The sequence below is a fragment of the Nocardia yamanashiensis NBRC 100130 genome, assembly GCF_001613325.1.
Classification (GTDB): domain Bacteria; phylum Actinomycetota; class Actinomycetes; order Mycobacteriales; family Mycobacteriaceae; genus Nocardia; species Nocardia yamanashiensis.
This window is the reverse complement of sequence record NZ_BDCD01000039.1, coordinates 1-57671: the sequence shown is the minus strand read 5'-3', so window position 1 is coordinate 57671 and position 57671 is coordinate 1. Positions and strand designations below refer to the sequence as shown.

The following is a 57671-nucleotide window of genomic DNA, read 5'->3' as shown; positions in this document are numbered from 1 at the left end:
GACCAGTTCGCCGGAGCGGGCCAGCTCGGCGCCCAGCACCCGCTGGAAATCGATGTGCGCGGCGATGTCCTCCGGGCTCCAGTCCTGGATGGGGGTGTCGCAGAACTCGGTGGGGGCGTAGGTCTTGATCAGCATGAATTTCATGGCGGGTTCCTAGGTTCGGTGCACCCGGCGGGCGCGCTCACAGACGGGTCGGAGCCTCGTCGACGGATTCGACGTAGTTTCGCAGCCGCGCGCGTGACCCTCGTCACAGCCCGGCTACAGCGGTGTTCCCGGGTCGCCCAATCGTTCCGCATCCACCGGCTGTCCGCTCAGGATGAGCTCCTTGATCCGGTCGCCCACATCCCACACGTTCACGTTCATCCCCGCCAGCACGCGGTTCCCGCCGTCCAGATAGAACGCCACGAACTCGCGTCCGGCCACATCGCCGCGCGTCACCACCCGGGCCTGCTGCTTGGGCGCGACATAGCCGGTGTACTCCATCCCGAGGTCGTATTGATCGGTGAAGTAGTACGGCAGCCGGTCGTACACCGCCGGTTTGCCCAGCATGGTCAGCGCCGCCACGGCCGGCTGATTGAGGGCGTTGGCCCAGTGCTCCACCCGGATGCGCTGCCCCAGCACCGGATGCTGCTGATCGGCCACATCGCCGATGGCGACGATATCCGGATCGCTGGTGGCCAGGCTCTCGTCGACCAGGATGCCGCCCCCGGTCGCCAGCCCGGCGTCCACCGCGAGTTCGATATTCGGCCGCGCCCCCACCGCCACCAGCACCGCGTCCGCCTCCAGCCGGGTGTCGTCGGCCAGCCGCACCCCGGTGGCGCGGCCGTCGGCGACGGTGATCTCCGCGACCTTGGACCCGCCGCGGAAATCGACGCCGTGCGCGATGTGCAGGTCCGCGAACACCCGGCCCATCTCCGGTCCGAGCACGTTCAGCAGCGGCAGCTCCTCGGTTTCCAGCACCGTGACCTCGACCCCGGCATGACGGGCGGCCGCGGTCACCTCCAGCCCGATCCAGCCGCCGCCGATCACGATCAGCCGCCGCGCCGTGGCGAACATTGCCAGCAGCGCATCGGAATCCTCGATAGTGCGCAGCGTGTACACCCCTTGCGCATCGGTGCCCGGCACCGGCAGTTTGCGCGGCCGCGAACCGGTGGCCAGCGCCAGCTTGTCGTAGGGCAGCGTCGTACCGTCCGGCAGCGCAATGGTTTTGGTGCTGCGATCCAATCCCGTCACCGTGGTCCCGGGCAGCACCTCGATATGGTGATCGCGGTACCACTGCGCCGGATCGACGGTGAAATCGCTCAGCGACTTCTTGCCCAGCAGATGCTCTTTCGACAGCGGCGGCCGCTCGTAGGGCAGATGGTCCTCCGCGCCGACGAGGGTGACGGTGCCGTCGAAATCATTGGCGCGCAAGGCTTCCGCGAGCTTGGCGGCCGCCAGCCCACCTCCCGCGATGACGAACCTGGATGCCGTGGTCATAGCCGAGCCTCCCTGCGCCGCGCGCGGCGGCGGTCGACGTCGAGGTGATGAATCCGACCCTAGCGCGCTCCGCGTCCGGCCAGGCGGAAATATCGGGTAGAAGGTGCGTTGTTGCGCTAACCGGACGGCTGTGTCCGGCCGCCGCCGACTTTCGAAAGGAATCTCCGTGAGCGACACCCAGAAGGACCGGGTCGATTTCTGGTTCGATCCGCTGTGCCCGTGGTGCTGGATCACTTCCCGCTGGATCCTCGAGGTCGAGCAGGTGCGCGATATCGACGTGAACTTCCACGTCATGAGCCTGGCCGTGCTCAACGAGGGCCGCGACGACCTGCCCGAGCAGTACCGCGAACTGATGAAGACGGCGTGGGGCCCGGTGCGCGTCGCCATCGCCGCCGCGCAGCAGCACGGGGACAAGGTGCTCGCGCCGCTGTACACCGCGCTCGGCACCCGGCTGCACAATCGCCGCGCCGAGTACGAGGCGTCGGCGGGCGAGAACCTGCTGTCCGTGGTGATCGCCGAGGCGCTGGCCGAGGCGGGACTGCCGGCCGAGCTGGCCGCGGCGGCCGACAGCACCGAATACGACGAGGCGCTGCGGGTTTCGCATCACGCCGGGATGGACAAGGTCGGCAAGGATGTCGGCACCCCGACCATCCACGTCAATGGCGTGGCGTTCTTCGGGCCGGTGCTCTCGCGCATCCCGCGCGGGGACGATGCGGGCAAGGTGTGGGACGGCGTCGTCGCCCTCGCCTCCTACCCGCACTTCTTCGAGCTCAAGCGCACCCGCCACGAAGACCCGGAATTCGACTGATCGAGGCGATCGTCAGGCGGTAGGACCGCCGGGAGGATAGCTGTCGCCGTACCCGGACTGCGGGTGCGGCGGATAGCCGCCGGACTGTGGATACGGCGGGTAACCGAGCTGCGGTTGCCCGCCGGTCTGCGCGTACGGTGCCGGTCCGCCCGCCACCGGATGCGCCGGCGGATCCGGCCGCCAGAACATGCGGCCGTGCGCGCTGCGGTCGCGCAGCGCCCACATGCGCCAGGTCAGCACCGGATGGCTGGACATGGCATTGGTGATCCAGATGAAGAAGCCCTTCTCCTGGGCGGCGCGATCGGCCATCTCGTCGAAACCGACCAGTGCGTTGAGGTATTTGCCCGCGGCCAAGGTCTGCATGGCCCCCGCCGCTCCGGTGTGCCGGTTGCAATAGCCGTGATTGTCGGCCGTGTACTCCTGGGCGCGGATCAGCGAACTGCCGATGATCGGCAGGAACGGCGCCAGGAACATGCCGAGCTGCCGCCAGTACGACACGTGCCCGGCCGCGATGTGCCCGACCTCGTGGCCGATGATGAACGCCAGCGCGTCGGGATCGCGTGCGGCCCCGCCGATTTCGAACAGATCGCTGTACACCGCCACGTACCGCCGGAACCCGTGCCCGGAGGCGAAGGCATTGATCGCGCCGTTGCCGAGCACCACGTAGGCGTCCGGAACCTGCGTCATGCCGAAGCGCGCCGCGGCCTCCTGGACCATGCGGTAGCCCTCGGGGAACTGGGTCGGCGACATCTTCACCGCGTTCACCCGCTGGGTGGCGTAGTTGAGGCCACGACCCAGGTACACCACCAGCGGGGCGAGAATGATCAGCAGGGCGTACGAGTCGCGAGATCCGAACGCCACCAACAGGATCGAGATGAGCCAGGAGACCACGGTCAGCATGATCACCACGATCAGCAGCGGGATCTCCCAGCTGTGCCGGGCGGGCAGACCGAACGGCGACAGGCCGCGGGTGTGCTGGAACGGCGGCACCACGGGCGGGGTGTAGCCGGGTTGCGGAGCCCAGCCCGGCGGGCCCACGCGCGGATCCCAACCGCTCATGCCGGTGACGGGGTTCCAAGCCGGTCGCTGCGGCTGATCCTCGGACGTCATGGTCAAGACTCTATTCAGTTGTCCCGGACAGTAGTCGCCGACGGGTGCTCACCCTGCGGCCGCGATGGGTTGCGGCGGGCGCGGGCGCCAGAAGACATTGCCGTGGCGGGTGCGGTCGCGCAGCGCCCACATGCGCCAGGTGTGCACCGGATGGCTGGACTGGGCATTGGTGAGCCAGACGAACAGGCCCTTCTCTTCGGCTGCGCGGTCGGCCATTTCGTCATAACCGACCAGTGCGTTCAGGTATTTGCCGGCGGCCAATGTGGTCATGGCGCCGCCCGCGCCGGTGTAGCAGAAGCAGTAGCCGTGATTGTCGGCCGTGTACTCCTGGGCGCGGCTCAGGCCCGGTCCGATCAAGGGGATGAACGACATCAGGATGGTGCCGAACTGCCGCCAGTACGAGGCGTGCCCGGCGGCGATATGGCCGACCTCGTGGCCGATGACGAAGGCCAGCGCCTCGGGTTGCCGTGCGCGGCCGCCGATTTCGAACATATCGCTGTAGACCACCACGTAGCGGCGGAAGCCGTGGCCGGAGGCGAAGGCATTGATCTGGCCGTTGCCGAGCACCACGTAGGCGTCCGGGGCGTGCTTCATCCCGAACCGGGCCGCCGCCTCCTGCACCATGCGATAGCCCTCCGGGAACTGCGTGGGCGACATGCGCACCCCGAACAGGCGCAGGCTGGCGAAGGTGGAGCCGCGGCGGTACCAGATGATCAGCGGCGCGAAGGCGAGCAAGGCCAGATACAGGTTGTCGGTGCCCCTGACCAGCTCGAAAACCGCGTACGGGTAAGCGAATACGGTGATCAGCACGACGATCACCAGCAGCGGAATCTCCCACGCGTGCCGTGCGGGCAGCCCGAACGCCGACAGCCCCTTGGTGCGCGGCGTCGGCGGCAGCGGGGGCGGAATCGGCGTGGGCCGGGTCTCCTCGATGGCTATCCCACCCCAGCCCGGCGGGCCGCTGGCCGGGTTCCAGCCGGTGAAACTTGCGGTGTGGTCGAACGGCATGGCGCACCTTCGATTCGGATGCCGGGATGGAGTGGGGGTGCGGGCTGTGACGGGACATACGCGCGCACTCTGTTATTCGTGAGAGGAATCAGTCGGCGTTAATGCCCGCGCGCACGTGGTGGTCCGCAGGTTCCCGTACGGAGGTTCGGGGGCGGAGCGCCTCAGAGTTTCCGAGAGTGCGGCCGGGTTGCCTTCGGGGGTTCGGGGGCTGGCCCCTGAGAGTTTCCGAGAGTTGGGCTCCTGCAAGAATCGCTGCCATGCGCGTATACCTGGGTGCCGACCATGCCGGCTTCGAACTGAAGAACCTCGTCAAGGCCCACCTCGAGGGCCAGGGCCACGATGTCACCGACTGCGGCGCTCTCGAGTACGACGCCCTCGACGACTACCCGGCCTTCTGCATCGAGGCTGCCCGCCGCACCGTCGCCGATCCGGGTTCGCTGGGTCTGGTCTTCGGCGGCTCCGGCAACGGCGAGCAGATCGCCGCCAACAAGGTCCCCGGCGCCCGCTGCGCCCTGGCCTGGAGCGTGGAAACCGCCAAGCTGGCCCGCGAGCACAACAACGCGCAGCTCATCGGCATCGGCGGCCGTATGCACTCGACCGAGGAAGCCCTCGCCATCGTCGACGCCTTCATTTCGACCGCCTGGTCCGAGGAGCCGCGTCACCAGCGCCGCATCGACATCCTCGCCGACTACGAGAAGTCCGGCGAAGCCCCCGCCGTTCCGGCGTACTGACCTGTGCCCGAAGGGCATACGCTGCACCGCCTGGCGAAGTTGCACCACAAGCACTTCGCCGGCGGGCAGGTCCGCGTCTCCAGCCCGCAGGGCCGCTTCGCCGAAGGCGCCGCCCTGATCGACGGCCAGGTCCTCACCCGCGCCGAAGCCTGGGGCAAACACCTGCTCCACCACTACGATTCGGGCTTGGTCGTCCACGTCCACCTGGGCCTCTACGGCAAGTTCTACGAATCCGAAGTCCCCATGGCCGCCCCCGTCGGCGAAGTCCGCATGCGCATGATCGGCGCCGGCCGCAACGACGAGCCTTACGGCACCGACCTGCGCGGCCCCAACGCCTGCGAGATCCTCCTCGAACCCGAAGTGGACGCCCTCACCGCCCGCCTCGGCCCCGACCCCCTGCGCCCCGACGCCGACCCCGACCGAGCCTGGGACCGCATCCGCCGCTCCCGCCGCACCATCGGCGCCCTCCTCATGGACCAGAAGATCCTGGCCGGGGTAGGCAACGTCTACCGCGCCGAACTCCTTTTCCGCCACGGCATCTCACCCGACCGCCCCGGCACCGACCTGTCCCGCGAAGAATGGGACGCCATGTGGACCGACCTGGTCGCCCTCATGAAAATCGGCGTCCGCCGCGGCAAGATGCACGTCGTCCGCCCCGAACACGACCACGGCGCACCGTCTTACGCCGTCGATCGCCCACGCACCTACGTCTACCGCCGCGTCGGCGACCCCTGCCGCCTCTGCGGCACCACGGTCCTGCACTCCGTCCTCGAAGGCCGAAACCTCTTCTGGTGCCCCACCTGTCAGCCGCGCTGAGCGGATTCGAGCTGCCGCCCGAACCGGTCAGAGTTCCTCGCTGACCAGTTCCGGCGATCCGGCGGGGGTGCGCGGGCGGCGGGCCAGCACGCGCCACAGGCCGAAGGCGAGCAGGGCGGTCGCGGCGATGATGTAGATGTCGCCCGGGATGTATTGCCACCAGGACCAATCGCGTTCGCGGTTGTTGCCGTTGGGGACTATGCCGGGGCCGATGAGGAAGAGCAGGGCGAAGACGGTGATCAGGGTGGCGGTGGTGGTGGAGCGGTTGCGGGTGGCCCAGGCGGTGGCGGCTACCAGGCCGGGGGCGGCCCAGACCCAGTGGTGGGTCCAGGAGACGGGGGAGATGAGGAGCAGGACGGCGGCGTTCACGAAGAGGGCGGCTACGGAGAGGGTTGAGACCGAGCCGTTTTCGATGGCGGCGGGGGTGTTGCGTTCGGTGGCGAAGAGGTGGTGCATGAGGGCGGCGCCGGCGCCTACGGCAATCAGGGCGAGGAGGAGCCAGGCGGCGGTGGCGACCGAGTCGGGGAGGCCGAGGCGGAAGATCAGGCCCTTGATGGACTGGTTGCCGACGTAGTCGGGGGAGCCGATGCGGCGGGTGTCGGTGACGGCGTGGAACCAGTAGTCGCGGGATTCGGTGGGGAACAGGACGAATCCGCCCGCCACCACGGCGGCGGCGGTGCCCGCGGAGGTGGCCGCCGCCTTCCAATCGCGGCGGATCAGGAAATACAGGATGAACGCGGCGGGGGTGAGTTTGGTGACGGCGGCGATGCCGACCAGCAGGCCGCGCGGCCAGCGGGGCTTCTCGGTCAGGCAGTCCAGGGCGACGGCGGCCATCAGGACCATATTGATCTGGCCGAACCACAGGCTGATCCGCACCGGTTCGATGGCCAGCAGCACCACCCCGGCACCCATGGTCACCATGAGTTTCGTGCGCGGATCCAGGTCGGGGCGCACCCGGGACAGCACCAGCCAGATGGTCACCCCGAGGCAGGCCAGCGAACTCGCGGTCAACAGCTGCTGGGCCAGCCACATGGGCATCATGGCCAGCGGCGTCATGAGGATCGCGGCCGACGGGGGATAGGTGAACGGCAGGTCCGTATGACCCGCCACCGGCAGCGTCGGGCCGTACAGCGCGGTGTCGTTGTAGAGCCACGACCGGGTGTCCACGCGATAAACCTGCAGGTCCAGGAACCCGTGGAACCTGGCGATGAGTAGCGTGATCGCGACCGAGAGCGCAGCGGCGAGCGCGAACGGCAGGCGCGGCAGGCTTCGTGGTTCGTCAGTTTTCAGTTTGTGCAGCAAGCTGCGCTGCCCCGCCCGCGTCGTGATCATCAAGCAGACCCTAACCTTTCGGAACCCGTGCGGGTTGCCCGGATTCCGTTGCGCGAGTGGCTAATCAACGGCTAACACCCAGGGCTTCGGGTACCGCACGCCCACCCCAGCGCGCCAGCCGGCCGTGCGGCGGTGTGAACCACAGCGCGTTGAAGGTGAACCAGACCGCCGCCAGCGCGCCCAGCACCGCGACCCCGGCCGGGATCGGATGGTCCGCCATGGTCACCGCCAGGAACCGGTACGACAGCAGCAGCCCGCCGAAGACCAGCACGCCCAGCGCCACGACGCGCACCCGGTAGCGATCCCAGCCGCGTTCGGGTTCGCGCAGCGCCGACTCGACGGTCATGGCCAGCACCGCGCCCGCCACCAGATCGGCGCCGTAGTGGTAGCCGAAGCCCAGCGTCGCGAGCAGCGTGCAGATCAGCCAGAAGGTCCCGGCCCAGCGCAGCCAGCGCGGACCCGTGCGGGAGTGGATGAACAGCGCTGTCGCCCAAGCGGTGTGCATGGAGGGCATGCAGTTGCGGGCGGTCTCGGCGTCGAACCGCATCGAACTCGGGACGGACAGGGCCGGGAGCGCGTCCGGCCAGTCGCCGATCTGCAGCCCGTGCCCGAGCGGTCCGTACGCGAAGACCGGGCCGACCACCGGGAACAGCACGTAGAACAGCGGCCCGATCACGCCCAGCAGCAGGAAGGTGCGCAGCAGATTGTGGCGCGGCCAAGGGCTCGTGGCGACATGCCGCAGCTGCCACGCCGCCACCACGACCGCCGCCGCCGGCAGCTGGATGTAGACCACGTGCAGCACGTTCGAGGGGATCGGGCCCAGCGCCTCGAGGATCCGCCCCACCACCCACGCGGGTTCGCCCAGCGCGCGGTCGGCCAGCTGCACGTACTGGTCGAGCACCTGCGGCCCGTCGACGATGCTGACCATCAGCCAGGTGTCGGCGAGTTTCGAGGCCATGATGAGCAGTACGCCGAAAGCGATGGCGCGCAGGGCGGTCCGGCGTTGCTCGCCTCGCCATCGCGCCACGGTGACGAGCAGTCCGGTGAGCGCCAGCGTCGGCCCGGTGCCGATCGACACGTGCCATCCGCAGACCGTCTGGATCCCGAGCATCAGCAGATCCAGTACCGCCGCGGCGGACAGGCTGATCACCCGCGCCGGTTTGGGCACCCCGACGCACGCCAGCGCCAGCCCGGCCCACGAGACGAAGGCCGACTGCGGATTGCCGAGGAAGTCGTCGAGCAGACTGTGCAGCGGCCCGAGCATGTCGTGCGAGGAAGCCCACACCTGCGCGGCCACCAGCAGCGCCGTCGCCACGATCAGCCCGGCGGCCGGTATGAGCCGGTTACCGGCCCTGCTGGACAACGACGAGCCGGATACGTTCACCTCGTGGTCGACCAGCACCGTAAATCGATAACACATGGGAAACGGAGGCACAACTTCCGGTTACCGAAAGGTGTGGGTCGACCGACCAGATCGTGGCCGGTCAGCGGTTGCCGGCGGGCCGCCCGATCGAGCGCTGGACGTATGCCAGCGCCTCCGGGGGGAACAATTCGCGGGGCAGTACCCGCCCGCCGAAGTCGCCGGTGAACAACACCGTGTGCTTATGGGCGACGAGCCGCCGGATCTCGCTGTACCGGAAGGGCACGGTCTCGATCGCGGTGGACAGCTCCAGGCCGTCATCGAGATAGCGGACCTGGAGCACCGCACCGGGATTGGCGTAGCGCAGTGCCCTGGGGGAGCCCTTGCGCATTTCCAGCAGCGTGTGGACCGCGAAGATGATCAACACCGTGACGAACAACAGCACCGCCACGGTCACGGTGAAAGACGGATCGGCCCAGATGAGGGAACCGCCCGGCTCGGACAAACTTCCGATCAGGGATTTCACGAAGAACACGGCCAGCAGGACGACCGTGACGCCCGCGGCGATCACCACCGGCTGCGGTCCGAACCATCGCTTGCGATGCTCGGCCCGGGTGATCCACAGCGCCGTCTTGGGCCCCGCCACGCACCGCACGACCATGGCCCCGGCCTCGTCGCGCCACATCGCCGATTGTCCCGCATCCACGATGCCTCCCCCGGTCTCGCCGCTGCGGCGTACTCTACGCTGCGGCAACGACTTTCGAAGCCGGGGAAAATGGGGTCAGAAACCGCCGCTGTCGAAGCCGTCGAACCCGCCGAAATCGCCGAGGTCACTGCCGCCGAGATCCGGACCGGGATCGGCGTAGCCGGCGTCGGCCGCACCCGGATCGGCCGCACCGGCGTCGTATCCGCCGTTGTCGTATCCGCCGTTGTCACCGCCGTCGTAGCCGCCGCCCGCGTCCAGGCCGTCCTGATAACCGTTCCCGTATCCGCTCTCGAACGCGGCGGCGTCGTACCCCACACCCGCCATACCACCGAACAGCGCATCGAACAGCAGGACGGAGCCGACACCCCACGCGCCCGCCACCAGAGCTGTCTTCCACCACGGTTCGGAGTACCAACCGGCCGGCACCGGGCGTCCCGCGACGCGCCCGCCGGGGTAGTAGTTCGGCGTCGCCGGCGACGGAATGGGGGAGGCTTCGATGCGGCGGCCGTCGTAATCGACCACTCGTTCCTCGGTCACCTTGCCCGCACTGCGCTGCCCGTCGAGTTCGGGGACCGCCGGCCCGGGATCCATGCCCATGGCCGCGCGGGCGGCGCGCACGTAGTAAAGCCCTTCCAGCGCGGTCTCTTTCGCGAGCCGGGCCTGCGCCACGGTCTGCGCCTGATCGATCTGCGAACCGGCGGCGGTGAAGCGCTCGGCGGCATCGGCGAGCGCCTGCTTGGACGGATTGTCGGAGCCGGTGAGGTTGTAGACCTGTCCGCCGAGTCGTTCGATGGCGCGGCGCGCATCGGCTTTGGCATCGGCGAGCTGGGAATTGGTGCGGGCGCGCTGGGCCGCGCCGACCGCGACGACACCGAGCAGCACGACCACCAGGACGATGAGCACTACGACAACCGTTCCCATGCGTCCCACCCTACGCAGCCCGATTTGCCGCAGGCTTGCCAATCGCTGTGAGTTGCCCGCTATCCGGCGACCGCGGCGAACCGGGACCTCGGTCCGCCTGAGTCGACCTCCTCGGCGTCGAGTTCCGACACCGCGAACTGGCGTTTGCCCGCTGTTTTCGCCGAATACATGGCCCGGTCCGCGCTGCGCAGCAGGTCCGCAAAGTCGAGATCGCGTCCCGGCGGGCAGAAGGCGGTGCCCACGCTGGCCGAGGCCGGCACCGGTCCGGCGGCGGTCGGCACCGGTTCGCACAGCGCCGCCAGCACCCGCATGGCCAGCTCGCCCAGGCTGTTGCGCCGGGCGGGCAGCGCCACCACGAATTCGTCACCGCCGTAGCGCGCGATGACCGTTTCGGGCGGGCAGGTGGCGCGCAGCCGCTGGGCGATGGTGACCAGCACCTCGTCCCCGACCGCGTGCCCGAAGCCGTCGTTGATCTGCTTGAAGTCGTCCAGATCGATGAGCAGCAGGCCCACGCCGCGCATCGGATCGGTCGACATCACCCGGACCCGCTCCTGCAACAGCGAGCGATTGGCCAGATCGGTGAGGGCGTCGTGGGTGGCCTCGTGCTTGAGCCGGGTCTGCAGCGCGGCGATCTCCTGCACACGCACCGACACCGCCTCCGAGAGGCTGCGTTCCTGCTGGGCCAGCGCCCGCTGCTGCAGCGCCTCGGCATAACTGTCGATGGCCTGGCTGGCGATCAACGGCCACCGGGTGGCGATCAGCGATCCGGGATCGCCGGGCGTGAGCCCCAGCAGCGCGCGGCTGGCGGGCGCGAGCATGCGGGTGCGGTCGAACGGCGATTCGGCCAGCCGCCGCCCGATGCTGCGGGCCGCGGGCACCGGAAACGGTTCGGACCCGGCCAATTCCAGCAGTTCGTCGATGACGCGGGTGAAGATGCGTTCCACGTCATCGGGGGGAATGGCGGGCCCGGCGCCCACCGCGGCGCCGCTGCCGCCCGGGTGCACCGAACGCACCCATTCCCTGATGGTCGCCGCGACCAGCGCGGCCGTGCGAATGTCGAGTCGGATGGGCATACGCGCTCACCCGACGAACGGGATGTCGGAACCGGCGCCGGCGCCGGTCGCACACTGCGGGTCGATCTCACTGCTACGCGGTCCGTCACACCATGTCTGGCGCACGCTCACCGCCCCCTTTCCGATACCCCCGTCGGACAAAAAGGATCCTAGCAAGCCACCCGACATCGAAAACCCCTGTTTCAGAACAGGTTCCCGGCGTCTCGCGAATGGCGATCGGATGTCTCATCGCTCGCGACGCCCCCGCGTTACACACCCCCTCCGCGAGTCTTTCGCGACTCGCCGGACACCCACCCCCCCGACATGCCCGACGTGCGCGAACGCGCCCTGATTCGCTTTCGGGGAGTGAGGTTCGGTACAGTGCTCAACGCATACCGCATCGGCTTCCGATGCGCGGCGAATGCGGGCGTAGTTCAATGGTAGAACCTCAGCCTTCCAAGCTGATGGTGCGGGTTCGATTCCCGTCGCCCGCTCTTTCCCGTCTAGCGGGGAGCGTCGGCACTGCCGCACGTAGACCGGGGTGTAGCGCAGCTTGGTAGCGCATCCGCTTTGGGAGCGGAGGGTCGCAGGTTCAAATCCTGTCACCCCGACCATCTTTCGACTCTTCCCGATCGAGCTTGTCCAGGGCTTCGTCGAGTTCCCGGCCGATTTCGTCGAGACCGGTGATGAGCAGGTCCAGGTGCTGGTTCACCTCGGCGAACTCATCGGTGAAATCCATGAACCCGAGGGCTTCGGCGCGGAGGAGTTCACGCTGCCGGGCGAGTTCTGCCAATTGCGGATCGGATTCGGGTTCGGTCATCGGCCGAGGGTACGCCGGGCGGGGGTTCGGGCCAAGCGTGGTTTGCCTAGCAGTTGCGGGATGTAGTTGCGGGCGGTTTTCTCGCGGGCACGACACGCGGGCGGCAATCTGCTTGCTGCTCAGATCTTTTGCGATACCGGACATCGCCCAGCACGACCTGATCGTGGTGCCGGACACTGGCATCGCTACCAGAGAACGTGCTCGCCAGGGCGGCCTGAGCCGAGGGCGGCCCTGGCGAGGGCGTCGGGGTCGGTCTCTACTTCGGCTGTTCGGCCGCCGACGGCTGCGCTTGTGCTTGCGCCGGTTCGGTTTTCGGCTTGTCGGCCCACTTGGTGGTGCCGTCGGCCGCGTTCATAGTGGTGAGCAGGTCGATGCCGGCGGCGATGAGGGTGGGGCCGCCGACGGCGATGCTGCCGATGATGCCGCCCACGCTGGCGCCGGTGGCGAGGCCGCCGATGCAACCCGCCACCAGGGTGGCGATGCAGCCGATGGTGGCGCCGAGCGCGGTGCCGACGAAGGTGCCGATGGAGGTGCCCAGGCTGAACTGGAGGGTGAAGTCGTTCAGGGCGCGCTGGTTCTCCACTTGGGAGGCAACGGGTTTCACCACCAGCGGCTGCGAGATGGCCAGCGCGGCCGGCTTCTCCGGCGTGAGCGCCAGCACGGTGTCGTTCTGTTCCAGCCGCGAGGCGACCGGGATGCCGACCGTGCCGACGTGGAAGACCAGGGGCAGGCTCAGCAGGGTATGGCCGGCGCCGTCCTTGACGTCGGCGACCTGCACCACGTCGGCCGGGTCCACGGCCGCGCCGTCCGCGCCGACGGTCACGCCGTCGCGTTCGCCGAGCCGTTGGTCGCTGCCCGCGGCGATATCGCTCGCGAGCGCCTTGGTGAGAGTGAAGGTGCCGCCCTTGAGCGTGGTGACGACCGTCTTGTCGACGAGCTTCGTCGAATAGGCGATGCGCTCGGGTGTCGCGTCCCCCGGAGCAGCGGGCTGGGCATTCGCCAGGCCGGTAGCCGCGGTCAGTGCGCCGATCACCAGCGTGGCTGCCGCGGTGGCGCTGCGGAACTCCATGCGGTATCCAATCCGTCATCAGGTGTGGGCAGATCCAACCGCTGGAGCTTAATGGAACGCGCGGGGGCCGATTCCCTTTCGGTCCCCCAGGATCCGCCGGAAATTATCGGGCGTTTATCGATAAATGATCCCGCCCTGTGGTTTGCCGAAGCGTCGCCAACTCTAGCGTCCGGAGTGTGCGCGCGTAACCCGAACGCGGCAGACTGCCGGGAATGAGTCTCAGGTACAGCGCGGGCGTACTGCTGTTTCGCCGATCCCCCGACTTGGAAGTACTGCTCGGCCACATGGGCGGGCCGCTCTGGGCGAAGAAGGACGCCTCGGCCTGGTCCATCCCGAAAGGCGAATACGATCCGGCGGACGACGGCCTGCAAGCCGCCGCCCGCCGCGAATTCACCGAGGAACTGGGCCTGCCCGTCCCCGACGGCGACTGGATTCCGCTCGGCAATGTGCAATACGGGAGCGGAAGCAGCCGTAAGGAAGTCACGATCTGGGCCGTCGAAGGCGACCTCGATCCCGCGGACGTGGTTCCCGGCACCTTCGACATGGAATGGCCGCCCCGCTCCGGGCGAATTGCCCAATTCCCTGAAATAGACCGAGCCGAATGGTTCACGCCCGACGTCGCCCACGAAAAGCTGGGCAAAGGCCAGCGCCCCTTCCTGGACCGTCTCGTCCAGTACCTGAACGACTGAGCGTGCACCCCCGTCATTCCGGCGCGCTTTTGGCCGGAATCCACACGTCAGCGCTGTGTGGATCCCGGCTAAGAACATGCCGGGATGACGGTGGGGGTGAGCCGGGATGGCGGTGGGAGGGTGAGCTCGGGATGGCGGGATGGGGGTGGGGTCAGAGGCGGGGGTCTACCGGTTCCGTCTCCAGCGCGAGGACTGCGAAGACGGCTTCGTGGACTCGCCACAAGGGTTCCGCGTCGACGAAACGGTCCAGGGATTCCAGGCCCAGGGCGTATTCGCGCAGCGCGAGGGAACGCTTGCCGCCGAGGCCGCGCTGACGCAGGCGGGTGAGGTTCTCCGGGCGCAGGTATTCCGGGCCGTAGATGATCCGGAGGTATTCCGGGCCACGGCATTTCACGCCCGGCTGGACCGGGCGGCCGCTGCGGGTGCCGGTGCCGGTGACCAGGGAACCGACCGGTTTGACGACCATGCCTTCGCCGCCCGCCGCGGTGAGTGATTCCCACCAAGCGGTTGCTACAGCTTCGCTGTCGGCATCCGCGAGGTCGACCAGCACGCGCCGGGTGGGCGTGAAGAGGTCGGGGTCGGCGGCTACCAACCGGTCGATCTGTTCGAGGTGCCAGTTGTGTTCGCGCACGGCGTAATTCGCGCCCTGCCCGGCCAGCAGCTGGAAGGGGGCGAGCCGTACGCCGTCCAAACCCTGGGTCGGCCAGCAGTAATGGCCGTACGCGGTGGTGAAGGCGTCCGCGTCGGCGCGCCGGGCGGCGGTGCGGGCAGCGAGATCGCTGACGTCCAGGCCTCTTTCGGCGGCTGCGGCCAGCGCGTTCGCGGCCGCACCGAGGGAGGCGCGCGCCGCCGCGCCGACCGCCGCGTACTGGGTGCGCAGCAACCCGAGCGCCTTGGCCGACCACGGCATCAGCTCGGTATCGAGAACCAGCCAGTCGGTGCCGAGTTCATCGAACAGACCGGCCTTTTCGACAGCCGTGCGGACGCGCGCCAGCAGCGCTTCGGTCTGCGCCGGGGCATCGAAGAACGGGCGGCCGGTACGGGTGTACACCGCGCCCGTGCTGCCGTCGTCGATGCCGAAGCGATCCCGCGCCACGTCGGCCGAGCGCGAAACCACCACCACCGCACGCGAACCCATGTGCTTCTCCTCGCACACCACGGTGTCCACGCCCTCGGAGCGGTAGTACTCGAACGCCTGCTCGGGATATTCGAGGTATCCGTCGCGCTGCGAGGTCGCGCACGGCGACATGGTCGGCGGGAGGTACACCAGCCAGCGCGGGTCCACCGCGAAGCGGCTCATCACTTCCAGGGCCGCGCTCGCCGCGTCCTCCTGCACGCTCACCCGGCCCAGGTGGCGGGTCTCCACCACCCGGCGGCCGGTCACGTCGTCCAGATCCAGCACGCCCGGATCCCGGTGCACCACACCGGTTCCCGGCACCAGCGTGGCCGGCTGCAACGGCCGGGTCGGTTCGTACCAGACCTGTTCGGCGGGCACCGAGACCGGTTCCCGCTCCGGATAGCGCAGCGCCGACAGCTGCCCGCCGAACACCACGCCGGTGTCCAGGCACAGCGTGTTGTTCACCCACACCAGGTTGGTCATCGGCGTGTGGCCGTAGAGCACCAGCGCCTTGCCGCGATAGTCGTTGGCCCACGGGTAGCGCACCGGCAGGCCGTATTCGTCGGTCTCGCCGGTGGATTCGCCGTACATGGCGAATTCGCGCACCCGGCCGGACGCGCGGCCGTGGTACTGCTCCTTCAGGCCCGCGTGCGCGACGACCAGCTGACCGCCGTCGAGCACGTAGTGGCTGACCAGCGAGCGCATGAACTCGTGGGCGGTCTTGCGGAAGTCGGCGTCCTCGTGCTCGAACTGTGCGAGGGATTCGGCCAGGCCGTGCGCCACCTTGACCTTGCGGCCGTCCAGCGCGCGCACCAGCTTGAATTCGTGATTGCCGGTGACGCACAGGGCGTTTCCGTTGTTCACCATCCCCATGACCAGGCGCAGCACGCCCGGGGTGTCCGGCCCGCGATCCACCAGATCGCCGACGAACACGGCGGTCCGGCCCTCCGGGTGCCGTGCGTTCACCGCACGCCCGTCGCCGTCGCGTTCCACCGCGTACCCGAGTTCGCCCAGCAGCGTCTCGAGTTCGGACCGGCAGCCGTGCACATCGCCGATCACATCGAACGGGCCGGTCAGGTCGCTCTTGTCGTTCCACAGCCGCTCGTCGGTGATGGTCGCGGCCTCGATCTCCTCGAGCCCGCGCAGCACGTGCACCTTCCGGAAGCCCTCGCGCTCCAGGAATTTCAGGCTGCGCCGCAGATCCCGCTGCTGGCGCGTCACCACGTGCGCGCCCAGGTGAGCGCGCTCGGCCCGCGCGGCATTGCGCTCGATGCACACCTGATCCGGCACATCGAGGACGATCGCCACCGGCAGCACATCGTGCGCCCGCGCCAGGTCGATCAGCGCCTGCCGCGCCTTCGGCTGCACATTGGTGGCGTCCACCACCGTGCGCAGCCCCCGCCGCAACCGCACCCCGGCCACGTGATGCAGCAGGTCGAACGCGTCCTGCGTGGCGCTCTGATCGTTCTCGTCATCGCTGACGATCCCGCGATACCCGTCCGAGGACAGCACCGCCGTGGACCGGAAGTGCTTGTGCGCGAACGTCGACTTCCCCGACCCGCTGCTGCCGATCAATACGACCAGCGACAGCACCGGAATGGACAGCTCAGCCATTACGCGGCCCCCTTCTCATCGCTGTCGTTCCCCTGCTCACTACCTTTGCCGAACACCGCCAACTGCGTAGGCGCGCCCAGTTTTTCGTCGATCGCCCCGACCGGTTCGAACCGCACGCGGTACCCGTACGTCGCGGCCACCCGATGCGCCCACTCCGCGAATTCCGCACGGCTCCACTCGAACCGGTGATCCGCATGCCGGAACGTCCCCGGCGCCAGACCTTCGTACAGCGCGTTGTACTCCCCGTTCGGCGTCGTGACGATCACCGCTCCCGGTGCGGCCGAACCGAATACAGCGTGCTCGAGCGCACTCAACCGCGACTGATCCACATGCTCGATCACCTCCATCAGCACCGCCGCATCGAACCCCCGCAACGAGGCATCGGTATACGTCAGCGCCCCCTGCCGCAACGTCACCCGACGCGACTGCCACTCCGGCAACCGCCGCAGCCGCCGCTGCGCGATATGCAACGCCCGCATCGACACGTCGACCCCCACGATCTCCGCGAATGTCCGGTCCGCCACCAGTTCTCGCAACAGCGCACCCTCACCACACCCGAGATCGAGCACCCGCGCCGCCCCGGTAGCTCGCAACGCCGCGATCACCGCCGCCTTCCGCAACACCGCCAACGACGGCTGCCGCTGCCCATCACCCGCGGTCGGCGCACTCACGCCGCTCTCGGGAGCCGAATCCGCTACTCCGGAGGCGGATTCCGCGTCGGACGGATCGGTCGGCGAGAGGAGCCGGTCACCTGTAGGCCGCTCGGACCTGGCCGCCGTCTCGACGGGCGTATTCCAGGTGGACACTGGCTCGTGCGAGTTGTCGACGGCCGGAAGCGATTCCGGGTAGGAATGCCGCGCGGGCCCCGCCGCATGAGCAGATCCGTTCCGCGCGGTCGCGGCGGGGGCTGTTTCCGCCGAGGTCTCGTCGTCGAGGTAGTCGATCTCGACCGCGCCCAGTTCTTCCGGGTCGGTGTCGTCGAGTTCCGCCAGGCGGGCAAGTGCCGTGCGGACCAGGGAGTGGCGGCGCGTCAGGTAGCGGCGGGTGATCCATTCGCGTTCCGGGTGCACCGGCAGCCAGGTCTCGCCGACGCGGAGCAGTTTGTCGATCTCGGTTTCGTCCAGGAAGTAGTGCTTGCTGCCGTCGAGGACGGGGAGCAGGACGTACAGGTGGGAGAGGGCGTCCGACAGTCGCAGGGTGCCGGTGAGTTCCATTGCCACGTAATGGGAGTCGCCCCATTCCGGGAAGGCCGGGTCCAAGGGCAGGGGAGTGGCGGTGACCTGCCAGCCGAGCGGCGCGAAGACGCGTTCGGCGGACTCGGGGCCGCCCTTGCACGGGACGGCCGGGAGTTCGATATGGAGGGGAAGGGCGGTCTCAGCGAGTTCGGGGCGCTGCTTGCAGCGGCCGTGCAGGGCGCTGCCGAACACCGTGGAGATGGCCACCGCCAGCAGCGAGGACGCCGCGTAGGGGCGGTCGTTCACGTACTGGCCGAGGCTGAATTCCTGGTGGCCCTTGGACTTTCCGCGTACCAGGCGGACCGGGTCGATTTCCAGCAGGAGAGCGGCGGTGCAGCGGCCGGCGCCGGCTTCCGGGTAGAAGACCTGGGCGACGCCGTAGGACTGCTCGAACTGCTGCATGCGCGCGGGATTCTTGTGCAGCAGAAAGCCCAGGTCGCTCGCCTCCCAGGCGGCGTCCTCCGGTCGCGTACAAGAAATCGTCAACAGCATCATGAGATGCTCGCGTACGGTCGCGCGCGGCCGCAACCAATTTGCGTCTCGGTCGGCACGGCCGTTGCGTCTCGATAGGCATGGCCGCCGGAGCAATGCCCGGCGCGGAACAAGGTGCCGCGTCGGCACGAGATCCGTTCGCGCCGAGCCGATTTCGGCGGCCGCGGCGATTCGGCCGCATCCCGCCCGGCGGTGCGTGCGGCGCGCCCGGAGCGCCGAATCAACCTCGGCGCGGCGCGAACGTGATCCGGCGTGTAGGTTTCGGCGCGGCGTCGCAAACCTGACCGGCGCCGCACATCGGCGGACAGGAGCTGGAATGCGCTTGGCGGGGAAGATCGGGGCCGCGCTCGCGGCCGGACTGATGCTGGCGGGCTGCGGGAGCAGCAGCGACGACGGCGACAAGTCCTCGACGTTCACCGTCGCGCTCCCGCAGGCCGATGGCAAGGAGTGCTCGATCAAGGTCGATGGCGCGTTCGGAGAAGCGCCCAAGATCACGATTCCGGACAACTGCACGCCGCCCACCGAGCTGTTCACCAAGGATCTGGTGACCGGCACCGGTCCGGGCGCGGCGGCCGGGCAACCGCTGAAGATGAACTACACGCTCGTCACCTGGTCGGACAAGAAGAAGCTGGACAGCTCCTTCGATCGCGGCACCCCGTTCACGCTGACGCTGGGCGGCGGCCAGGTCATCAAGGGCTGGGATCAGGGCCTGGTCGGCGTGCAGCAGGGCACCCGCCGCCTGCTCGTCATCCCGCCGAACCTCGGCTACGGCCAGGGTGGTAACGGCATCAAGCCCAACGAGACCCTCGTCTTCGTCACCGACGCCGTCAAGGTCGGTTAGCGACCCTCGAACCGGGCGGTACCAGGGCAGCCGGGAGGAATCCGGCTGCCGCGCCCCCCGCTGCCGTGACCGGTTACACGGTCTCCCGACCCGTCAACTAACCTGGTCGGGATGCGTTCGGGGGGAACCTAGACGTCAACCATGAACTACGAACAAGGAGCATGTCCGTGAAGAGCACCGTCGAGCAGCTGAGCCCGACCCGGGTCCGGATCAATGTCGAGGTGCCCTTCGAGGAGCTCAAGCCGGACTTCGACCGCGCGTACAAGGCGCTCGCTCAGCAGATCCGTATCCCCGGCTTCCGTCCGGGCAAGGCGCCGGCCAAGCTTCTCGAGGCGCGCGTCGGCCGTGGCGCCGTGCTGGAGCAGGTCGTCAACGACGTGCTGCCGAAGCGCTACAGCGAGGCCGTCATCTCGACCGAGCTGAAGGTCATCGGCCAGCCCGAGATCGAGATCACCAAGATCGAAGACGGCGACGAGCTGGCGTTCACCGCCGAGGTCGACGTCCGCCCCGAGATCACCCTGCCGGAGTTCTCGTCCATCGCCGTCACCGTCGACCCGATCGAGGTCACCGACGCCGACATCGACGAGCAGCTCACCTCGCTGCAGCAGCGCTTCGGCACCCTGAAGCCGGTCGAGCGCGCCATCGAGAACGGCGACTTCGTCTCCATCGACCTGTCCGCCACCGTCGACGGTGAAGAGGTCGCCGAGGCCTCCACCACCGGCCTGTCCCACGAGGTCGGCTCCGGCCAGCTCATCGAGGGCCTGGACGAGACCCTGATCGGCCTCAAGGAAGGCGAGTCCAAGGACTTCACCTCCAAGCTGGTCGCCGGCGAGCACGCCGACAAGGACGCCGTCATCACCGTGACCGTGCAGTCGGTCAAGGAGCGCGAGCTGCCCGACGCCGACGACGAATTCGCCCAGCTGGCAAGCGAATTCGACACCATCGACGAGCTGAAGACCGACCTGAAGACCCGCGTCGAGCGCGCCAAGAAGGTGCAGCAGGCCGGCGAGATCCGTGACAAGGTGCTCGAGGCTCTCATCGAGGCCACCGACATCCCGCTCCCGGAGAAGGTCGTCCAGGCCGAGATCGACGCCGTGCTGCACGACGCCGTCCACGGCTTCGACCACGACGAGGCCAAGCTGGCCGAGGCGCTCGAGGCGCAGGGCTCCTCCCGCGAGGAGTTCGACAAGGACACCAAGGAAGCCGCGGAGAAGTCGGTCAAGACCCAGCTGCTGCTGGACACCGTCGCCGAGGCCGAGGGCACCCAGGTCGGCCAGGACGAGCTGATGGAACGGATCATCTTCCAGGCGCAGCGCTACGGCATGTCGCCGGATCAGTTCATCCAGCAGATCCAGCAGGCCGGCCAGCTCGGCGCCGTGTTCGCCGACGTGCGTCGCGGTAAGGCCCTCGCGGGCGTCGTCGTGGCGGCCACCGTCACCGACACCGCCGGCAACACCGTGGACACCACCGAGATGTTCGGCAACCCGGCCGAAGAGGCCGAAGAGGTGTCCGCCGAAGAGCTCGCCACCGTTGCCGACGCGACCGAAGCCGCCGAGGCCGAGGCCAAGTAAGAGCAATCAAGACGGCGCGGTATAGGTTTGCGCTGTGAGCGAAGCAGGACGGTACCGGGAGTTCGGTGCCGTCCTGTTTCGTTAGGGTTTGTGTCAGCGAATCAGTAGGGGCTTGTTAACCGAGCCGTTGAGAGAGGGCAGGTATCTGTGACAATCCATCGAGCAGGGGTGCAGATGGCATCCGCGACTGCTGGTCTGAACCTCAGTGATTCGGTGTACGAGCGCCTGCTGAGCTCGCGCATCATCTTCCTGGGCACTCAGGTTGACGACGACATCGCGAACAAGCTGTGTGCCCAGATCCTCCTGCTGTCGGCCGAGGATCCGACCAAGGACATCTCGCTCTACATCAACTCGCCCGGCGGTTCGGTGACCGCGGGCATGGCGATCTACGACACCATGCAGCTGTCGGAGTGCGACGTCGCCACCTACGGCATGGGCCTGTGCGCCTCCATGGGCCAGTTCCTGCTCGCCGCCGGCACCAAGGGCAAGCGCTACGCCCTGCCGCACGCGCGCATCATGATGCACCAGCCGTCCGCCGGCCTCGGTGGCTCCGCCGCCGATATCGCGATCCAGGCCGAGCAGTTCGCCTACACCAAGCGCGAACTCAACGAGCTGCAGGCGCAGCACACCGGCAAGTCCATCGAGCAGGTGACCGCCGATGCCGACCGCGACCGCTGGTTCACGGCCAAGGAGGCGCTGGAGTACGGCTTCATCGACAAGGTGATCACCCACGCGCGTCAGGCCAACGGCGCCGCCTAGTCCCGCAGCCCATCTCACAGAATCTTTGGAGACGCATATGTCGAACATGATCGACCCCCGGGCCGCGGGCATCACCTTCGCCGCCGCCGGCGGCAGCGTGCCGCCGCAGGCCCGCTACATCCTGCCGACCTTCACCGAGCAGACCACGCTCGGCATCAAGACCACCGACCCGTACAACAAGCTGTTCGAGGAGCGCATCATCTTCCTCGGCGCGACGGTGGACGACACCTCGGCCAACGACATCATGGCGCAGCTGCTGGTGCTGGAGTCCCAGGACCCGGACCGCGACATCACCATGTACATCAACTCGCCCGGTGGCTCGTTCACCGCGCTGATGGCCATCTACGACACCATGCAGTACGTGCGGGCCGACGTGTCCACCGTGTGCCTGGGTCAGGCCGCCTCCGCCGCCGCGGTGCTCCTCGCGGCCGGCACCCCCGGCAAGCGGGCTTGCCTCCCGAACGCCCGCGTGCTCATCCACCAGCCCTCCACCTCCGGTGGCATCCAGGGCCAGGTCTCGGATCTGGAGATCCAGGCCGCGGAGATCGAGCGCATGCGTCGTCTCATGGAGACCACCCTGGCCCGCCACACGGGCAAGGACGCGGACACGATCCGCAAGGACACCGACCGGGACAAGATCCTGACCGCCGAAGAGGCGAAGGAATACGGGATCGTGGACCAGGTGTTCGGATACCGCAAGCTCAGCGCTCAGAAATGAGATCGGCGGGTGGTGGAGTCGCGTAAGGCTCCATCACCCGGCAGCGGTGAGTCCACGCACATGTCCGGCGAGAAACGTGCCCAAGTTATCGACCTCGGTCGCGAATAACGGGTACGGTCACTCTAGGGACCTTTGCTCGTGGTTGTCGGCTCTGCCGTTCGGTTCTAGATTGGCCGAATCGCCGCACCACCTTTCACCGGGTGGCGGTATTACGCTTTACAGATGGCAGTTCGCCCACAGCCGGGACAGACGGTTGCACGCGGACAAGGAAGTAGGGACCCAGGAGATGGCGCGCATCGGTGATGGCGGCGATCTGCTCAAGTGCTCGTTCTGCGGAAAGAGCCAGAAGCAGGTCAAGAAGCTCATTGCGGGACCGGGGGTGTACATCTGCGACGAGTGCATCGACCTGTGCAACGAGATCATCGAGGAAGAGCTCGCCGAATCCAGCGAGGTCAAGCTCGACGAACTGCCGAAGCCCGCGGAAATCCGCGACTTCCTCGAGCAGTACGTGATCGGCCAGGATTCTGCGAAGCGCACGCTCGCGGTGGCGGTCTACAACCACTACAAGCGAATTCAGGCCGGTGACAAGGGCCGCGACTCCCGGGGCGAACCGGTCGAGTTGATGAAGTCGAACATTCTCATGCTCGGGCCGACCGGCTGCGGCAAGACGTATCTGGCGCAGACCCTCGCCAAGATGCTGAACGTGCCGTTCGCCATCGCGGACGCCACGGCGCTGACCGAGGCCGGCTATGTCGGTGAGGATGTGGAGAACATCCTGCTGAAGCTGATCCAGGCCGCCGATTACGACGTCAAGCGGGCCGAGACCGGCATCATCTACATCGACGAGGTCGACAAGATCGCCCGCAAGTCGGAGAACCCGTCCATCACCCGCGACGTGTCGGGCGAGGGCGTGCAGCAGGCGCTGCTGAAGATCCTCGAGGGCACGCAGGCTTCGGTGCCGCCGCAGGGTGGACGCAAGCACCCGCATCAGGAATTCATCCAGATCGACACCACGAATGTGCTTTTCATCGTGGCGGGCGCGTTTGCGGGCCTGGAGAAGATCGTTCAGGATCGAGTCGGCAAGCGCGGCATCGGTTTCGGCGCGGAAGTCCGCTCCAAGGCCGAGATCGACACCGCGGATCACTTCGCGGACGTCATGCCGGAGGACTTGATCAAGTTCGGTTTGATTCCGGAGTTCATCGGCCGTCTGCCGATCGTGGCTTCGGTGACCAACCTGGACAAGGAATCTCTCGTCCGGATTCTGGCCGAGCCGAAGAACGCACTCGTGAAGCAGTATGTGCGCCTGTTCGAAATGGACGGCGTGGATCTGGAATTCACCGAGGACGCGCTCGAAGCCGTTGCGGATCAGGCGATCCTGCGCGGTACCGGGGCGCGTGGTCTGCGGGCCATCATGGAGGAAGTCCTCCTGCCGGTCATGTACGACATCCCCAGCCGCGATGACGTGGCGAAGGTGGTCGTCACCGCCGACACCGTGAACGACAATGTGCTGCCGACCATCGTGCCGCGCAAGCGTCAGTCCGGACCCGAGCGCCGGGAGAAGTCGGCGTAACAAACTCTCGGGACTCTCAGGGGTTTCACCCCTGAAACCCCCGGCGGACACGGCCGCAGCACGCGGCGAAATGTCCGAGAGCTACGAAAAGCGGCCCTGCGAATTTCGCGGGGCCGCTTTCGTTTTCGCTTGTTCAGTCGCCGAAGTCGCCGTAGACGGGTGCGCCGGCGGCGCGGTAGGTGGAGAGCACTACGCCCTTGGAGGTGGTGCTCGACGCGGTCAGTTCGAGGCCGGTCGGTTGTGCGCCTTCGACGAAGAACCTTTTGCCGGAGCCGAGGATGACCGGGAACGTCAGGATGTGGAGGGTGTCCACCAGGCCGTGGGCGAGGAGGGATTGGGCGAGGTTGCCGCTGCCGTGGACCTGGAGTTCGCGGCCGGGGCGGGACTTGAGTTCGGCGACCTCCTTGGCGAGATCGCCGCGCAGGATCTCAGCGCCTGACCAGTCCGCGCTCTCCAGGGTGCTTGACGCCACGTACTTGGGCAGCTCGTTCAGCTTCGATGCGATCGGATCGGCCGGGTCATTGTGCCGCGGCCAGTACCCGCTGAAAATCTCGTAGGTCTTGCGGCCGAGCAGGAACGCGTCCACGTTCTCGAACACGCCGACCATGAACTCGCCGAAATCCTCGTCGCCGAAAGGCGCTGACCATCCCCCGTGCGCGAAACCCCCGTCCGGATCTTCCTCCGGTCCGCCCGGCGCCTGGTAGACGCCGTCGAGCGTGACGAACTGCGTAACCGAAAGCTCCATGTAGTTCTTCTCCTCTGCTCCGTGCCGTCGTGGTGCGCCGGGGCAGATTCCGGAGTGCTCGGTGATCGCCTTTGATCCCCACGGTTCGCCATTGAACCGGTACTCCGATACTTCGAAAATCGGCGCTCGCGCTACACCTGTTACGACGGTGCGGCGCCGGAGAACTCATCGGTTCCAGGGGCGAATGGGAAGGAATTTCAGCGCTGTCGCCGGCCGAATTTGAAGGTGACCGGTTTCGGCTCCGGGACCTGGCGGCGCTCCTTCGGGGCGACCAGCAGACAGGCCAGGCCGAGCGCCGGAAGCGCCAGGGCCGCAATCAGACTGAAGGTGAATTCGGCGGCGCCGAGCTCCGCGGGGCGATGCAGCGCGTGGTACAGCAGGTGCGGTACGCCGAACACCACCCAGCCCAGTCCGGCGATCCGGCCCAGCAGGCTGTCGCGCATATACAGCGCGGCCCCCGTCATGACACCCATGGCCAGGAAGAACGCGCCGACGTCCCCCGCCAGATGATGGTTGTAGGGTCCGTCCACCCGCACCCAGTGCATCCCGAAACCCGGGAAGGAGTTGTAGAACGATTCCGGGGCGACCACCGCCCACAGGCCGATGATCACCGCCTGTGCCGCGAGAATGCCGAGCATGATCTGCAGCGCCAGCCAGCGCCGCCGGTTCACCTCGAGCCGCATCCGCACCCGAACCCCGTCACCGGTGCCGTGCAATGAGATTCGCATCGGCCCCTCCCGCCGTCGAACCAATGGTGATGACACCGTAATTCGCGCGGCGGGAGGCGGACAAGGGGCTAGCCCTCGACGGGCTCCATCTTCATGTCCTCGGGACCCCAGTAGGCCCGCATGCTGATGATCTTGCCCTCGTCGTCGAACTCCATGATGTCGATCGGCGCGAGCGTCATGCGCTGCCCGTTGACGGTGCCGACGAGGGTGAACGACACGGCCGCGTGGTTCCCGTTGACCTTCACGGTGTGCAGCTCGGTCTGCCGCTCCATGTACTCCAGCGCGGTGTACATCTCCCGGATCTTCTCGTGCCCGACCCGGGCCTCACTGCCGATGGGATCCTCCACCGTCGCGTCCGGCGCATACAGATCGATGATCGCCGAGGTGGGGCCGGTGGCCACCAGCTTCACATACTGTTCCGCCACGTCACGAGGCTGCACTGCCATTGAAACTCCCATTGAATTGGAACGCGTTCTAGTGCGGAGCCTAGCAGTCGGCGGCCGGAATCGGACCCGCGAGCTTCACTGTGCGAGACCCGGATCAGCCGAAGCGCTGGAGCCCGGTGACGCGCAGCAGATCCAGTGCCGAGGCCGAATCGGTGCTGGACCGCCCCGCCTGCCACAATTCCTCGAATCGCGGACTGCCGGACCGCAGCTCGGCGAGCAGCCGGGCCAATCCGGGATCGTCCGGATAGCGGGCCCGGACCGCGCGCAGGCAACCGACACAGGCCGCGGCATTGGCGGCCTCCTGCTCCGGGGTCAGCACCAGCCGGCTCAGGCCGTCGCCGAGGAAGCGCTGCCACATGACATTGCGCTGATGCACCGGATGCTCGGAGAAATCGCCGAACAGTGCGGCCGCCAAGGGATTCCAGGCCAGGATGTCGGATTTGGCGGACAGCACCAGCGCGGGCAGATCGGCCATCCGGTCGAGCAGGCGCAGCACACTCGGCCGGATCACCATCGGAATCCGCCCGGCCTGCGGCGGTTCGGCCCCGGCCAGCCGGAACATCAGATCGCGATCGAGTTCGGTCATCCGCAGCGCCCGAGCCAGCGCACCCAGCACCTGCGTGGACGGTTTCGGCCCCCGCCCCTGCTCCAGCCGAACCACATAATCCACGCTGACCCCCGCCAGCAGCGCGACCTCCTCCCGCCGCAACCCCGGCACCTGACGCCGAGCGCCCGCCGCGAGCCCCGCCTCCACGGGAGTGATCCGGGACCGGGCCGTCCGCAATACCGTCGCCAGTTCGGCTCTGTCCATGGCCTCCATGGTGCCGGAGCGGCGGAATTCCGGGGTGGTACCGGCAGTCCCAGGCCCGGACGGTCCTGGTGAGCCGGCACGGGGCCCGCGACGCTACCGATATGACGACGAACGAGACGACGACGATCACCCTGGTCACCGGGGGCGGATTTTTCCACCGGCTCGGCGGCGTTCCCTGATGAGGAAGGCTCTGGTCGGCCTGGCGCTGCTGGTCGTGGTGGTGTGCTGGATCGTTGGATCGGTAACGGAGGAACAGGTGACGGAAGCGAATTCGAACCGGGTGCTGTCGATCGGGCTGCATCCGAGCGCTATCGACTACAGCAGATATCCGCAGCTCGACGCGGCGACGTTGACCGCGCGCATCGAGGCGGGCGAGGCCGCTTTGCGGGCGGCCGGGTTCGACTTCGTGTCCTGTCAGGTTCCCGCCGATCCCGCGGCGGCGGAGGTGAAACTGCGGGAATGCTTGGCGGACGGCGGATTCCGGGTCGCCATGATCGGGGCGGGGGTGCGGATGGCGGCCGAGCACACGCTGCTGTTCGAGCGGCTGATCAATGTGACCATCGAGCTGGCGCCCGGAATCCGGTTCGCGTTCAACACCTCGCCGGAATCCACCATCGATGCCCTGCGGCGGTGGGTGACCCCGGCTGAATAGCCGTTCAGAGGTTGATGCGGTGCTCGGCCGTGTAGATGTTCATGGTTTCGCCGCGGAGGAAGCCGATGAGGGTGAGGCCGGAGTCGGCGGCGAGGTCTACGGCTAGGGAGCTTGGGGCGGAGACTGCGCCGAGTAGGGGGATGCCGGCCATGACGGCTTTTTGGACGAGTTCGAAGGAGGCGCGGCCGCTGACCATGAGGAGGAGGTCGTGGGCGGGGAGGCGGTTTTCGCGTAGGGCCCAGCCGATCAGTTTGTCCACGGCGTTGTGGCGGCCGATGTCCTCGCGTACCGCCAGCGCGGTGCCGTCGGCGGTGAAGAGGGCTGCGGCGTGCAGGCCGCCGGTGGCGTCGAAAACCTGTTGGCGGGAACGGAGTTCGGTGGGGAGTTTGGCGAGTACGTCCAGATCAACCCGCAGTCCCTCGGTGGGTAGGGGATAGCGGATACGGGTGCGCACCTCGTCCAAGGCCGTCTTGCCGCAGAGTCCGCACGCGCTGTTGGTGAGGAAGTTGCGCGGTGCGATCTCCACCGGCTTGCGCAGTTGCACGTCCAGCACGTTGTAGGTGTTCTGGCCGTTCTCGTCGGTGCCCGCGCAGTAGCGGGCGGTGACGACGTCCTCGACCGTATCGATGATGCCCTCGGCGTAGAGGAATCCGTGGATGAGGTCGATATCCGCGCCGGGCGTGCGCATGGTGACGGTGAGGGAGCTGCCCGAGGTGCGGATCTCGAGCGGCTCCTCCACGGCCAGCGAATCGGGGCGGGTGATGACGCCGTTCGGGCCGATGCGCAGGGTGCGGCGGCGGGCGGTGACGCGGCTCATGACGTGTGCACGTGGCGTTCGAGACGGACGGTGACCGCCTTGGAGACCGGCGTGTTGGAGCGGCGCGCCACATGGTCGAGGGGAACCAGCGGGTTGGTCTCCGGGTAGTAGGCGGCGGCATTGCCGCGCGGCGTGGCATAGCCGACCAGGCGGAATCCGGTCACCTTGCGTTCGGTGCCGTCGGTCCATTCGGAGATGACGTCGACCAGATCGTCCTCGGCGAAACCGAGTTCGGCGATGTCCTCCGGGTGGACGAGCACCACGCGGCGGCCGTTGTGGATGCCGCGGTAACGGTCGTCCAGACCGTAGATGGTGGTGTTGTACTGGTCGTGGCTGCGCAGGGTCTGCAGAATCAGGCGGCCCGCCGGCACGGGCAGCCAGTGCAGATCGTTGACCGCGAAATTGGCCTTGCCGGTGGCGGTCCGGAATTCGCGCGCGTCCCGCGGCGGATGCGGAAGCTGGAAACCGTTGCGGCCCCGCACTTTCGCGTTGTAGTCGGCGCAGCCGGGCACCACCCGGGAGATGGCGTCGCGGATCTTGTCGTAGTCGCGGCGGAACTCGGCCCACGGGATCGGATCGCCGGGACCGAACAGGGCCTGCGCCAGCTCGCACACGATGGCGACCTCGCTGCGCAGCTGATCGCTCACCGGCGTCAGGCGGCCGGTGGACAGATGCACCATCGACATCGAGTCCTCCACCGAAACCTGCTGGCGCGCACCGCCTTGCATATCCTCGTCGGTGCGGCCCAGGGTCGGCAAAATGAGCGCGGTGCGGCCGTGCACCACGTGGCTGCGATTCAGTTTCGTCGAAACCTGCACGGTCAGTTCGCAATTGCGCAGCGCGGCCTCGGTCACCTCGGTGTCCGGGGTGGCGGAGACGAAATTACCGCCCATACCGAAGAACACCTTGCCGCGCCCGTCCCGCATGGCGCGAATGGAATCCACGGTGTCCCAGCCGTGCTCGCGCGGGCTGGTGATACCGAACTCCTTGTCCAGCGCCGACAGGAAGGTCTCCGGCATCTTCTCCCAGATGCCCATGGTGCGATCGCCCTGCACATTGGAATGCCCGCGCACCGGGCACACGCCCGCGCCCGGCTTGCCGATCATGCCGCGCGCGAGCAGCAGATTGGTGGCCTCCTCGATGGTGGCCACGCCGTGCACCTGCTGGGTCAAACCCATGGCCCAGCAGATGATCACGGCCTTGGATTCGGTCAGCAGCCGCGCGGTGCGGTCCAGGTCCGCGCGGGTCAGGCCGGTGGCCTCCTCGACCACGCCCAGATCGACGGCGCGCATCTGCTTCTCGTATTCGGCGAACCCGGCGGTGTGCGCGTCCACGAACGCCCGGTCCACCACGGTGCCCGGGGCGCGATCCTCGGCCTCGAACAGCAGTTTGCCCAGGCCCTGGAACAGCGCCATATCGCCGCCGAGGCGGATCTGCAGGAAGTCGTCGGCGATGCTGATGCCGCCGGTGAAACCCTTCACGGTCTGCGGGTCCTTGAAACCGAGCAGCCCGGTCTCGGGCAGCGGGTTCACCGCGATCACCTTGGCGCCGTGGGCTTTCGCCTCGCCGAGGGCGGACAGCATGCGCGGATGATTGGTGCCCGGGTTCTGGCCGGCCACGATGATCAGGTCGGCGTGCTTGAAGTCGTCGATCGTCACCGAGCCCTTGCCGATGCCGATGGAGCTGGTCAAGGCCGCGCCCGAGGATTCGTGGCACATATTGGAACAGTCCGGCAGATTGTTGGTGCCGAAGCGGCGGACCAGCAGCTGGTAGAGGAACGCGGTCTCGTTGGCGGTGCGGCCGGAGGTGTAGAAGACGGCTTCGTCGGGCGATGCCAAGCCGTTCAAGGCCTCGGCGATGAGACGGTAGGCGTCGTCCCATTCGATGGGGGAGTAGTGGGTGTCGCCGGGGCGCAGCACCATCGGATGGGTGAGGCGGCCCTGCTGCCCCAGCCAGTAACCGGATTTGCCGGCCAGCTCCTCGATCGAATGCGCGGCGAAGAACTCGGGGGTGACGGTGCGCAGCGTGGCTTCCTCGGCCACCGCCTTCGCGCCGTTCTCGCAGAACTCCGCCGGGCGTCGCATACCGGTCGGTTCGGGCCAGGCGCAGCCCGGGCAGTCGAACCCGTGCCGCTGATTCACCCGGGTCAGGGTGCGTGCGGTGCGCACCACGCCCATCTCCTCGACCGCGCGCTCGAGCGCCACGGTCACCGCCTTGACTCCGGCCGCCGCGGTCTTCGGGGCGGTCACGGTCAGCGCGGATTCGTCGATATCGGCTTTCGGCGCGGCACGGTGCATATGCGCCATTGTGCTCCCCGGCCCGGCGTGTCGCGCGACGCCCCACGGTTCGGCGCGGTCCGGTGTGCGGACCGGTATGAACGCCGCCGCCGTGAATCGCGATATACCGGCGATGAACTCGAGTAGCGAGCTACCCACGACCGGCCGGTCGGCCGCATTTAGCGTTCAGGTAACGCCTGGGTGAGAAGCCTGCACACGGGGGAGTGCCGGACTTACCATCGGAACGAGCGAGGTCCGCCGGATGATGACACGTGCACATGATGGTCGGCGTGCCGGCAAGTTTGCCAGGCGTGCGAAATTCCCACGCGGCGTGCGGAGTTCGAGTCTCCTCACCCGCATCGCGGCGATAGCGTTCGCGCTGGGGGTCGTCGCCCTGGTCTGCGGGATCGGCGCCGCGAATCCCGGCGATTCCGCCACAACCACCCTGACCGACACCGCCGCGCCGTTCGTCATGGCCCAGGCTACCGCCGCCCAAAACGCTCCCGGCACAGGATATTCCACCCCCGCGCCCACCGGATACAACTCCGACGGCGGCGGAACCCGCTCCGGCGGGGATTGCAGCGGCTCACCCGACTGCACCGGAACCCGTGACGGCACCGGCAATTCCGGCGGCAAGGGCGGCAACGGCGAACCCGATGGCACGCTGTGCTCGAACGGGACGGTCGTGTACGGGAACCAGACGTGCCCGCAGGTGGAGAAGACCAAGACCTGTTGGGACGGCAGCGTTGTCGCGGCCTCCGCGTCCTGCCCGCCGACCACGAAGACCTGCTGGGACGGGAGCGTCGTGGAAGCAAGCGCGTCCTGCCCGCCGACCACCAAGACCTGCTCGGACGGGAGCGTCGTCGCGGCCGGTGCGACATGCCCGCCGGTCATTTCGTCGAAGACCTGCCCCGATGGATCGGTCGTGTCGACGAACGCCGCGTGCCCGCCGACCACGAAGACATGTCCGGACGGGAGCGTGGTCGCTACGCATGCGACATGCCCGCCGGTGGTTACGTCGAAGACGTGCCCTGACGGGTCGGTGGTGGCCACGAACGCGACTTGTCCGCCGGTGGTGACCTCCAAGACCTGTCCGGACGGCAGTGTGGTGGCCACGAATGCGACGTGTCCGCCCGTAGTGACATCCAAGAATTGCCCGGATGGGTCGGTAGTGGCCGCGAACGCGACGTGCCCGCCGGTGACGGAGAACTGTCCGAATGGCAGTGCCAAGCCCGCCAACGGGACCTGCCCCGACATCACGACGCCGAATTCCGGGGGCGGTGGAGGTGGCAATGGCGGCGGTAATGGCGGCACCGGATCCGGCGGCGGTGGCGGTAATGGCGGCGGCAACGGTGGCGGTGGATCCGGCAGCGGTGGCGACGGGTCCGGTAATGGCGGCGGCGGGAATCAAGAACAGCCGCAGCCGAATCCGGGCACCCCACAGCCGCAGGGCGGGAGCGGTGGCGGTACGCAGCCGGCCGCGAATACCAGCGCGCTCGAGCTGAATCCCGTCGCGGTGACGCCCGGCACCGATGTGGCCGCCACCGGTCGCGGTTGTGATTCCGGTGCCGCGGTGAAGCTTTCGATCGGCAATGCCGCGGTCGGTGAGACCAAGGCGGGTGCGGACGGCACGTTCGGCGCGACGCTGAAGACCGGCGGTACCGAGATCGGCCAGTATCAGGTGACCGCCGAATGCGGTAAGAAGCTGGCCGCCAACCTGGATATCGTCCTGGTTAGTCAGGTCGGTGGCGGCGCCGCCACGGCCACGATTCTGCTTTTCTTCCTGCTCATCGGCGGCTGGTACTACGGCCACCGCCTGGTTTCCCACCTGCCCGCACGGAGCCCCCGATGAATATCACCAAGGTCCTGCGGCTGCTCGGATCGGCCGCCTTCGTCGCATTCCTTTTCACCGCCTTCGTTTCCGCCGGGTTCGGGGCGGGTCCGGCCGCGGCGGCCGGTGGCGTGAGCGCTACCGCCACCATCGACGGCCGGGCATTGACGGGCGCTACCGCGGCGCATCCGGTGCGCCTGGATCCGGGCAAGGTGACGCCGATCGTGATGGAGGTGAAGAACGACACCGGCAAGCCGATCTCGGTGCGGCGCATCGACTTCACCGGTCACGTACTCGGCTTGAACTTCTTCTCCTATTCCACCTCGGTCGAAATGACCGTCGCCGCGGGCAAAACCGAGAAGCTCACCTACCGTCTCGACCCCGCCGGACTGGACGGGCAGGCCACCGGATTGATCGGCTCCGACCTCACCCTCATCGGTTCCGACGGCAACGCGGTGACCAGCGTGCACACCGTCATCGACGTCCGCGGCTCGCTCTTCTCGGTCTACGGTTTGTTCGGCGTCATCCTCGCTGTCCTGACCTGTCTGGCCATCGCCGATGCGGCCTTGTCCGTTGCCCGCCATCGCCTTTCGGCCAACCGGTGGCAGCGCGGCGTCCGCCTGCTGGCGCCCGGCATCGGCCTGGGTCTGATGACCGGCTTCACCGCCTCGGTGGCCCGCTGGTGGGTGCCAGGCACCGGTCTCTGGCTCGCCCTGGCCGGTATAACCGCCACCGTCTTCTTCCTGATCGGTTACCTCTCACCCACCCCGGGCAGGCCCGACGACCTCGGCTTGGATGCCGAAGACCTGGCCGCCGCAAGGGAACTCGACAGTGGCTCCTTCCACACCGTCGCCCACCCGATGCGTCCCGGCGGAACACTCACCTTCCCCGATCCGGCCCATCCACCCACCGCCCAGGACCTCGAACCCGCCACCACGGCATTCACCGCCACGCCTCCGGGTTCCCCGGACGCCCCGACCGTCCACCATCAAACCCCCGGCCCGGTATTCCCCAAGGACCCAGCCGGATTGGACGAGCCCACCATCCGCCACGAACCCCTCGGCGGTCGCGGTCCGGTCGTGCGAGGTGTGCCCGGCGGACCGGGGGTGGGGGACACCACCATTGGGCGGGACGCGAAGTCCTCGCCTGCGCTACCGACCGTGCGGTGGGTTCCGGGTCCGCCCGGAAGCGAAACGGATCCGGATGAGCCCACGATCCGGGACAATCCGGAGGCACGGCGACCACGGCGGGGAGGAGTCGGGGGATGAGTGCGGGGGATGCGGCGGGGAGCGATATCGCGCGCGTGCGTGCGGCGCTACCCGGGTACGAGGTCGGCGGGCAGGTCGGGCGGGGCGGGTGCGGGGTGGTGCTGGCGGGCGTGCACCGCGGGCTGAACCGGCGCGTGGCCATCAAACGGATACCGGAGCACTTCGCCGACGATGCCCTGGTGCGGCGGCGGTTCGTGGCCGAGGCACGGGTGATGGCGGGGCTGGATCATCCGCATGTGGTGCCGGTGTACGACTACATCGAGCACGAGGATCTGTGCCTGCTGGTGCTGGAGTATCTGCCGGGCGGGACGGTCGAGAACCGTTTCATCGCAGCCGGATTCGAGGCGACGGCGGCGGTCGCGGTGGCGCTGTCGTGTGCGGCCGGGCTGGACGCGGCGCACCGCAACGGCATCCTGCATCGCGATGTGAAGCCGTCGAACCTCATGTTCGCGGCCAATGGCACCCTCAAACTCACCGATTTCGGTATCGCCAAGATCGTCGGCGGTGAGGACACCCTGGTCACCCGGGCCGGCGAGATCATCGGCACCCCCTCCTACATCGCCCCCGAACAGGTTCGCGGCCAGCAGCTCTCGCCCGCCACCGACGTCTACGCCCTGGCCACCATGCTCTATCAGCTCCTGTCCGGCACCCTCCCCTTCCCGCCCGGCGAGGACGCCCTCGCCATGCTCTTCGCCCACGCCTACGGCGACCCCGTACCCCTCACCGAAGTGGCCCCCTTCGTCCCCGAACCCATCGCCGAAGTGGTGATGCGCGGCCTCGCCCCCGACCCCGCCGCCCGCTTCGAAACCGCCGAATCCTTCGGCGTCGCCCTCGCCGAACCCGCCGCCTTCTGCTGGGGCACCGGCTGGCTCACCCCCGTCGGCATCCCCGTGGTCGGCGCGGACACCATCGTCGCCGCCGCCACCGGCGGCTCCCGCCCCCTCACCCCCAGCCCGGCCGGCGCCTGGACCCCACACACCCCGCCGCCGGGCACCACCCCGTCACCCCGGCACGACCCGCGTGCCACCACCGGCGGCTCGACCCGAGATTCCCTTACCCCCCAACCCCGCCCCGGCGGTTTCACGGGCGCCCCGACACCGCCGTCCGGCGCGTATCGGGTGCGGCGACCGAGCGATTCGATGCCGGGCGGCCCCACTCCACGACCGACCGGCCCGAATCGGACGCCGCAACCTCATCGCTCCACGGACCCGGCCGTGAATGAACCGACCGTCCGAGCTCCGGGCTCCCGGCCCGGCGCGCCCTCGGAAGACGAATCCGCCTGGAGCAATGCCGAGACCGAAATCAGCCCGGCCACGCCCGGCTGGGCGAATCGGCCCACCGGTACGTCGCCCGGTACCGGGCCGGACGGACCCGATCAGCGCGGCGAATCAGGTTGGCGCAATGCGGAAACCGTGATGCGTCCGGCTACCCCGGGCCCAGGGTGGCCCACGCCCGGACCGGATGCCGGTCCGGGACAGATTTCCGGGCGGCGTGGGACGGATTCGGTTGGGGGCGGACACGTGGGACGCGCGGGTACGCCCCCGGACGGTCCGCGGAAACCCGTTGCGGGGCAGTCGGGTGCGCGGCCGCGGGCGGCAGGTGAGTTGTCGCATGGCGGTGCTGGGCCGCGAATTCCGGCTGAGCGTGGATATCCCGGCGCCGTTGGTTCGGGTGGGGCCGGACCGTCCGAACCGGGCGGTGCGGGACGGCATGGCGGACCTGCTGCGGGTGGGACGGCGGCGTCCGCTGCGAGCGGTTCGGTGCCTCGAAGGACTTCCGCGGCGTCGGGCTGGGCCGCGGGCTCGCTCGTGCTGGTGCGGCCGCGGCAGCCGATTCGGCATGAGGGGGCTCGGCTGGTGGATGTGGATCGTGGGGATCTGGTGCCGGTGCAGCAGGTGGTGCGGTTGAAGCCGGCTCGGGTGCCGTTGCTGGCGGGGGCGGTCTGTGCGGTGGTGGTCGGGGCGGTGGCGGTGCTGGGGTTGGGCGGGGGTGTGCGAGATGTGCCGCCTGCGGGGATGATTCGGGTAGGCGGGGTGGATCCGGGGGCGGTGAGCCGGGTGGATGTGGATTTGTCGCAGGGGGTGCCGGTCGCTGTTTCGGGGGTGGATGCGGATTCGGTGAAGTTGTCGTGGGATGTGCTGGGGGTGCCGGTCGGGGGTGAGGCGGTGGCTTTGCCGGATGGGGGCGGGGAGGTCGCGGTGCCTGTGCCGGTGAATCAGTATGTGGTGGCGGGGGATTTGACGGGGGAGCTGACGTTGTCTCGGAATGGGAGCGAGACCGCGTCCTATCGGTTCGGGGTGCATACCGAGCAGAAGTCGCTAACGACGGCTACGGCGTTCGGGGTGTTGCTGCTCGTGCTGTTCGCGGGGGCTTATGCCGAATCCAATTCGCGCGCACTGCGGCACGGGCGGGCTCGCTTCGCATCGACGGTTGGGCTGGCGGTGAGCGCGGGGCTGCTCGGGATCGCGGCGGTGGGGGCGGCTTGGGTGCTGCTGGGGACCGAGCCGACGGTGGCGGCGGTGATCGTCTGTGGCGCTGTGGGTGTCGGGGCGGGGCTGGCGCTCGCGGCCGGGTTCCGGCGGCTCGGGAAGCGATATCGGTATGTGCGGGTGCTGCGCCTGCGCGAGGGACTGTCGGCGCTGGCCGGGGGCGGGCGTCCGGGTCGGTGACCGGTCGGGACGTGGAGAGGCAGGCGGGGATATGGCTGGGCAGCCGCTGATCGAGATCAGGGAATGGGGCCGGCCGGTGCGGCGGCTGGTGCTCGACGGGCCGGTGCTGTTCGGGCGCGGTCGGGGCGGGGAAGTGCTTGCCGATGACGGTGTTTCGCGGCAGCATCTGCGGCTGGTGCCATCGCCCACGGCCTTGTCGGCGGTGGATTTGGGGAGCCGCAACGGGACCACCGTGAACGGGGTGCCGTTGGACGGGCGGCAGGTGCTGGCGACGGGGGATGTGCTGCGGCTGGGGCGTAGCGAGATCATCGTGCTGCGCACGCCCGACCATGAGCCGACCGATTACACCAGTGCCGCAACGAATCTCATGCCCGAATCGGCCGATGCTCCGCCACCGCCGCCGGGTGAGACGGCTCCATCGGCGGCTGTGGTGTGGGCTGAACGGCTGTTAGGCATCGATTCGACCGGGCAGCGGAATCTGTTCCCTGTCTTCACCGAACTGCCCTCGCATATCCCGCTGCGGTTCTGGCAGGTGGTGCGGGTGGGCAGCATGGCCATCTACCTGGCATTGATCATCGCCTTGCTGGTGCGCCCGGCCGGTGGGCTGTTCGTCATGTTCCAGGTGATCGTCCCCCTGCTCCCGGGCCTGTTCCTGTTCGCACCGGGCCTGTGGCGCAATGTCTGCCCGCTCGCCGCCACCAATCAGCTGCCCCGCCTGCTGGGTTTCACCCGCGCCGCCACCGCGCCCCGCTGGATCCGCGAGCGTGGATTCCTGCTGGCCGTAGCCCTGTTCTTCGGCATCGCGGGTTCCCGGCTCGCCGGTCTGGATCGCAGCGGCGTCGCGACCGCAGCGGTGCTGGCCCTGGTCGCTCTCGCGGCATTCACCGGCGGAGTCGCGTTCAAAGGCAAGAGCGGCTGGTGCAGCACCATCTGCCCGCTGTTCCCGCTGCAACGTGCTTATGGCCGAACGCCTTTCGTCACCGTCGCCAACAATCACTGCCGCCCCTGTGTCGGTTGCGCCAAGAACTGCTACGACTACAAACCCCGCGCCGCCTACCTCGCCGATCTGGCCGATACCGATCGCGGCTGGAGCGCCCCGCGCAAACTGTTCGCCGCCGCGCTACCCGGGTTCGTGCTCGGATTCTTCACCGTCACAGGTCATCCCGAACTGTCGATCGTGCAGCGCTACGCGGTGCTCGGCATCGCCATGCTGGCGGCCGTCGGCGTGTACTTCGCCCTGGAGTCCCTGACCGACCTCAGCCCGGCCCTGCTCACGGCGGGGTATTCGGTTGCGGCCCTGGACATCTTCTATTGGTTCGCCGGATCGGTCCTGGCGGGCGCGTTCACCACCATCACCGGCATCGCCGCCTCCTGGTTGCACTGGTTGATCAGCGGTGCGGTATTCATCGCCACCCTGATCTGGCTGGCGCGCACCCAGATCACCGCCCTCCAATACGCTCAGCACACCGGCACCCGCACCGCTCCCGTCCTGCTGCCCTTCCCGCGCACCCGCCCTGCGCCCCGAAACCTCATCACCGCACCGGCTTCGGTGCTGTTCGAACCCGGACCCACACGAATCCCCGCCGACCTGGGCATGAGCCTGCTCGACATCGCCGAACACGGCGCCCTGCCATTGGAAGCGGGCTGCCGGATGGGCGTGTGCGGCGCGGACCCGGTCGCGGTGCTCGGCGGTGCGGACAACCTGTGCGAACCGACCGCGGACGAACGGAACACCCTGCGCCGCTTGGGTTTCGCCGACAACACCCGCATGGCCTGCTGTGCGCGGGTGACCGGCGGCGATGTCGAAGTCGCGCTCACGCTGCAGCCGGGCAGCGGAAACACCGACACCCCGGTGCATTTCGATCGCTCCCTGGTGAGCGTGGTCGTCGTCGGCAATGGCATCGCCGGTGTCACCGCCGCCGATTTCCTCCGGCGCGGCCACCCGGAGTGCGAAATCCACCTGGTGGGGCGGGAAGCGCACGACTTCTACAACCGCATGGGCATCTCCCGGCTGGTCTACGGCCGATCCGCCATGCAGGGCCTGCATCTGCTGCCGGAGAACTGGTACGAGGAGCACCGCATCACACCGTGGCTCAATACCCTTGCCACCACGCTGGATACCCGGGCGCGGCGGGTGCGGCTCGGCACCGGGGAAGTGCTGCCGTACGACCGGCTGATTCTCGCCATGGGCGCGGGCGCCGCATTGCCCGATATCGAAGGACTGCGCAGGCCGGGTAGTTTCGTGCTCCGCGAGGCGGGCGACGCGCTCCGGATTCGCGCCTACGCCCAGCAGCGCGGCTGCACTCGCGCGGTGGTGGCGGGCGGCGGCCTGCTCGGTCTCGAAGCCGCATTCGCCTTGCACCAGCTGGGACTTCGGGTGACGGTGCTGGAACGCGGCGAGCGGCTGTTGAGCAAGCAGCTCGATCCACGCTGCTCCGCCATCGTGCTGGGGCATTTCGTCCGGCGCGGGATCGAGGTGCGGCATCGGGCCGAAACCGCCCGGCTGACCGGCGATCCCGGAGTACGCGCCGCGGTCTTGAAGGACGGTACGACCGTGCCGTGCGAGGTGTTCCTGACCGCCACCGGCATCCGGCCCGATATCGAGCTGGCCCGGCGCGCGGGATTGGCGGTGGGACGCGGGATCCTGGTCGACGACCGGATGCGCACCAGCGCGCCGGACGTGTACGCGGCCGGTGATGTGGCCGAACATCGGGACCGCGTATTGGGGCTGTGGCCGATCGCGGCCGAACAAGCGCAGGCTGCCGCCGTCAATGCGCTCGGCGGTGACCAGGTGCTCAGCGCGGAAACGCCCGCCACCATCCTCAAGGGCGTCGGGCTGGAACTGTTCACCATCGGCCGGTCCGAGCCGGGACCGCGCGACCGGGTGATCGTCATCGACCGCCCGTCCGAGCACTCGTATCGGCGGCTCATCCTCTCCGGTGAATACGTGGTCGGCGCGACCGTGCTCGGCCATCACCCCGCCGATGTCGCGGCGGCCCAGCAAGCGGTCCGCGCTCGCCTGCGCATCTCCCCGTGGTCGCTGGCCGATCTGCACGCCGGCGACTGGTCGGCGCTCGCCGGCGAAAACCTCACCGCCGCAATGGTTCCGCCCGGAAGGTGAACACTCGCTCGCCGATCCGCAAGCTCCAGCCGGGCGGCAATTCGGTGGCCTTCTGACCCACCCGGATCCAATCCTGCGCACCGGGCGCGGCGACGAACGTGCCGCCCGGCGTGGAAGCATCCCGGACCAGGACCTTCCCGGCCTCCACCGACAGATAGGCATGCACCCGCGACACATGCCGGTCGCGCGGGATCACGATCGGCGAAGCCACCGCCCGCCGCACCGACTCGTCGATCATCGGATCCCGCCCGAGCACATAGGGCCGGTCCAGCGGATACACCGCGCCCTCCGGTGAACCCAGCACCCCTACCGCGGCGGGCATCGCGCTCGTTTCCGGCGGCGCTTCCTCGGCTGCCGCCGCGCTCGCGTCGAAGGCGGCGGTCGGCGGTTGATCGGCCGGATCCGGACGATCGGCACGCTTCCCAGGCCGGGCCGAATCATCCTCGCGCTGTCCCGCTTTCGCCCCCTTCCGCATATCCGGAGCGGCCGCGGCAACCGGATCAACTTCGGGAATCACCTGCGTCTCCGGCGCGGATCCCACTCCGGGCTGGGTCGCCCGGGTGCGCTTGGCCAGCACATCCGCTGCCTCGTTCTTGTCCGTCACGCCATCCTGCGGCCGGTCCTCCGTGGCTGCGCGCGCTGGCGTGCGCCGCTGCCCACCCGGATGCGCCGGAGACTCCGGCGCCTCGCGCCGGACCGGCGGGCCGGGATGGCTGCCGGGGGCGTCGGCGGTGCGAGCGGCCGCGTCGGAATGGTGCACGCCCGCGTCGGGGAGATCGGGCTGCTTCAGGACACCGGTGGTGGAGCTGGGCGCGGCGCTGACGCCCCGGGGCGGGGCGAGCACGATGAAACCGCCGGCGGGGACCACGCCGGAGCGCAGATCGGTGTGCGGGATCTCGGTGGTGGCGACGCCGTCGGGAGCCACGGTGAGGCGGCGGATCGGGTCGCGGATGATTTCGTCGGCCCAGGTCATGGCGCGTTCGCCGGACCATTGGCGGGTGCCTTCGGGGCCGTTGACCAGGGCGCGGATCGGGCCGCGCAGCAGCACCAGCAGGCCTCCGGCGGTCGGTGCGATCACCCCGAAATCGGGCGGGTGCGCGGAACCGCCGCTGAACACGGTCGCGGCCAGCCGCTGTGCGATCGCCACGCCGGGATCGCCGGACTTGGCGGCTGTCTCGGCCGCACCGAGAATCCGCTCGGTGGAAGGACTTTCACCGGAGACCAGAATGATCACATTCCCGAATCTGGCGACCAGGCCCTCCCCTCGGACCAGCGTGACTGTGGTCGGAATCCGCCCCATGGGCGCCTCCTTTGCCGGCGCTCACAACGTCGCAGCCCAGCATAGGACGCCCGGCCCGCTCGGCGCAGCGCTCCGCCCGCGAATCCGACACGGGCGACGGAATTGGGGTAATGCGTAGCGGGATCGGGCGGCGGGGGTGAGGATCGGAGGATCGTGCCGGTGCACCCGGCTCCGGCAGTACGGATTAGGACCGAATCATGATGGGCACGATCATCGGTACCGCGGGCCGCACCACCGGGGCTCGTTCGTTCGCTATCGCCGTGGGGCTGGCCGCGGCGGCGCTCACCGTCTCGGCGGGACCGGCCGCCGCCACGGGGACCCGGGTCGGGGTGGAACCGGGGATTTCGTTCGGGTCGGCCACCAATTACGGGACGGGCTGTTCCTACACCGTCAACGGCTATGTGGACGACCCGTCCACGCCGGTGATCTTCTACGACAATGCGGTGCCGTTCGCGTGGGCGTATCCGTCGGGCGGGCTGGCGCAGGCGCAGTGGAAGCCGGCCACGACCGGCGCGCATCGGTTGCAGATCTTCCAGCAGAACCGGGCGGGTACCGAGGTGTTCCCGTATGTCGATGTCACGGCCGGTACGGGGTTGAGCACCGGATCGGGCTGCAACGTCTTCGGGTGAGCGTTGTCGGGGGCTCGCGCTAGATTCGGATGACAGGTCTTTCCGAGCGGAGTGGAGCGAGCATGGCGCACGAGCGGGCATTGGTGCTGGGCGGCGGGGGAGTGGCCGGGATCGCTTGGGAGACCGGCATTGTCGTGGGCCTCGCGGATGCCGGTGTCGATGTCCGCGGTGCGGATCTGTTGCTCGGCACCTCGGCGGGCTCGAATGTGGCCGTGCAGTTGAGCAGTGGGCTGAGCTTCGCCGAATTGTTCGCGCGCCAGGTCGATCCGGCTTTGCAGAGCCATGAGATCGTGCCGCCCGGGGATCCGCTCACCCTGATGGTCGCGGTGTGGAGCGCCATCGCCGAACAGGCGCCGGGCGATCCGGTCGAGATCAGCCGTCGCCTGGCCGCGGCGGCCCTGGATGCCGACACCATCCCGGAGGCCCAGCGTCGCGCCGTCATCGAATCCCGCCTTCCCGTTCATGATTGGCCGGATCGCGACCTGCTGGTCATTGCCGTGGACGCCGCCGACGGCGCGGCCCGGGCCTTCGACCGCAACTCCGGTGTCGCGTTGATCGATGCCGTGGCGGCCAGTTCCGCCGTCCCGATGGTCTGGCCGCCGGTGTCGCTGGAGGGCACCCGGTACGTGGACGGCGGCGTCCGGACCTCGACGAACTCGGACTACGCCACCGGTGCGGAGCGCATCCTCATCATCGCGGCCAATCCGGATGTGTTCCTGGAGGGTGAGGTGGCGGCGCTGCGTGAGGGCGGCTCTCGGGTGGAGGTGATCCGTCCCGACGAACCCTCTCTGGCGTCGTTCGGCACCAATCCGCTGGACACGGTCACTCGGGTTCCGGCTGCCGAATGTGGTCGCGCCCAGGGCAAGTCCGAGGCCGCTCGTATCGCTGCCTTGTGGGCGTAACCAGGGATTTGACGGAATAGTGGGGTCGCTTCGCCTGCCGTCCCCGACTGTGGTCCCCCTGATGGGAGCCGTTGCCTCGCCTTCCGGCGTCGTTCCGGCCGTTGTCGCCTTTTCGAGCCGAGGTACCGGGGGGAATGGGTTGAGTGGCACATGAGTGAGGGGGTCGGCGGTGTGTTGCCTCGCTCATGTGCCGTTGATCATGGGAGGGGCACTTTCCCGGGTTGGTGTTTCACTTTTGGGGTGGGTGCGTTAGTGGCTGGTGGTGCTGAACTGGGCTTCTGCGGTGGGGGTGGCGGCGGTGCGGTCGGCGGGGACCAGGCCGATTCGGGTGCGGCGGTCGAGGAGGTCGTCGGGGTCGAGGGCGCCCTCATAGTTGACGGCGAAGGTGAATTCGGCTGCGGTTACGTCGATTCCGGGGGCTACGGGGGTGGCCAGGTCGGGGTTTTCCGCCGCTAGGGCCAGGATCGTGGGGGCTTCGCTGCCGTAGCGCTCGATCAGGCGGGTGGGGGCTTGGATGCGGTCGCGGGCTGCGCCGGAGACCGCGCCCACCAGGGGGAGATCGCGGGTGCGGCAGACGGCGGCGGGGAGCTTCGAGTGGGCGATGGCGGCGTCGACGGTGTCTTCGGCCATCTTGCGGTAGGTGGTGAGTTTGCCGCCGACGACGGTGATCACGCCGGTGGGGGAGGTCAGGACGGCGTGTTCGCGGGAGATGTCGGCGGTGCTGTCGGCGCCGGTGCGCAGGAGGGGGCGCAGGCCCGCGAAGGTGCCTCGGATGTCATTGCGGGTCAGAGGTTCTCGCAGGACCGTGTTGACCGTGTCCAGGAGGAAGTCGATTTCGGCGTCGGTGGCGTGCGGGACGTCGGGGACCGGGCCGGGGGCTTCCTCGTCGGTCAGGCCCAGGTAGACGCGGTTGTGCGCGGCGGGGAAAGCGAAGACGAAGCGGCTGGTGCTGCCGGGGATGGGGACCGTCAGGGAGGCGGAGAGGCCGCCGAAGGCCGCGGCGTCGAAGACCAGGTGGGTGCCTCGGGACGGGCGCAGTTCGATGCTGGGGTCGACCTGGTCGGCCCAGACGCCGGTGGCATTGATGACCGAACGGGCTGTGACGGTGAGGGTTTCGCCGGTCAGGCGGTCGGTGAGGGTGGCGGCGGTGCCGGTGACGTCGGTGGCTTCCACGCGGGTGAGGACGGCGGCGCCGTGCGCGGCTGCGGTGCGGGCGATGGCCACCACCAGGCGGGCGTCGTCGACCAGCTGGCCGTCCCAGGCGATCAACCCGCCGCGCAGGCCGTTTCGGCGCACGGTCGGTGCGTAGCGCAGGGCCTCCGCGGCGGCTACGCGGCGGGAGCGGGGCAGTACCGAGGCCGAGGTGCCCGCGGTGCGGCGGAGGACGTCACCGGCCAGGAAGCCGGTGCGGACCAGAAGTTTCTGCGCGGCGCCGACATTCGGAAGCAGCGGCACCACCTGCGGGAGTGCGCGGGTCAGGTGCGGGGCGGTGCGGGTGAGCAGGATGTCGCGTTCCACCGCGCTCTCGTGGGCGATGCCCACCCCGCCGCTGGCCAGGTAGCGCAGACCGCCGTGCACCAGCTTGGAACTCCAGCGGCTGGTGCCGAACGCCAGGTCGCGCTTCTCCACCAGGACGGTACGCAGCCCGCGCGACGCGGCGTCCAGGGCCACGCCGGCGCCGGTGATGCCGCCGCCGATCACCAGGACGTCGATGGCCTGACCGTCGCCGAGCGCGCTCAGCTCCCGCTGTCGCCGTTCGCGATTCAATGCCGAACTGTGCTGAGCCGAATTACCGGTCATGGCAGGACCTTTCGATGAGCGGGCGGAAACAAGTGGAGAACGGTCGTAGGTGGACGTGAGCCGGGAGTCATGGGATGACGGCAACGGCGGAGTGGGCGTGGACGTCTATTGCGTTGTCGCGGAAGGCATCAGGTAGGCGTCGACAGCGTGCGCGAGCTCGATATCCAGGTGCTCCGCGTCCAGCCAATCCGCCACCGTGCCGGCCGATTGCACCGCTGATTGCGTGATCAGCAGCAGCATGGTGGCCATGTGGCGGGGTTCGCCGGCGCGAATCGACCCGTCGCGCTGGCCTTCCTGGATGACGGTGGTGAACAGGGTGATGAGCTTGCGCTGGTTGCGGCCCAGGCGTTCGAAGACGTAGGTGAGCATGAGATCGGTGTCGGCGCGGAAGATCTTGCCGAACACCGGATTCGCGCGCATCCGAGCCGAAGCCTCGGTGACCGCGGTGACCAAGCGGGTACGGCTGGGGCCCGTCGCGGGGACCGCTGCCCAGACGATCTCGCGTAGTTCCAGCACCAGCAGATCCGCCACCAGGGCGCCGGTATGGGACCAGCGGCGGTACACGGTCGGGCGGCTGACCCCGGCCCGTTTGGCCACCTCGGTGAGGGTGGTGCGCTTCACGCCGAACTCGATCACGGCTTCGCGCGCAGCCTTCAGGATCGCCTGATCGACGCCGGACAATGGTTCGGTCATGGGCTCACCACCTAGGTTCTCGTTACTACTTGACATTCTATGTCAGACTGTAACGCATGGTCGAAGAACGAGCAGCAGCCACATCGACGGAAAACCCGGGCGAGCCGCAGGTCCGCGCGAGTATGGTGTGGGACGCCTGGGGCTCCCCGTCCGGACACAAACCGTTGCCGGACAAGATTCGGGGACTGCTCGCGCAGGTATTCGGGGTGTCCGGGGAACCGGTGACCCGTCGCGATGAGGGCGACGTGCCGCTGCGTGACTCCGCGCTCACTCCGGACCAGCATGCCGGGCTCGACGCGGTGGTCGGAGCGGAGCACGTCTCGATCGGCCACCGCGATCGGCTGCTTCGCGCGGGCGGTAAATCCACCCCGGATCTGTTGCGCCGCCGGGCCGATGGGACGCAGGACGCGCCCGACGCCGTCGTCTTCCCCGCCGATCACGCCGAAGTGCTTGCGCTACTGGAATATTGCTCCGCCAACCGCATCGCCGTGGTTCCGTTCGGCGGCGGCACCAGCGTCGTCGGCGGGCTCGACCCGGTGCGCGGCGCGTTCGACGCCGTCATCGCCATCGATCTGGGGCGGCTGAACGACCTCACCGAAATGGATCCGATCAGCGGCACCGCCACCCTCGGCGCGGGGCTGTCCGGCCCGCAGGCCGAGGAACTCCTTGGCAAGCAGGGCTTTTCGCTCGGGCACTTCCCGCAGAGCTTCGAGTTCGCCACCATCGGCGGATTCGCCGCCACCCGGTCCTCCGGGCAGGCCTCGGCCGGCTACGGCCGCTTCGACGACATGATCGAGCGCCTCCGAATCGCCACGCCCACCGGCACTCTCGACCTGGGCCGCGCACCCGCCTCCGCCGCCGGACCCGATCTGCGCGAGCTGTTCTCCGGATCGGAAGGCACCCTCGGCATCATCACCGAGGTCACCCTGCGCGTGCACCCGGTCCCCGAAACCACCGCCTACCAGGCCTGGTCGTTCCCCGACTTCACCACCGGAGCGAACGCGCTGCGCACCGTCATCCAGACCGGCGCCGCCCCGACCGTCATGCGACTGTCCGACGAAGCCGAAACCGGGCTCAACCTGGCCCGCGCCGGAGACGTCGGCGGCGCGGCCGTCGGCGGCTGCCTGGCCGTCACCACCTTCGAGGGCACCGCCGCGCACGTCGCCGCGCGCAGCGCCGAAGCGCACGCCCTGCTGCTGGCCGCCGGCGGCACCGCGCTGGGCGAACAGCCCGCCGCCGAGTGGGAGCACGGGCGGTTCTCCGCGCCGTACCTGCGGGACGCGCTGCTGGACGTCGGGATTCTCTGCGAAACCCTCGAAACCGCCACCAGCTGGTCCAATCTGGCCGATCTGAAGGCGAAAGTGACCGCCGCGCTGGTCGATTCGCTCACCGAGGGCGGGGCGCCGGCGCTGGTCATGTGCCATATCTCGCACACCTATCCGACCGGGGCGTCGCTGTACTTCACCATCGTCGCCAAGCAGGGCGCGGATCCGATCGCGCAGTGGGCGCGGGCGAAGCGGGCCGCGGGCGATGCCATCGTGGCGGCGTCCGGGACCATCACCCACCACCATGCCATCGGCGCGGATCATCGGCCGTGGATGACCGACGAGATCGGCGACCTGGGCGTTCAGGTGTTGCGGGCGGTGAAAAACGCGGTCGACCCCGCGGGCATCCTCAATCCTGGGAAGCTCATCCCGTGAGAAAGATTCGCTCCGTCGCGCTGGTGACGAACCCGCTGTCCGGGCAGGGCAAGGGCGCGCAGGTCGCGATCGCGGCGGCCGACGCCTTCGCCGCGCGGGACGTGGAAGTCACCGAACTGCGCGGTGATTCGGCCGCCGACACCATCCGCCTGGTGCGGGAAGCGCTCGCCGATCCGTACGCCCGGCCTGACGCGGTGGTGGCGGCGGGCGGCGACGGGCTGGTCTGCGTGGTGTTGCAGGGGCTGGTCGGCAAGGATGTGCCGCTCGGGCTGATCCCCGGCGGCACCGGCAATGACCTGGCCCGCCAGCTCGGCATCCCGGACGACACCGCCGCCGCGGTCGATACGGTGTTGCGCGGCAAGACCCGCACCATCGACCTGGGCACGGTGCAGGCGCAGGACGCGACCGAACCCATGTGGTTCGCGACCGTCACCGGCACCGGGCTCGACGCCCGAGTCACCCTGCGCGCCAACCACATGCGCTGGCCCAAGGGCCCGCTGCGCTACACCCTGGCCGCGGTCATCGAACTCGCGGGCAAGCTCGCGGTGCCCTACAAGATCGAGTTGCACGGTTCGCCGGACCACCCGGACGGCACCGTCATCGAACTGGACGCCGTCATGGTCGCCGTCGGCAACACCAAGACCTACGGCGGCGGCATGCTCATCACCCCCGACGCCGAACTCGACGACGGCCTCCTGGACCTGACCGTGGTCGGCGCCATGCCGCGCCTGGACATGCTCAAACTCCTCCCGGCGCTGTCGGCGGGCAAACGCATCGAGCACCCCGCCACCGTCCAATACCGCGCCTCCACGATCACCCTGACCGCCCCGAACGCCCCGGCCACCGCCGACGGCGACCCGGCCGGCCACCTCCCCGCCACCTTCGAAGCGCACCGCGCAGCATTGGAAGTACTGGTCTAGCCGACAGCCCACCAAATCCCTTCATGATCAACGGCACATGAGTGCGGCGACACGCCGGAAAACCCCCTCACTGCTGTGCCACTCAACCCCGATGTCCTTTGCTCTTTGCTCGAGAGGTCGGCAACGGTCGGAACGACGCCGGAAGGTGAGATGACGGCACCTCGCCAGGGGGACCACAGTCGGGGACGGCACCCGACGCACCCACACTGTTTCGTTTCCGCCATAGGCGGGCCGGCCGACAAAAGGCGCCCCGCACCGGGAAGGTGCGGGGCGCTTGGCATTTCGGAGCGGCCGCAGTGGAACGGCCGCGGGTCTCACCAGTCCTGGAGCAGGACAACGCCTTCCGAATCGACGATCAGGTCGACTGCGCCGCCCGGGCGATCGGCGGCCTCGGCCACGATGTCGCGCAGGCCCGCGTACACGCTGTAATCGTCCTGGGGGAGTTTGGAATCGGACTGCACGCCCACCGTGACCAGTCCGGTGGGGGCGTAGCGGTCGGCGAGGGCGGGAATCGGGCTGTCGGCGAGGGCGCGGGTTTCGCCGGGGGAAAGTTCCACTCCGGCGGCTCCGGCCTGCGGGATGACGAACGGCGTTGCGGCGGAGGCGGTTCCGGCGGCGATGGCTCCGGCGATGGTGGCCCCGGCGAGCGCGGCGGTGACGGTAATGGTTCGAACGCGCATGGTGACTCTCTTTCCGGGGGGAGGGACGGTGGTGTCCCTGGAGGAGTTGTCGGGTACTGCGTCGGAACTGAGGACGACTGGCGCCAGCCGGATAGCCAGAACACATCACCGCAGGTGGAGCTGGCAAGGGGATTGCGGCTCAGCTCACGCGGGCGCGGCGGTGTGGGTTCGCACACGCCCGCTGACCGGGCGAATCGGACACGGCTTCCGGTCCGAACGCCCGATGGTGAGCGACCGCTCAGGCCGCGAAGGAGACCGCGCGCAGCTCGCGTACCGCCGCCCGATCCAGGATCACCACCGACTCGGGAGCGGGGTGCGGCTTCACGCCGGCGGCGGCCCGGTTCACCAGCCGCTGCCAGCGCAGATAGTGCAGCCGGAAGCTGATCCGCCCGACCTCCCGGCCGCGCGACACCTGTCCGGCCAGGGCGTGCGCGGCGGGGGCATCGATCATGACCAGATGCACGGTCCGCCCGCCGGTGCGCGCCCAGGCCGCCACCAGGCGCCGCACCCATTGCCGGGTGCCGCAATCGTGGATGACGACCGGTCCGTCCGCCCGGTGCAGCGCGCGGCGGATCCGCAGATAGTGCGTGACGTGCACGATCGGCAGCAGCAGCGGATACGGCACCCGGGTGAGCCGCCGCTGCCACCAGTTCCGAGAGTGCTGTGAATCCAGCAGCACCGCACCGTGCCTGCTCACGGTGGGCGTCATGCTCTCCGGGGTGAGCCCGAACAGTTTGCGCAGCGCCGTGCTCTTACCCGCGCCCGGCACCCCCGAGAAGATCACGGCCGCGGTCGCGGGGTAGCGCAGCTCGCAGACGGCGTCGCCGCGTAGGTCGTGCACCCGGCGCGGGGTGACCACGCGCGTTCCGGGGCGGCGGGACGGCAGGCGGTGCGGGCGGAAGCGGGTGACGGCGGCGGGTGCGGATCCGGAGTCGAGCGGGGGGTTCACCTTTTCCAGGATTGGCTGCGAAATCGCTTCCGGCAACCGGGAATTCCCTGAGTTTTCACTGAAATCCACCTCGCGCCGGGTTGCGGTGGTCCGCACCGATGTCCAACTTGCCGACCGACCGGCATGAAAACTGTGCAATCACACTGTGAATCACGGAAATACAGTGGTCGAACGCAACGTCGATGCAACGAAAAATGGCCTAGGCTGGCCCATTTGGGTCAGAACCTGAGAATTGCTTATGGATTCGCCGCCTCCGCCCGAATCCCCGGTAGGCTGAATCACGAGGGCGGGGCTTTCGGTGTCCCTCATCCGCCGAAAGCCCCGCTCTTCGGCTATCCAAAACCCGGTAGAGGTGGCAGAATCCCGCCCCTTAGAATCGCCAGGTGACCAGCGCAGCCTCTGAGAACCCACGCAATCGTGCCGATGCCCTCCCCAAGTCCTGGAATCCCGGTGACGTCGAGGCCGACCTGTACGAGCAGTGGGTAGCCGCCGGTTACTTCACCGCCGATGCATCCAGCGACAAGCCGCCGTACTCGATCGTGCTGCCGCCGCCGAACGTCACCGGCACCCTGCACATGGGCCATGCCCTCGACCACACCCTCATGGACCTGCTCACCCGCCGCAAGCGCATGCAGGGCTACGAGGTGCTGTGGCTGCCCGGTATGGATCACGCCGGTATCGCCACCCAGACCGTGGTGGAGAAGCAGCTCGCCGTCGACGGCAAGACCAAGGAAGACTTCGGGCGCGAGCTGTTCGTCGACAAGGTCTGGGACTGGAAGCGTGAGAGCGGCGGCCAGATCCAGGGCCAGATGCGCCGCCTCGGCGACGGCGTCGACTGGAGCCGCGACCGCTTCACCATGGACGACGGGCTCTCGCGTGCCGTGCAGACCATCTTCAAACGGCTCTACGACGCGGGGCTCATCTACCGCGCCGAGCGGCTGGTGAACTGGTCGCCGGTGCTGCAGACCGGCATCTCCGATCTCGAGGTGGATCACAAGGAGGTGGACGGCGAGCTGGTGTCCATGCGCTTCGGGTCGATGAACGACGACGAACCGTACGTGATCGTCGCCACCACCCGCGTGGAGACCATGCTCGGTGATACCGCGGTGGCGGTGCATCCGGACGACGAGCGGTACAAGGCGCTCATCGGCACCACCGTCTACCACCCGATCACCGGCCGCCAGATCCCGATCGTGGCCGACGACTACGTCGATCCCGAATTCGGTTCCGGCGCAGTGAAGATCACCCCCGCGCACGACCCCAACGACTTCGAGCTCGGCCTGCGCCACGGCCTGCCCATGCCGACCATCATGGACAAGACCGGCAAGATCGCCGACAGCGGAACCGAATTCGACGGCATGGACCGGTTCGAGGCGCGGCTGAAGATCCGCGAGCGCCTGGAAGCCGAAGGCCGCATCGTCGACCGCAAGTTCCCGTACAAGCACCAGGTCGGGCACTCCGAGCGCTCCGGCGAACCCATCGAACCGCGACTCTCCATGCAGTGGTGGGTCAAGGTCGAGGGCATCGCCAAGGCCGCGGGCGACGCCGTCCGCAACGGCGACGTCGTCATCCATCCGCCGAGCCAGGAACCGCGCTGGTTCGAATGGGTCGACAACATGCACGACTGGAACATCTCGCGCCAGCTGTGGTGGGGCCACCGCATCCCGATCTGGTACGGCCCCGAGGGCGAGATCGTGTGCGTCGGCCCGGACGAGCAGGCCCCCGAGGGCTACGTGCAGGACCCGGACGTGCTCGACACCTGGTTCTCCTCCGGCCTGTGGCCCTTCTCCACCATGGGCTGGCCGGACGCCACGCCCGAGCTGGCCAAGTTCTATCCGACCAGCGTGCTCGTCACCGGCTACGACATCCTGTTCTTCTGGGTGGCGCGCATGATGATGTTCGGCATGTTCGTCTCCGACGACGCCGTGCTGACCGCGGGCAAGGATCCGCAGCAGAAGCAGGTGCCGTTCCGGGATGTGTTCCTGCACGGGCTGATTCGCGACGAACACGGCAAGAAGATGTCCAAGTCGCGCGGCAACGGCATCGACCCGCTGGACTGGATCAACGAATACGGCGCGGACGCAACGCGATTCACCCTCGCGCGCGGTGCGCAGCCGGGCGGCGACCTGTCCGTCGGCACCTCGCACGTGACCGCCTCGCGCAGCTTCGTCACCAAGCTGTTCAACGCCACCAAGTTCGCGCTCATGAACGGCGCGCAGCCGGGTGAGCTGCCCGCGCGCGACACCCTCACCGACACCGACCGCTGGATCCTCGATCGCCTCGACGAGGTGGTGGCGGAAGTGGATTCGGCTCTCGACCGGTACGAGTTCAGCAAGGCCCTGGAGGGCCTCTACCACTTCGCGTGGGACGAATTCTGCAGCTGGTACCTGGAATTGGCGAAGGTGCAGTTCGCCGAATCCGAGGAACGCGCCGAGTCCACCCGCATCGTGCTCGGCAATGTGCTCGACGCCGTGCTGCGGCTGCTGCACCCGGCCATCCCGTTCGTCACCGAATCGCTGTGGCGCGCACTGACCGACGGCGCGGCGGGCGAATCCATCGTCGTCGCGGCCTGGCCGCAGGCTTCCGGCGCGACCGCCGACGCCGACGCCGCCCGGCGCATCGCCGACACCCAGAAGCTGATCACCGAGATCCGCCGCTTCCGCTCCGACCAGGGCTTGGCCGATTCGCAGAAGGTGGCCGCCAAGCTGATCGGCATCGACGCCGCCGAACTGCTCGACCAGCAGACCTCCATCGCCAACCTGGCCAAGCTCACCGCGGCCGGCGCCGACTTCGCCGCCACCGCCTCGCTCGAGGTCCGGCTCACCAATGCCACGGTGACCGTCGAGATCGACACCTCCGGGACCGTCGACCTCGACGCCGAACGCCGCCGCCTGGAGAAGGACCTGGCCGCCGCGCAGAAGGACCTGGCCACCACCACCGGCAAGCTCGGCAACCAGGGCTTCCTGGCGAAGGCGCCCGACGAGGTGGTCGAGAAGATCAAGGCGCGCAAGGAGATCGCCGAGACCGACGTCGAGCGGATCACCGCGCGGCTCGCGGAAATCGCCAAGCTGGCGGAAGCCAAGTGAGCGGCGACGAGCGCCGGTACGCCGAGGAGGGGCAGCCGCTGACCAGCGGCACCTCCCCGGTCGACCTCGCCGAAATGGCCCTGGTCGAGGCCGAACTCGACCAGCGCTGGCCGGAAACCAAGATCGAGCCGTCACTCACCCGGATCGCGACGCTGATGGACCTGCTCGGCTCGCCGCAGCAGGGGTACCCGGCGATTCACATCGCGGGCACGAACGGCAAGACCTCGGTCACCCGCATGATCGACTCGCTGCTCACCGCGCTGCACCGGCGCACCGGGCGCATCACCAGCCCGCACCTGCAGCTGGCCACCGAGCGGATCGCCATCGACAACGCACCCATCACGCCGGGGCGCTACGTCGAAACCTTCCGGGAGATCCAGCCTTTCGTCGAGATGATCGACGAACGGTCCAAGGCGGCGGGCGGGCCGGCCATGAGCAAGTTCGAGGTGCTCACCGCCATGGCGTACGCGGCCTTCGCCGAAGCGCCGGTGGACGTCGCGGTCGTGGAGACCGGGATGGGCGGGCGCTGGGACGCCACGAACGTGATCGACGGGCAGGTCGCCGTCATCACCCCGATCGGGCTGGACCACACCGACTTCCTCGGCCCCGACCTCACCTCCATCGCGGGGGAGAAGGCCGGGATCATCAAGAAGGCCGTGGACGACGGGCTGGTGCCGCGCGACACCGTCGCCGTGATCGCCCAGCAGGAACCCGAAGTCATGGACGTGCTGCTGCGCCGGGCCGTCGAGGTCGACGCGGCGGTCGCGCGCGAAGGCTCGGAATTCCAGGTGCTGGCGCGGCGCACCGCCGTCGGCGGGCAGGTGCTGGAACTGCAGGGCCTGGGCGGGGTGTACGACGACATTTTCCTGCCGCTGCACGGTGAGCATCAGGCCCGCAATGCGGTGCTGGCGCTCGCCGCGGTCGAGGCGTTCTTCGGGGCGGGGTCCTCGCGGCAGCTCGATATCGATGCCGTGCGAGCCGGATTCGCGAACGCCGTCAGCCCGGGGCGGATGGAGCGGATGCGCAGCGCGCCGACCATCTTCCTGGACGCGGCCCACAATCCGCAGGGCGCACAGGCTTTGGCGGCCACCCTGACCAGCGAATTCGACTTCCGCAAACTGGTCGGCGTGATCGCGGTGCTGGCGGACAAGGACGCCGGTGGCATCCTGGACGCATTGGAACCGGTCTTCGACGAGATCGTGGTCACCGAGAACGGTTCCCCCCGAGCGCTACCCGTGGACGATCTGGCCAACCTGGCGGTGCAGCGGTTCGGTGACGAACGCGTGGCCGTGGCACACGACCTCGCCGACGCCATCGAGACCGCCATCCATCTCGCCGAAGACGGCGACGACGGTGAACTGGTCTCCGGCGCGGGCATCGTGATCACCGGATCGGTCGTCACCGCCGGGGCGGCCCGCAGCCTGTTCGGAAAGGACCCAGCGTGAGCGGTCAGGCGCGAAGGAGGCAGCGCAGCGTAACCACGCAGCGCCCCGCTCACGCTCGAAAGGACACAGCATGACCTCCGACGCCACGCCCGAGGTGCCCGCGCCCGCCACCGATCCGTGGAAGGGTCTGCGCGGCGTCATGGCCGGGTCCCTCGTGCTGGAGGCGATCACCGTGCTGCTCGCGCTGCCGGTGGTCGCGCAGGTCGGCGGCGGACTGCGGTGGTGGTCGGTGCTGTACCTGGTCGGGCTGGCCGTGATCATGTTCCTGGGCGCCGGCGTGCAGCGGAAGCCGTGGGCGCTCTGGTTCAACCTCGGGCTCCAGTTCGCGCTGCTCGCAGGCGGATTCATCCATATCTCGATCCTGGTGATCGCCGTGGTGTTCCTCGCCGTGTGGCTGTTCATCCTGGTTTTGCGCGCCGACGTCAAGAAGAAGATGGACGCGGGCGCACTGCCCAGCCAGCGGATGACCGAAGCCTGAATCGTTGATCGGGCAACCTGCCCACTAGGCTGAACCGCGTGACTGAGCAGACTTTGGTACTCATCAAGCCGGACGGCGTTGCCCGCGGCCTGATCGGCGAGATCATCACCCGCATCGAGCGCAAGGGTCTGAAGATCGCCGCCCTGAAGCAGGTGAACGTCTCCGAGGAAGTGGCGGTCGAGCACTACTCCGAGCACCGCGAGAAGCCGTTCTTCGGCTCGCTGATCGAATTCATCACCTCGGGCCCGGTCGTCGCGGCCGTCCTCGAAGGTCCCCGCGCCATCGCCGCCTTCCGTCAGATCGCCGGCGGCACCGACCCGGTCGAGAAGGCCGTCCCCGGTTCCATCCGCGGCGACTACGCCCTCGAGACCCAGTACAACCTGGTCCACGGCTCCGACTCGCCCGAATCCGCCAAGCGCGAGATCGCCATCTGGTTCCCGGGCTTCGCGCAGTAGCGAGCCGCACTCCGGGGGCCCGCCCCCGACCCGAACGGGAAGAAGGTCTGGGGGCTTTGCCCCCGGACCCCCCGTTTCAACCCCTGCTTTCGGGGTTTCAGGGCGTGCCCCTGAGAGTCACGAGAGTTGTCCTTCTCACGACGCGCGACGAGCCCTGAAAGCCCGCGCGGGCGCGACGCCCCGAGGTCGTGTGGGATACTGGCTACGGAAGTGACCGACGCCCACCGTTTGCGGCAGGTAACGGACACCTCCGATTGACATCGCGGAGCGACGGACGATCATCGCTGCCGCCGACGGCTTCCAAGACTCGGCTGTCGGACAGGCACGCTGGATGAACGCTCGCAACGCGAAGTCGAGCCGAACAGCCAGGCACTGCGTGGCCAGCAAGCCCGAACGACGACAACACAGGTGACACCCGGGCCACGCGGAGCGGAGACCATTTCGTCTCGTGCCCTCCCGGGTTCGAGGCGCCACAGACAGCGCCCCCGCGTCGGCCGCGTCACTCCTCGGAGGGACGCGCCCGGGGGTCTCCGAGGAGAATTCGTGGCCGATCAAGAGCCGCAAGAAGCATCGCAGGTGAACGCAGGGGAGGCCGCTGGTATCGGTCAAGATCCGACCGACACCAATCCGGCTGCCGAACAGTTGCCGGAACGGATCCGAGTGCACGCACTGGCGAAGCTGCTGGGCGTAACCAGCAAACGCATCCTGGCCCATCTCACCGAAATGGGCGCTCAGGCACGCAGTCCGCAATCGAGTCTGGATCGCACCGTCGCCGAAACCGTCCGTGACGCCTTCGGGCCGCGCACGGTCGAGGCCACGCCCGCGGATCCGGAACCGATCGTCGAGACCAGCGTCGAGGAGGCCATCGCCGCCGGCGACGACCGAGCCGCCGACGAACTGGCCGCCGAGGAAGTCGAAGCGGCCGAGGCCGCGGTCGAACCCGCGCCGCCCGCGCGCCAGCCCTCCCTGTTCAACAACCCCTTCCAGGCCGCGCCGCAGGCCGAGGAGCCGGTGACTTATCAGCCGGCGGCCGCTGTGGCCGCGCCGCTGTTCCTGTCGCCGGACGCCGCCGCCATCGAGGAGACGCGCCGCAAGCGCCGCGCCGACCGCAAGGCCAAGGCGGAAGAGGTCAAGGCCGAAGAGCCGGTGGCCGAGGCTGCTCCGGTCGTCGAGGAGCCCGCGGTCGAGGAGACCGAGGACGACGGCGACTGGGACGGCGAGGACCGGGAGCAGCGCGGCGAGGGCACCTCGCGCCGGCGCCGCCGCGGTCGTCGTGGTCGCGGCCGGGGCCGTGGCGAACAGCACGCCGACGGCGAATCCGATGACTCGGAGGACGGCGAGACCGACGAGACGGTCACCGCCGACACCACCGACGCCGACGAATCCGGCGACGACACCGATGACGACGAGGATTCGGCCGCCGTGCCGGAGGGCTCGAGCAGCCGTCGCCGCCGTCGCCGTCGCCGCCGCAAGGGTGGCGAGGACAACGAGCCCGAAGCCGCCGAGGACGATCCGCCGAACACGGTCGTGCACGAGCGCGAACCGCGCAGCAAGCGCCGCGCCGCGGCCGCTGCCGCCGCCTCCGACGAGGTGCAGGGCATCAGCGGTTCGACCCGCCTGGAAGCCAAGCGCCAGCGCCGCCGCGACGGTCGCGAAGCCGGTCGCCGCCGCCCGCCGATCCTGACCGAGTCCGAGTTCCTGGCCCGCCGCGAGGCCGTGGATCGCGTGATGGTGGTGCGCGAGAAGCACTTCGCCGAACACCCGACCTCCACCACCCAGGTGGCGGTGCTCGAGGACAACATCCTGGTCGAGCACTTCGTGACCAGCACCGGTTCGGCCTCGATGGTCGGCAATGTGTACCTGGGCAAGGTGCAGAACGTGCTGCCGTCCATGGAAGCCGCGTTCGTCGATATCGGCCGCGGCCGCAACGGCGTGCTGTACGCGGGCGAGGTGAACTGGGAGGCCGCCGGACTCGGCGGCCGGGAGCGCAAGATCGAGCAGGCGCTCAAGCCCGGTGACACCGTCCTGGTGCAGGTCTCCAAGGATCCGGTGGGCCACAAGGGCGCTCGCCTGACCACGCAGATCAGCCTGGCCGGTCGCTTCCTGGTGTACGTGCCGGGCGGCACCTCCACCGGCATCTCGCGGAAGCTCCCCGACACCGAGCGCAAGCGGCTCAAGGAGATCCTGCGCGACATCGTGCCGCAGGACGCCGGCGTCATCATCCGCACCGCGTCCGAAGGCGTGAGCGAGCCCGAACTCGCGCGCGATGTCGAACGGCTGCAAGCCACCTGGCGCACCATCGAGGAACAGTCGAAGCAGGGCTCGGGCGCGCCCAAGACCCTGTACGAAGAGCCCGACCTGCTGGTCAAGGTGGTTCGCGACCTGTTCAACGAGGACTTCTCCAAGCTGATCATCGAGGGCGAGCGCGCCTGGACGACCGTGGAGAACTACGTCCGCACGGTCGCGCCGGACATGCTGAACCGGGTCGAGCGCTACGAGGGCACCGGCGTCGACGTGTTCGGCAGCCTGCGCATCGACGAGCAGCTGGCCAAGGCCCTCGACCGCAAGGTGTGGCTGCCTTCGGGCGGCACCCTGGTGATCGATCGCACCGAGGCCATGACCGTCATCGACGTGAACACCGGCAAGTTCACCGGGTCGGGCGGGTCGAATCTCGAAGAGACCGTTACCCGTAACAACCTGGAGGCGGCCGAGGAGATCGTCCGCCAGATGCGCCTGCGCGATATCGGCGGCATGATCGTCGTCGACTTCATCGACATGGTCCTGGAATCCAACCGGGACCTGGTGCTGCGCCGCCTCACCGAGGCGCTCGGCCGCGACCGTACCCGCCATCAGGTCTCCGAGGTCACCTCGCTGGGCCTGGTGCAGATGACCCGTAAGAAGCTGGGCACCGGCCTGGTCGAGGCGTTCTCCACCACCTGCGAGACCTGCCACGGCCGCGGCATCCTGGTGCACAACTACCCCGTCGAGGCGTCTCCGGCCGCCGAAGGCGAGGGCGTGGGCCGTCGTGAGGGTTCGCGTCGCCGCCGCAAGGATCGCAATGCCGCGGCCGAAACCGCGCCGGTCGCCGAGGCTCCGGTCGAGGAGAAGGCCGAAGCCGACAAGGACGAGCACGAGACCGAGCACAAGGCCGAGCAGGCCGCCGCGAAACGGGCCCACCCGGTCGCGATGGCGATGGCCGCACACCAGGCCGAGGATGCCGCGCACGCGGCCGTCGAGGATGCCGTGCACGCCGCGGACCTGGCGAATCTCGAACTGGCGCAGGCCGGTAGTGCGACCGAGGCCGATACGGTGGCCACCGCCGCGCAGCTGCTGACCGCCGCCGAGAACGCGGCGGCGGAAGCCGCGCTCGCCGCCGGCGCCGCCGCGAAGGTGGCCGACGCCGCGGAGACCGATGCCGCCCAGGCCGAGGCGGACGCCGCCGTGTCAGCGGT

48 protein-coding genes and 2 tRNA genes (1 of these 50 running past the window's edge) are annotated in these 57671 nt (G+C 68.7%); 25 read left to right on the top strand and 25 right to left on the bottom strand.

Annotation, left to right across the window (positions count from 1 at the left end):
• Together NY1_RS35815 and NY1_RS35810 are read right to left on the bottom strand one after the other, a co-directional pair.
• On the bottom strand, positions 1–144 hold the beginning of the coding sequence (locus NY1_RS35815; protein ID WP_067721605.1) for a YciI family protein. 258 nt of this gene lie to the left of the window's left edge; 144 of the gene's 402 nt are visible here — the first part of the coding sequence; it begins with the start codon at positions 142–144; its stop codon lies off the left edge, out of view.
• 114 nt (positions 145–258) lie between these two features.
• A complete protein-coding gene (locus NY1_RS35810) occupies positions 259–1479 on the bottom strand; it encodes an NAD(P)/FAD-dependent oxidoreductase (protein ID WP_067721604.1) in 1221 nt (406 codons plus the stop codon).
• Between the two features lie 166 nt (positions 1480–1645).
• On the opposite strand from NY1_RS35810, the gene NY1_RS35805 reads away from it, so the two are divergent.
• Positions 1646–2287 (top strand): mycothiol-dependent nitroreductase Rv2466c family protein, encoded by a 642-nt coding sequence (locus NY1_RS35805; protein WP_174567251.1) that lies wholly within the window; start codon positions 1646–1648, stop codon positions 2285–2287.
• Between the two features lie 12 nt (positions 2288–2299).
• Here the strand turns inward: NY1_RS35805 and NY1_RS35800 are convergent, their stop codons facing one another.
• Together NY1_RS35800 and NY1_RS35795 are read right to left on the bottom strand one after the other, a co-directional pair.
• Complete coding sequence (locus NY1_RS35800) at positions 2300–3346, bottom strand: M48 family metallopeptidase (RefSeq protein ID WP_084535992.1); 1047 nt, start codon at positions 3344–3346, stop codon at positions 2300–2302.
• 99 nt (positions 3347–3445) lie between these two features.
• Positions 3446–4405, bottom strand: coding sequence for a M48 family metallopeptidase (locus NY1_RS35795; protein ID WP_084535976.1), 960 nt, complete (start codon positions 4403–4405; stop codon positions 3446–3448).
• Positions 4406–4662: 257 nt separating this feature from the next.
• Here NY1_RS35795 and NY1_RS35790 point away from each other — a divergent pair, with 257 nt between their 5' ends.
• Together NY1_RS35790 and NY1_RS35785 are read left to right on the top strand one after the other, a co-directional pair.
• Positions 4663–5136: a ribose-5-phosphate isomerase gene (locus tag NY1_RS35790; protein ID WP_067721602.1), complete on the top strand. Its 474-nt coding sequence runs from the start codon at positions 4663–4665 to the stop codon at positions 5134–5136.
• 3 nt (positions 5137–5139) lie between these two features.
• Positions 5140–5952, top strand: coding sequence for an Fpg/Nei family DNA glycosylase (locus NY1_RS35785; RefSeq protein WP_067721601.1), 813 nt, complete (start codon positions 5140–5142; stop codon positions 5950–5952).
• A gap of 27 nt (positions 5953–5979) precedes the next feature.
• On the opposite strand, the gene NY1_RS35780 is transcribed toward NY1_RS35785, so the two are convergent.
• From NY1_RS35780 to NY1_RS35760, 5 genes are all read right to left on the bottom strand, one after another.
• A complete protein-coding gene (locus tag NY1_RS35780) occupies positions 5980–7284 on the bottom strand; it encodes a glycosyltransferase 87 family protein (RefSeq protein WP_084535975.1) in 1305 nt (434 codons plus the stop codon).
• Between the two features lie 64 nt (positions 7285–7348).
• Positions 7349–8683, bottom strand: coding sequence for a phosphatase PAP2 family protein (locus NY1_RS35775; RefSeq protein ID WP_439956063.1), 1335 nt, complete (start codon positions 8681–8683; stop codon positions 7349–7351).
• Between the two features lie 85 nt (positions 8684–8768).
• Positions 8769–9350, bottom strand: a complete 582-nt coding sequence (locus NY1_RS35770) for a hypothetical protein (RefSeq protein ID WP_157762672.1) — start codon at positions 9348–9350, stop codon at positions 8769–8771.
• Between the two features lie 75 nt (positions 9351–9425).
• Complete coding sequence (locus NY1_RS35765; RefSeq protein WP_067721642.1) at positions 9426–10271, bottom strand: hypothetical protein; 846 nt, start codon at positions 10269–10271, stop codon at positions 9426–9428.
• A 59-nt stretch (positions 10272–10330) separates the two neighbouring features.
• Complete coding sequence (locus NY1_RS35760; protein WP_084535972.1) at positions 10331–11344, bottom strand: GGDEF domain-containing protein; 1014 nt, start codon at positions 11342–11344, stop codon at positions 10331–10333.
• A 402-nt stretch (positions 11345–11746) separates the two neighbouring features.
• Here NY1_RS35760 and NY1_RS35755 point away from each other — a divergent pair.
• Positions 11747–11817: transfer RNA gene (locus tag NY1_RS35755), tRNA-Gly, on the top strand.
• Positions 11818–11860: 43 nt separating this feature from the next.
• Positions 11861–11937 (top strand) — tRNA-Pro (locus NY1_RS35750).
• Here NY1_RS35750 and NY1_RS42400 read toward each other — a convergent pair.
• Complete coding sequence (locus NY1_RS42400) at positions 11916–12143, bottom strand: hypothetical protein (RefSeq protein WP_084535970.1); 228 nt, start codon at positions 12141–12143, stop codon at positions 11916–11918. The genes NY1_RS35750 and NY1_RS42400 overlap by 22 nt on opposite strands.
• Before the next feature lie 256 nt (positions 12144–12399).
• Positions 12400–13212, bottom strand: a complete 813-nt coding sequence (locus NY1_RS35740) for a DUF8020 domain-containing protein (RefSeq protein WP_067721598.1) — start codon at positions 13210–13212, stop codon at positions 12400–12402.
• Positions 13213–13424: 212 nt separating this feature from the next.
• Between NY1_RS35740 and NY1_RS35735 the strand changes: the two genes are divergently transcribed.
• Positions 13425–13901 (top strand): NUDIX hydrolase, encoded by a 477-nt coding sequence (locus NY1_RS35735; RefSeq protein ID WP_067721597.1) that lies wholly within the window; start codon positions 13425–13427, stop codon positions 13899–13901.
• 151 nt (positions 13902–14052) lie between these two features.
• On the opposite strand, the gene NY1_RS35730 is transcribed toward NY1_RS35735, so the two are convergent.
• Positions 14053–16632 carry a polynucleotide kinase-phosphatase gene (locus NY1_RS35730; protein ID WP_067721596.1) on the bottom strand — a complete coding sequence of 860 codons (2580 nt, stop codon included), beginning with the start codon at positions 16630–16632 and terminating at the stop codon, positions 14053–14055.
• Positions 16632–18359 carry a 3' terminal RNA ribose 2'-O-methyltransferase Hen1 gene (locus NY1_RS35725; RefSeq protein WP_067721640.1) on the bottom strand — a complete coding sequence of 576 codons (1728 nt, stop codon included), beginning with the start codon at positions 18357–18359 and terminating at the stop codon, positions 16632–16634. The genes NY1_RS35730 and NY1_RS35725 overlap by 1 nt, the downstream gene beginning before the upstream one ends.
• A gap of 316 nt (positions 18360–18675) precedes the next feature.
• Between NY1_RS35725 and NY1_RS35720 the strand changes: the two genes are divergently transcribed.
• The 5 genes from NY1_RS35720 to clpX all read left to right on the top strand — a co-directional run bounded on the left by NY1_RS35720 (position 18676) and on the right by clpX (position 23818).
• Positions 18676–19200 (top strand): FKBP-type peptidyl-prolyl cis-trans isomerase, encoded by a 525-nt coding sequence (locus NY1_RS35720; protein WP_067721595.1) that lies wholly within the window; start codon positions 18676–18678, stop codon positions 19198–19200.
• Positions 19201–19367: 167 nt separating this feature from the next.
• Entirely contained in the window at positions 19368–20771 is a 1404-nt protein-coding gene (gene tig / locus NY1_RS35715) for a trigger factor (protein WP_067721639.1), read from the top strand.
• Positions 20772–20945: 174 nt separating this feature from the next.
• Complete coding sequence (locus tag NY1_RS35710; RefSeq protein WP_067721594.1) at positions 20946–21530, top strand: ATP-dependent Clp protease proteolytic subunit; 585 nt, start codon at positions 20946–20948, stop codon at positions 21528–21530.
• Positions 21531–21567: 37 nt separating this feature from the next.
• The gene (locus NY1_RS35705) at positions 21568–22248 is read left to right on the top strand and encodes an ATP-dependent Clp protease proteolytic subunit (protein ID WP_067721593.1); all 681 of its coding nucleotides are present in this window, start codon (positions 21568–21570) and stop codon (positions 22246–22248) included.
• Positions 22249–22534: 286 nt separating this feature from the next.
• Complete coding sequence (gene clpX, locus NY1_RS35700) at positions 22535–23818, top strand: ATP-dependent Clp protease ATP-binding subunit ClpX (RefSeq protein ID WP_067721592.1); 1284 nt, start codon at positions 22535–22537, stop codon at positions 23816–23818.
• Between the two features lie 133 nt (positions 23819–23951).
• Here clpX and NY1_RS35695 read toward each other — a convergent pair whose 3' ends face one another.
• The 4 genes from NY1_RS35695 to NY1_RS35680 all read right to left on the bottom strand — a co-directional run bounded on the left by NY1_RS35695 (position 23952) and on the right by NY1_RS35680 (position 26548).
• The gene (locus NY1_RS35695; RefSeq protein WP_067721591.1) at positions 23952–24563 is read right to left on the bottom strand and encodes a dihydrofolate reductase family protein; all 612 of its coding nucleotides are present in this window, start codon (positions 24561–24563) and stop codon (positions 23952–23954) included.
• 197 nt (positions 24564–24760) lie between these two features.
• The gene (locus NY1_RS35690; RefSeq protein ID WP_067721590.1) at positions 24761–25291 is read right to left on the bottom strand and encodes a hypothetical protein; all 531 of its coding nucleotides are present in this window, start codon (positions 25289–25291) and stop codon (positions 24761–24763) included.
• Between the two features lie 68 nt (positions 25292–25359).
• Entirely contained in the window at positions 25360–25737 is a 378-nt protein-coding gene (locus NY1_RS35685; RefSeq protein WP_067721589.1) for a nuclear transport factor 2 family protein, read from the bottom strand.
• A 94-nt stretch (positions 25738–25831) separates the two neighbouring features.
• On the bottom strand, positions 25832–26548 hold the full coding sequence (locus NY1_RS35680; protein WP_067721638.1) for a helix-turn-helix domain-containing protein: 717 nt from the start codon (positions 26546–26548) through the stop codon (positions 25832–25834).
• A gap of 178 nt (positions 26549–26726) precedes the next feature.
• Between NY1_RS35680 and NY1_RS35675 the strand changes: the two genes are divergently transcribed.
• Positions 26727–27200 carry a hypothetical protein gene (locus tag NY1_RS35675; protein ID WP_218028530.1) on the top strand — a complete coding sequence of 158 codons (474 nt, stop codon included), beginning with the start codon at positions 26727–26729 and terminating at the stop codon, positions 27198–27200.
• A 4-nt stretch (positions 27201–27204) separates the two neighbouring features.
• On the opposite strand, the gene fdhD is transcribed toward NY1_RS35675, so the two are convergent.
• The 3 genes from fdhD to NY1_RS35660 all read right to left on the bottom strand — a co-directional run bounded on the left by fdhD (position 27205) and on the right by NY1_RS35660 (position 31379).
• Complete coding sequence (gene fdhD / locus NY1_RS35670; protein ID WP_067721588.1) at positions 27205–28017, bottom strand: formate dehydrogenase accessory sulfurtransferase FdhD; 813 nt, start codon at positions 28015–28017, stop codon at positions 27205–27207.
• Complete coding sequence (locus NY1_RS35665; RefSeq protein ID WP_067721636.1) at positions 28014–30314, bottom strand: FdhF/YdeP family oxidoreductase; 2301 nt, start codon at positions 30312–30314, stop codon at positions 28014–28016. The genes fdhD and NY1_RS35665 overlap by 4 nt, the downstream gene beginning before the upstream one ends.
• A 165-nt stretch (positions 30315–30479) precedes the next feature.
• A complete protein-coding gene (locus NY1_RS35660) occupies positions 30480–31379 on the bottom strand; it encodes a hypothetical protein (RefSeq protein WP_157762671.1) in 900 nt (299 codons plus the stop codon).
• Positions 31380–31491: 112 nt separating this feature from the next.
• Here NY1_RS35660 and NY1_RS43370 point away from each other — a divergent pair, with 112 nt between their 5' ends.
• From NY1_RS43370 to NY1_RS35640, 4 genes are read left to right on the top strand one after another with little or no spacing between them, the layout of a single operon-like run.
• Complete coding sequence (locus NY1_RS43370) at positions 31492–32145, top strand: hypothetical protein (RefSeq protein ID WP_157762670.1); 654 nt, start codon at positions 31492–31494, stop codon at positions 32143–32145.
• A complete protein-coding gene (locus tag NY1_RS35650; protein WP_067721586.1) occupies positions 32142–33392 on the top strand; it encodes a hypothetical protein in 1251 nt (416 codons plus the stop codon). The genes NY1_RS43370 and NY1_RS35650 overlap by 4 nt, the downstream gene beginning before the upstream one ends.
• A complete protein-coding gene (locus NY1_RS45240; RefSeq protein WP_067721585.1) occupies positions 33389–36061 on the top strand; it encodes a serine/threonine protein kinase in 2673 nt (890 codons plus the stop codon). Before NY1_RS35650 ends, NY1_RS45240 begins: the two co-directional genes overlap by 4 nt.
• A gap of 31 nt (positions 36062–36092) precedes the next feature.
• Positions 36093–39182 (top strand): FAD-dependent oxidoreductase, encoded by a 3090-nt coding sequence (locus tag NY1_RS35640; RefSeq protein ID WP_067721584.1) that lies wholly within the window; start codon positions 36093–36095, stop codon positions 39180–39182.
• Here NY1_RS35640 and NY1_RS35635 read toward each other — a convergent pair.
• Positions 39151–40482: an FHA domain-containing protein gene (locus tag NY1_RS35635; RefSeq protein WP_067721583.1), complete on the bottom strand. Its 1332-nt coding sequence runs from the start codon at positions 40480–40482 to the stop codon at positions 39151–39153. The genes NY1_RS35640 and NY1_RS35635 overlap by 32 nt on opposite strands.
• A gap of 197 nt (positions 40483–40679) precedes the next feature.
• On the opposite strand from NY1_RS35635, the gene NY1_RS35630 reads away from it, so the two are divergent.
• Together NY1_RS35630 and NY1_RS35625 are read left to right on the top strand one after the other, a co-directional pair.
• Complete coding sequence (locus tag NY1_RS35630; protein ID WP_157762669.1) at positions 40680–41111, top strand: hypothetical protein; 432 nt, start codon at positions 40680–40682, stop codon at positions 41109–41111.
• 62 nt (positions 41112–41173) lie between these two features.
• Complete coding sequence (locus tag NY1_RS35625; RefSeq protein WP_084535964.1) at positions 41174–42013, top strand: patatin-like phospholipase family protein; 840 nt, start codon at positions 41174–41176, stop codon at positions 42011–42013.
• Between the two features lie 249 nt (positions 42014–42262).
• Here the strand turns inward: NY1_RS35625 and NY1_RS35620 are convergent, their stop codons facing one another.
• On the bottom strand, positions 42263–43813 hold the full coding sequence (locus NY1_RS35620) for a glycerol-3-phosphate dehydrogenase/oxidase (RefSeq protein WP_067721580.1): 1551 nt from the start codon (positions 43811–43813) through the stop codon (positions 42263–42265).
• A gap of 105 nt (positions 43814–43918) precedes the next feature.
• Positions 43919–44506: a TetR/AcrR family transcriptional regulator gene (locus tag NY1_RS35615; RefSeq protein ID WP_233434630.1), complete on the bottom strand. Its 588-nt coding sequence runs from the start codon at positions 44504–44506 to the stop codon at positions 43919–43921.
• 122 nt (positions 44507–44628) lie between these two features.
• Between NY1_RS35615 and NY1_RS35610 the strand changes: the two genes are divergently transcribed.
• Together NY1_RS35610 and NY1_RS35605 are read left to right on the top strand one after the other, a co-directional pair.
• Positions 44629–46206 carry an FAD-binding oxidoreductase gene (locus tag NY1_RS35610; protein WP_067721578.1) on the top strand — a complete coding sequence of 526 codons (1578 nt, stop codon included), beginning with the start codon at positions 44629–44631 and terminating at the stop codon, positions 46204–46206.
• Positions 46203–47126 (top strand): diacylglycerol/lipid kinase family protein, encoded by a 924-nt coding sequence (locus tag NY1_RS35605; RefSeq protein ID WP_084535962.1) that lies wholly within the window; start codon positions 46203–46205, stop codon positions 47124–47126. The genes NY1_RS35610 and NY1_RS35605 overlap by 4 nt, the downstream gene beginning before the upstream one ends.
• A gap of 314 nt (positions 47127–47440) precedes the next feature.
• Here the strand turns inward: NY1_RS35605 and NY1_RS35600 are convergent, their stop codons facing one another.
• Together NY1_RS35600 and NY1_RS35595 are read right to left on the bottom strand one after the other, a co-directional pair.
• Entirely contained in the window at positions 47441–47806 is a 366-nt protein-coding gene (locus tag NY1_RS35600; protein WP_067721577.1) for a hypothetical protein, read from the bottom strand.
• Positions 47807–48044: 238 nt separating this feature from the next.
• Entirely contained in the window at positions 48045–48755 is a 711-nt protein-coding gene (locus NY1_RS35595) for an AAA family ATPase (RefSeq protein WP_233434629.1), read from the bottom strand.
• Between the two features lie 383 nt (positions 48756–49138).
• Here NY1_RS35595 and NY1_RS35590 point away from each other — a divergent pair, with 383 nt between their 5' ends.
• From NY1_RS35590 to NY1_RS35570, 5 genes are all read left to right on the top strand, one after another.
• Entirely contained in the window at positions 49139–51841 is a 2703-nt protein-coding gene (locus NY1_RS35590) for a valine--tRNA ligase (RefSeq protein WP_067721576.1), read from the top strand.
• Positions 51838–53286 (top strand): bifunctional tetrahydrofolate synthase/dihydrofolate synthase, encoded by a 1449-nt coding sequence (gene folC / locus NY1_RS35585; RefSeq protein ID WP_439956061.1) that lies wholly within the window; start codon positions 51838–51840, stop codon positions 53284–53286. Before NY1_RS35590 ends, folC begins: the two co-directional genes overlap by 4 nt.
• A gap of 70 nt (positions 53287–53356) precedes the next feature.
• The gene (locus NY1_RS35580; protein WP_067721575.1) at positions 53357–53764 is read left to right on the top strand and encodes a DUF4233 domain-containing protein; all 408 of its coding nucleotides are present in this window, start codon (positions 53357–53359) and stop codon (positions 53762–53764) included.
• A gap of 38 nt (positions 53765–53802) precedes the next feature.
• Entirely contained in the window at positions 53803–54219 is a 417-nt protein-coding gene (gene ndk / locus NY1_RS35575) for a nucleoside-diphosphate kinase (protein ID WP_067721574.1), read from the top strand.
• Between the two features lie 642 nt (positions 54220–54861).
• On the top strand, positions 54862–57671 hold a 2810-nt coding region (locus NY1_RS35570; RefSeq protein ID WP_157762673.1), incomplete at its 3' end, for a translation initiation factor IF-2 N-terminal domain-containing protein.

Excerpts from the sequence above, each read along its gene's own strand:
- NY1_RS35810 (WP_067721604.1), bottom strand. The coding sequence starts at position 1,479 with ATGACCACGGCATCCAGGTTCGTCATCGCGGGAGGTGGGCTGGCGGCC.
- NY1_RS35630 (WP_157762669.1), top strand. The coding sequence starts at position 40,680 with ATGATGGGCACGATCATCGGTACCGCGGGCCGCACCACCGGGGCTCGT.
- NY1_RS35730 (WP_067721596.1), bottom strand. The coding sequence starts at position 16,632 with ATGGCTGAGCTGTCCATTCCGGTGCTGTCGCTGGTCGTATTGATCGGC.
- NY1_RS35620 (WP_067721580.1), bottom strand. The coding sequence starts at position 43,813 with ATGACCGGTAATTCGGCTCAGCACAGTTCGGCATTGAATCGCGAACGG.
- NY1_RS35685 (WP_067721589.1), bottom strand. The coding sequence starts at position 25,737 with ATGGCAGTGCAGCCTCGTGACGTGGCGGAACAGTATGTGAAGCTGGTG.
- NY1_RS35675 (WP_218028530.1), top strand. The coding sequence starts at position 26,727 with ATGAGGAAGGCTCTGGTCGGCCTGGCGCTGCTGGTCGTGGTGGTGTGC.
- NY1_RS45240 (WP_067721585.1), top strand. The coding sequence starts at position 33,389 with ATGAGTGCGGGGGATGCGGCGGGGAGCGATATCGCGCGCGTGCGTGCG.
- NY1_RS35725 (WP_067721640.1), bottom strand. The coding sequence starts at position 18,359 with ATGCTGTTGACGATTTCTTGTACGCGACCGGAGGACGCCGCCTGGGAG.
- NY1_RS35665 (WP_067721636.1), bottom strand. The coding sequence starts at position 30,314 with ATGCACCGTGCCGCGCCGAAAGCCGATATCGACGAATCCGCGCTGACC.
- NY1_RS35615 (WP_233434630.1), bottom strand. The coding sequence starts at position 44,506 with ATGACCGAACCATTGTCCGGCGTCGATCAGGCGATCCTGAAGGCTGCG.
- NY1_RS35710 (WP_067721594.1), top strand. The coding sequence starts at position 20,946 with ATGGCATCCGCGACTGCTGGTCTGAACCTCAGTGATTCGGTGTACGAG.
- NY1_RS35640 (WP_067721584.1), top strand. The coding sequence starts at position 36,093 with ATGGCTGGGCAGCCGCTGATCGAGATCAGGGAATGGGGCCGGCCGGTG.
- NY1_RS35680 (WP_067721638.1), bottom strand. The coding sequence starts at position 26,548 with ATGGACAGAGCCGAACTGGCGACGGTATTGCGGACGGCCCGGTCCCGG.
- NY1_RS35695 (WP_067721591.1), bottom strand. The coding sequence starts at position 24,563 with ATGGAGCTTTCGGTTACGCAGTTCGTCACGCTCGACGGCGTCTACCAG.
- NY1_RS35705 (WP_067721593.1), top strand. The coding sequence starts at position 21,568 with ATGTCGAACATGATCGACCCCCGGGCCGCGGGCATCACCTTCGCCGCC.
- fdhD (WP_067721588.1), bottom strand. The coding sequence starts at position 28,017 with ATGAGCCGCGTCACCGCCCGCCGCCGCACCCTGCGCATCGGCCCGAAC.
- NY1_RS35790 (WP_067721602.1), top strand. The coding sequence starts at position 4,663 with ATGCGCGTATACCTGGGTGCCGACCATGCCGGCTTCGAACTGAAGAAC.
- NY1_RS35800 (WP_084535992.1), bottom strand. The coding sequence starts at position 3,346 with ATGAGCGGTTGGGATCCGCGCGTGGGCCCGCCGGGCTGGGCTCCGCAA.
- clpX (WP_067721592.1), top strand. The coding sequence starts at position 22,535 with ATGGCGCGCATCGGTGATGGCGGCGATCTGCTCAAGTGCTCGTTCTGC.
- NY1_RS35635 (WP_067721583.1), bottom strand. The coding sequence starts at position 40,482 with ATGGGGCGGATTCCGACCACAGTCACGCTGGTCCGAGGGGAGGGCCTG.
- NY1_RS35760 (WP_084535972.1), bottom strand. The coding sequence starts at position 11,344 with ATGCCCATCCGACTCGACATTCGCACGGCCGCGCTGGTCGCGGCGACC.
- NY1_RS42400 (WP_084535970.1), bottom strand. The coding sequence starts at position 12,143 with ATGACCGAACCCGAATCCGATCCGCAATTGGCAGAACTCGCCCGGCAG.
- NY1_RS35740 (WP_067721598.1), bottom strand. The coding sequence starts at position 13,212 with ATGGAGTTCCGCAGCGCCACCGCGGCAGCCACGCTGGTGATCGGCGCA.
- NY1_RS35600 (WP_067721577.1), bottom strand. The coding sequence starts at position 47,806 with ATGCGCGTTCGAACCATTACCGTCACCGCCGCGCTCGCCGGGGCCACC.
- NY1_RS35795 (WP_084535976.1), bottom strand. The coding sequence starts at position 4,405 with ATGCCGTTCGACCACACCGCAAGTTTCACCGGCTGGAACCCGGCCAGC.
- NY1_RS35690 (WP_067721590.1), bottom strand. The coding sequence starts at position 25,291 with ATGCGAATCTCATTGCACGGCACCGGTGACGGGGTTCGGGTGCGGATG.
- NY1_RS35780 (WP_084535975.1), bottom strand. The coding sequence starts at position 7,284 with ATGATCACGACGCGGGCGGGGCAGCGCAGCTTGCTGCACAAACTGAAA.
- NY1_RS35765 (WP_067721642.1), bottom strand. The coding sequence starts at position 10,271 with ATGGGAACGGTTGTCGTAGTGCTCATCGTCCTGGTGGTCGTGCTGCTC.
- NY1_RS35610 (WP_067721578.1), top strand. The coding sequence starts at position 44,629 with ATGGTGTGGGACGCCTGGGGCTCCCCGTCCGGACACAAACCGTTGCCG.
- NY1_RS35720 (WP_067721595.1), top strand. The coding sequence starts at position 18,676 with ATGCGCTTGGCGGGGAAGATCGGGGCCGCGCTCGCGGCCGGACTGATG.
- NY1_RS35625 (WP_084535964.1), top strand. The coding sequence starts at position 41,174 with ATGGCGCACGAGCGGGCATTGGTGCTGGGCGGCGGGGGAGTGGCCGGG.
- NY1_RS35580 (WP_067721575.1), top strand. The coding sequence starts at position 53,357 with ATGACCTCCGACGCCACGCCCGAGGTGCCCGCGCCCGCCACCGATCCG.
- NY1_RS35735 (WP_067721597.1), top strand. The coding sequence starts at position 13,425 with ATGAGTCTCAGGTACAGCGCGGGCGTACTGCTGTTTCGCCGATCCCCC.
- NY1_RS35650 (WP_067721586.1), top strand. The coding sequence starts at position 32,142 with ATGAATATCACCAAGGTCCTGCGGCTGCTCGGATCGGCCGCCTTCGTC.